A 57,671-nucleotide genomic window follows, 5' to 3' on the forward strand; every position below is an offset into this window, starting at 1 on the left:
ACAGCAGAAGCAACAGCAGAAGCAACAGCAGAAGCAACAGCAGAAGCAACAGCAGAAGCAACAGCAGAAGCAACAGCAGAAGCAACAGCAGAAGCGTGCTTCCTGTGGGATGGCGGGGTGGGTCCGGTGGCGGGGGACGCCGTAAACCCATCCGTGGGGGCTTGGCCGCGGCATCCATGCCGCGGACACCCCCGCAACCGGACCCACCCCGCCTTCGACAGATTTCCGCGATCTGTCGGAACGGCGTTCTGTGTTGCTGTTGGTGGGTGTCGACCTTGGTCGACACGGTAGATCCACGCCATGCGTGGATCCGGGGTTGCCGTGGGCATGAACGGAAATCGAGTCGTTCGCCCGGAAGTGCCATGAGACAATTGGAAGCAATCCGGCTCCTTCCAGCCGCCCGTGCGGCCCGTTTTCTTCCTGATGTCTACCTCTTCTCCCCGCCTCGCCACCACGTCCCCGCGCATCGCTCTGGGCGGCATCGGCCTGGCTGCGATCGGCGCCGTTGCCGCTTCGGGCAAGGCCATCATCGTCAAGCTGGGGCTGCGCCATGGCGTGGATGCCACCACGCTGCTGGCGCTGCGCATGCTGATGGCGCTGCCCCTGTTCGCGCTGATGGCGGTGTGGGCGTCGCGCCGTGCGGAGCGACTGTCCTGGGCTGACCGGGCACGCGTGCTGTGGCTCGGCTTCACCGGTTACTACCTGTCCAGCCTGCTGGATTTCCAGGGCCTGCAGTACATCAGCGTGACCCTGGAACGGTTGATCCTGTACTTGAACCCGACCCTGGTGCTGCTGATCAACGTGCTGCTGGCGCGGCAGCGGCCGGGTCGCTGGCAGATCGGTGCGCTGGTGCTCAGCTATCTCGGCGTGCTGATCGCGTTCGGCCATGACCTGCAGCGCGAAGGTGGGCAGATCATTCTCGGCAGCCTGCTGGTGCTGGGCAGCGCGCTCAGCTATGCGCTCTATCTGTTCGGCAGCGGCCAGGTGGTCGCCCGTATCGGCGCAGTTCGTCTGACCGCCTACGCCAGCTGCGTGGCCAGCGTGCTGGTGCTGCTGCATTTCACCATCACCCATCCACTGCCATTGCTGTGGCAGGCCCCCGCCGCCGTGCAGTGGCTGTCGCTGATCAATGCGACGGTCTGCACCGTGCTGCCGGTGCTGGCGATCATGCTGGCGGTGCAGCGCGTCGGCTCGTCGCTGGCCGCGCAGGTGGGTATGCTGGGCCCGGTTTCCACCATCGTGATGAGCCTATGGCTGCTCGACGAACCGATGGGGCCGGCGCAGATCGCCGGCACCGTGCTGGTCCTGCTCGGCGTACTGCTGGTGACGCGGCTGCGCCGCTGACACCGGAGCAGGCGCGTGCGCGCATCCTGGCGGTGATCCATGCGATTCCGCCGGGACAGGTGATGGGCTACGGCCAGGTCGCAATGCGCGCGGGCCTGCCCGGACGCGCCCGGCTGACCGCGCGCATCCTCGGCCAGAATGAGGATCCCACGCTGCCCTGGCACCGGGTGCTGCGCTCGGATGGGCGCATCGCCATGGCCGAAGGTTCGGCCGGCTGGCGCGAACAATCGCAGCGGCTGCGTGCGGAGGGTGTCGTCGTGGAAAACGGCCGGGTGCGGATGCCCGCAGTCGACCCGGCGGCGGCGCTGGATGCCGCCGTATGGGGACCGGGTTGATCGCTGCCTGCGACTGAACGGGCGACCGTCCGCTCGGGTCAAAAAGGGCCGGTGCTGCGGCTATGATGGAGGCCGTTCCATGCCGGTGTCCCCATGTTCCCGCGACTGCCAACCGTTACCAAGGCCCTGTTGATCGCCAACGCGATCCTGTTCCTGCTGCAGCAGCCGTTCCTGCTCGGCATGCAGACCTTCGAACCGTTCATGCTGCAGCCGCTGCAGCAGGGCTTCGATGCGTTCTCGCCGGGTGGCAACTTCCAGCCGTGGCAGCTGCTGACCTACGGCTTCCTGCATGGCAGCTTCGGGCATCTGTTCTTCAACATGCTGGCTGTCTTCATGTTCGGCGCGCCGCTGGAACAGACCTGGGGCGAGAAGCGCTTCCTGATCTACTACCTGGTGTGCGTTGTCGGCGCCGGCCTGTGCCAGTTGCTGGTCGGCACGATGCTGGAGAACCCGGCCACGGTGCTGGGTGCTTCCGGTGGTGTGTTCGGCCTGCTGCTGGCCTACGGCATGCTGTTCCCCAACCAGCGGGTGACGCTGCTGTTCCCGCCGATTCCGATGAAGGCGCGTACGTTCGTGATCCTGTTCGGCGTCGGCGAGCTGGTGCTGGGCATGACCGGCTGGCAGCCGGGCGTGGCCCACTTCGCGCACCTGGGCGGCATGCTGTTCGGCTGGCTGCTGATCCGCTACTGGCGTGGCCAACCGCCGTTCAACAAGCGTCGTCCCCCCGGCCCGCCGAAGCGCCCGAATCATCTGCGCAGCGTCAAATGAGCCGCAGGCTCATTTGACGCGGGTAGGTGCCAACCTTGGTTGGCAATCATCTCTGCCACGTTGTGCCAACCAAGGTTGGCGCCTACCAACAGCGGGTAATGCAGGCGGCGAGTTGTACCCACATCCACGCATGGCGTGGATCTACTGGTCCTGCAGCACCACCTGCGCCGCATTGTGCCCGGGCGCACCGGTCACCCCGCCGCCCGGATGCGTGCCCGCTCCGCACAGGTACAGGCCGGGCAGGGCGCCGCGATAGCCGGCCTGGCCGACCATCGGCCGTGCCGAGAACAGCTGGTTGGCGCTGAGCGCCCCGTGGAAGATGTCGCCGCCGATCAGCCCGAACGTCCGTTCCAGGTCCAACGGTGAAAGCGCCTGTCGACCGAGCACGCTGTCGGCGAAGCCGGGGGCGTAGTGATCGACGGTAGCGATCATCAGGTCGGCGACGGTATCCCGGTGGTCATCCCAGTGACGGCCATCGGGCAGCTCCGGCGCCACGTGCTGGCAGAACAGGCTGGCCACATGCTGGCCGGGTGGCGCCAGCGAGTCGTCCAGCGTGCTCGGAATCAGCATCTCCACGATCGGCTCGCGCGACCAGCCATCGCGGCGTGCATCCAGCCAGGCACGGTCCATGTAATCCAGGCTGGGCGCCATGATGATGCCGGCACTGAGGTGGTCGCCGGGGCCGGGCAGGGCGCGGAAATCCGGTAGCCGCGACAGCGCCACGTTCATCCGGAACGTGCCCGAGCCGCAGCGCCAGTTCGCCATGCGTTCGCGGGTGGTGGCGGGAACCTGCGCAGGCTGCAGCAGCTGTTCGTACAGCAGCTTCGGATTGACGTTGGCCACCACCGCACGTGCGCGCAGGCTCTCACCGCCGGACAACGCGACGCCGACCACGCGTCCGTCTTCAACCAGCAGGCGCTGCACGCCGGCATCGACACGCAGCTCAGCACCTGCCGCACGCGCGGATGCGGCGATGGCCTGGCTGATCGCACCCATGCCACCGATGGCGTGGCCCCAGGCACCCTTGACCCCGTTGCACTGGCCAAACACGTGATGCAGCAGCACGTAGGCGCTGCCTGGCGTGTAGGGGCTGGCGTAGTTGCCAACAATGCCATCGAAACCGAACAGCGCTTTGATCGGCTGGCTCTCGAACCAGCGGTCCAGGTATTCGGCGGCCGACAGCGTGAACAGATCCAGCAGTTCCTGCCGCAATGCAGGATCAAGTGCGGCCAGCTCGCGCCCCAGCCGGCCCATCTGCCACAGCGCGGGCAGCGCGCGCCAGCCAGCTGTCACCCCGAGGTCGGGCGGCGGACGCAGCGCCCAGTCGCGCAGCACGTCGGCAAATACTTCCAGGCGCGCTTCATAGGCGGGCAGCGCCTGCGCATCGCGCTCGGAAAATTTCGCCACTTCCGCCTGGGTGCGGCCCGGTGCAGACAGCAGGTAGCGACCATCAGGCAATGGCAGGAAGTTGTTGGCCGGCCGCGCGACGATGCGCAGCCCGTGCGCATGCAGCTGCAGTTCCTCGATCACCTTCGGCTGCAGCAGCGACACCGTGTACGAGGCCACCGAGTTGCGGAAGCCGGGATGGAACTCTTCGGTGACCGCCGCACCGCCGAGTACACCGCGGCGCTCCAGCACCAGCACTCGTTGCCCCGCGCGCGCGAGGTACGCCGCACACACCAGCCCGTTGTGGCCGCCGCCAACGATGATCGTGTCCCACGTCGTCATGCGTTGCGGATCGCCGCGTCGATGGTGGCGATGTCGATCTTCTTCATCGGCATCATCGCGTTGAAGGCGCGCTTGGCCAGGGCCTTGTCCTTGCTGGTCACCGCTTCGATCAGCATGCGTGGGCTGATCTGCCAGGAGATGCCCCAGCGGTCCTTGCACCAGCCGCATTGGCTCTCCTGGCCACCGTTGCCGACGATGGCATTCCACAGACGATCGGTCTCGGCCTGGTCCTCGGTGGAAATCTGGAACGAGAACGCTTCGCTGTGCTTGAAGGTCGGGCCGCCATTGAGGCCGACACAGGGGACACCGCAGACCGTGAATTCGACGGTGAGGACGTCGCCCTGCTTGCCATCGGGGAAGTCGCCTGGCGCGTGATGCACGGCGGTTACTTCACTGTCGGCAAAGGTCTTTGCGTAGAACGTGGCGGCCTCGAGCGCACCGTTGTCGTACCAGACGCAGATCGTGTTCTTGTGAGCCATGGTGGGGCTCCGCAGTGGACGAAGGCGCAGCGATAGCATGGGTCGTGTTAATGCCGGATCGTGCTGCACTGCGGTAGCTGACGGCATCGCGCTACCATGGGCAGACGACACGACAGGGACGATGCGTGAAGATCCTGATTCTGGGTGGATATGGGGTGTTCGGCGGGCGTCTGGTCCGCTTGCTGGCGGACCTGCCGATGCTGGAACTGCTGATCGGTGGCCGCAACCTGGCGGCGGCGCAGGCCTTCTGCACAGGCTATGTCGGGCAATCGAAGCTGCGCCCACTGCAGGTTGACCGGCAGCAGCTGGGTGCGGCTTTGCAGGCCGAGCGGCCGGACCTGGTGGTGGATGCCTCCGGTCCTTTCCAGGACTACGGCGAATATCGCTACGGCGCGATCGAAGCCTGTATTGCCGCCGGCATTGATTATCTGGACTTCGCCGACGCGGCGGACTTCGTGTTCGGCGTTCCGCAGTACGACGCACAGGCCAGGGCGGCTGGCATCTACGTGCTGTCGGGCGTCAGCAGCTTCCCGGTACTGACCGCCGCGGTGCTGCGCGAGATGGCCACGCAGATGGATATCGTCAGCGTGGAAGGTGGCATCGCGCCATCGCCGTATGCCGGCATTGGTCTGAATGTGATGCGTGCGGTCGTCGGCTATGCCGGTGCGCCGGTGAAGCTGCGCCGCAATGGTCGCGATGGGCACGGCATCGGCCTGGCCGAGAGTCGCCGTTTTACTGTCGCGGTGCCGGGGCGGCTGCCGCTGCGCAACCTGCATTTCTCGCTGGTGGATGTGCCCGATCTGCAGGTGCTGCCACCCGAGCATCCGACGATGACCGACATCTGGATGGGGGCTGGCCCGGTGCCGGAAATCCTGCATCGCGTGCTGAACCTGCTGGCCAAGGCGCGCCTGCACCTGAAATTACCGTCGCTGGAGCCTTGTTCGCGGTTGTTCTACACCGTATTGAACCTGATGAAGTTCGGCGAACATCGCGGCGGCATGATCGTACGTGCGGTCGGTACCCGCGATGGCGCGCGCGTCGAACAGAGCTGGCACCTGCTGGCCGAGGCCGATGACGGTCCGTACATTCCGTCGATGGCGATCGAGGCGGTGATCCGCAAGCAGCTGGTCGGTGATCGGCCGACGCCCGGAGCGCGCGCGGCCACGCATGCACTGGAGTTGAGCGACTACGACCGCCTGTTTGAAGGCCGCACCATCCACACCGGTTTCCGTCGGGACATGCCGGGTGCCAGCCTGTACCAGCGCGTGCTGGGCAGCGCATACGCGCAACTGCCGGCCAGCGTACAGGCGTTGCACGCACCGTCTGCAGCCAAGCGCTGGAGCGGCACGGCATCGGTCGAACGTGGTCGTGGACTGCTGTCGCGGTTGCTGGGGAAGGTGTTCGGCTTTCCCGCGGCGGGCGAGAGTCTGCCGGTCAGTGTGGAGTTTACCCCGGAGGCGGGCGGCGAGCGCTGGACGCGGACCTTTGCCGGCCGTCGTTTCTCTTCGTTGCAGACGCAGGGGCAGGGGCGCAACGAAGCGCTGCTGGTCGAGCGCTTCGGCGTGATCTCGGTAGCGTTGGCGCTGCTGGTCGACAACGGGCGGCTGCAACTGGTGCCACGACGCTGGTCGCTGTTGGGCATGCCGTTGCCGCAATGGCTGTTGCCGGGGGAAAACAGTTTCGAGAGTGATGAGGACGGATGCTTTGTCTTCGACGTGGAGATCGGCGCGCCAGTGGTGGGGCGGATCGTGCATTACCGGGGAACGTTGAGGGCGGAGTGATGGGTATCGGCGCAGCGCTGGATACACCATGAGTGTCGGAACCAGAACGCGGGGCTGTCGTATCGAACGCTTAACACAACGCATCGGCCGCGATCATGTGACGTATGTGACCTCTGTTGTCCTGCTGCGGATGCTGTCGCCACGGTGCCGCTGATTGGCTGAAATCCCCATGTTTTCAGGTGTCTGGCCCGATTCAAAGGCGTCGTCGACACCCGCTTGCTGACGCTTTTTCCCTGATTCATCGCGTGTTGCAGCACTGCCTCGCGAGGGACATGCGTGCCTATAACTCCCCGTCAGTTTCATCACGGGAGAGAGCTTCATGGCATTTGCATCCACGCATCGTGTGTTGAAGCGCAGCGCGCTTTCGGCGGTGTTGTTTTCCATCATTGGGGCCGTTGCTGCACAGAGCACGACCGGTACGTTGTACGGCACCGCCGCCGGTGGCGAAGGCGCTACCGTTGTCGCCCAGAGCGACAGCGGTCTGCGGCGGACGGCAGCCATCGATGCACAGGGCCGCTACAGCTTTGGCGCGTTGCCGGTGGGACGCTACAGCGTCAGCGTGCAGCGCGACGGCCGTGTCATCCAGCAGCAGGACAACGTCCAGCTGCGCGTGGGCAGTGGTACCGAAGTGAGCTTCGCCGCACATGGCCCGGCCACCACGCTGGACGCGGTCAACGTCACTGCAGCAAACCTGCCGAAGATCGATGTGACCCACACGGTCTCCAAGTCCGTCATCACGTCCGAGCAACTGGATGTGCTGCCGCTGGGCCGAAGTGCCGAGGCCATCGCTCTGTTGGCTCCGGGGGTGGTCGCCGGCAGCGGTGAATTCTCCAACGGTTCGCGATCCGTGCTGTCGTTCGGCGGCGCAAGCGTTACCGAGAACGCCTACTACCTCAACGGCTTCAATGTCACCAACCCGCTGAGCAACCTCGGCGGCATCAGCCTGCCCTATGGTTCCATCGATCAGCAGGAGACCTTCACCGGCGGGTACGGCGCCGGCTATGGCCGCTCCACCGGCGGTGTCATCAACCAGCTGGGAAAACGCGGCACCAACCGGTGGCGGTTCGGGGCCCAGGTGACGTGGACACCGGCGGAGCTTGCCGAGTCGCCGGCGTCGGTCAACTACCCCGACATGGCCCTGCCGGATGGATATGCCTACGAGAACGAGTCCAAGCCCGGCACGTTGTACCGTTACCGTCGCGGAGACAAGGCGACCACCACCAGCTACAGCGGCTATGTCAGCGGACCGTTGATCGAGGATCGCCTGTTCATCCATCTCGCGGCGGAGTCCGAACGGCGCGAAGGCATCTCCACAGCCAGCGAAGCCAGCGCGCAGCAGGCCCGCAACTACTACCGCGTGGATACACCGAAGTTCTACGGCAAGATCGACTGGAACATCAATGACAGCAACACGCTGGAATACACCCGCTTCCAGGACAATGATCGCTATGGCGGGTACTACACGGAGTTCGAATACCCGTCGTTGGCCGAAGGGGGGCGCACCGGCACCTTCCCCAACACCACCAAGGCTAGCACCGATGTCGACATCTTCAAGTACACCGGGTATCTCAACGACGACCTGACCTTGAGCGCAGTGTGGGGGCGCACGCGCGTCGGCAACCTGGAATTCAATCCATTGGATTCGGGCAACCCCTACATCAGTGGTGCCGGGAACCAGGATCCGTCCTTCATTGGTGGAACGCCGGTCCGCAACGACCAGGCCGACCTGTATACCAAGGCCCCCGATGCGGGCAGCAGGACACAGGGCCTACGCATGGATCTGCAGTACCGCATCGGTAACCACGAACTGACCGCCGGCATCGACAACATGGCCTACTGGGCGAACAACGAAGGCCAGTCCATGACCGGCCCAGGTCATGCCTGGATCTACTCCCGCGGCAATCCGGATGCGTCGCCCAACCCCGGCCTCGGCATCGCACCGCCGGGCGGCAATGGCTATTTCGTGCAGAAGTTCATCTTCTCCACGACCACCAGCATGTCGGTGAAGCAGAAGGCCTACTACCTGGAAGACCGCTGGCAGCTGACTCCCGAGTGGCTGCTGACACTGGGCCTGCGCAATGATCGTTTCACCAACTACAACAGCGATGGGCTTGCGTATGTGAAAAGTGGCGACCAGTGGGCGCCGCGCTTGGGCGCCAGTTGGGATGTGTTCGGTGACGCATCGCTGAAGGTCTTCGCCAACCTTGGCCGCTACTACCTGGCATTGCCCAACAGCGTGGCCATCCGTGGTGCGTCCGCGTCGACCTACACCCGTGAATACTTCACCTATACCGGCATTGACGCCGACGGCAATCCCACGGGCCTGACGCCTTTGGGCGACGGTCCGGTATCAACCAACAACGAGTACGGCCAAGCTCCGGATCCCCTTTCGGTGGCGCCCACGGACCTGCGTTCCCAGTACCAGGATGAGCTGATCCTGGGCTTCGAAAAAACCTTGGGCACTACCTGGAACAGTGGCGCAAAACTGACCTTCCGCCGGCTGCAGTCGGCCATCGACGATACCTGTGATTCCGGGCGCTTCGCTGACCGGCTCGCTGGCATGGGCCTGGATCCCGATACGTACGAGCTCCCCGGCTGCGTGATCTTCAACCCGGGGCAGACCAATACGTTCCAGGTGCGCCATCGCGATGGGTCCGGCTATACGCCGGTCAGCATGAGCGCGTCCGATTGGGGCTACGACGGCAAGAAGGCCAAGCGCGACTACGTCGCGGTTGATCTGTTCATCGAACACCCGATGTCCGAGCGCTGGTACGCGCGCCTTGACTACACCTGGTCGCGCAGCTTCGGCAACACCGAAGGGCAGGTGAGGTCCGATATCGGTCAGGATGATGTTTCCAAAACCCAGGATTGGGATGCGGTGTCGCTGATGGAGTATGCCGGTGGCTACCTCGCAAATGATCGCCGGCATCAGTTGAAGGCATTCGGTGCGTATCAGATCAATGACGAGTGGACCGCCTCGGCGACCGTGCGTGTGATGTCCGGCATGCCCAAGAACTGCCTGGGCTACTACGGAAGCGACCAGAGCGATCCGGCGCATGGCTATGGCTCGGCGTACCACTACTGCAACGGCGAACCGTCACGCCCCGGCGATGCCGGCCGGCAGCCGTGGACGGCGCAGCTGGACATGGGGGTGCTGTACCGGCCAGCGTTTGCGGACAACCGCCTTGGCCTGGGGTTGAACGTCTTCAACGTACTCAACCAGCGCCGTCAGCTGCAGTCGACGGCGACGTACCAGACAAGTCCGGATACGGTTTCCAATCTCTACGGTATGGGAACCCACTTCACGCCGCCGCGTACGGTTCGCCTGACCGCCTCGTACGATTTCTGACCTGCGCGCATAGCGGCTCACTCTCCGCATGGGTTGGCTTGGCCCTGATCCTTCAGGGCCTTTTTCCAATGCGCACTCAACAGAAAAGGGCGCCCGAAGGCGCCCTTTCCGTTACCGCTATCGCATCAACCTCAGCGCCAGACCTTGATCTGCTCGGCGTCGGTGCGCTGCATCGGCTGGCCCGGCTTGCAGCTGAAGCTGGCACCGAACGCCGGCAGGTTCGACAACGGGCCGTTGGTGCGCCAGCGGCCCGGTGCACGGATGTCGGCAGTCAGGCGGCGTGCGGCCTCGTTCGGCGACAACTGCTGCGGCCACAGCGCGGCCCAGGCGCGGAAGAAGCCCTGCTGCTGTGCCGGCTTGGCCTTCGGCTCCTGCGCGGTGTAGGCGGCCCAGGCCAGTTCCAGACCGGCGATGTCGGCCAGGTTCTCTTCCTGGGTCAGCGTGCCGTTGACCTTGGCCCCCTTCACGCCGGGGAACTCGTAGCCGCCGTACTGGGTGGCGACACGGCTGCCGAGCAGGGTCCAGGCGGTCTTGTCGGCCGGGCTCCACCAGCTGCGCAGTTCGCCCTTGGCATCGACCAGCGCACCCTTGGCGTCGATCGCGCGGGTCAGCTCGTGGCCGACCAGGCCGCCGAAGCTGCCGAACTTGTCGGCGGCATCGGCCTTGGCGTTGAACACCGGGCCCTGCAGGATCGCGGCGGTGACGATCAGCCGGTTCTGCGCCAGGTCATAGGCCAGCGACGGCTGCTGCGGCAGCACGTCCCAGCGGCGGTCGGCGTTGCCCTTGCCGATGCGCTTCATTTCCTCGCGGTGACGCCAGGTCGAAGCGATCAGCATGTTGCCGCCGAACGAACCACGGCCCATCGGCTGCACGCTGTAGTCCAGGTCACGCAGCGGGGTGCCGATTTCGATCTTCAACGCGGCCAGCTTGGCCTGCGCTTCGGTCTTGGCCTCGGCGCTCATCCAGCTGTTGTTCTTGACCGCCTCGATCTGCACTTCACGCACCTTGTCGACGATCCACGCCGCTTGGCGACGGTCTTCGGCGGACAGGTAACGTGCGGCGTATTCGCGGCCGACCATCGGGCCAGCGGCCACGTTGATTGCGTCCAGCACGCTTTCCCAGCGCTGCGGCGGCAGGGTCTCGCCACGCAGCACGCGGCCACGGAACTCGAACTCCGCATCGCGGTACGCCTTGGACAGGTACGGCGCCATCGAGTCGCCCACGCGCCAGCGTAAGTAGGCCTTCCACTGGTCCGGCTTGAGCTTGCTGACCATGCCGTCGAGCTGCTTGAACAGCGCCGGATCGGCCAGCGACACCAGGTCATCGTTGACGCCCTGTGCCTTCAGGAACGCATCCAGCTGCAGGTTGCGATAGCGGCTGTTGAGGTCCTTTGTGGAAATCGGCGCGTAGTTGTTGAACGGGTTGTTGATGCCCGCCAGCGACTGCGCGTTGCGGGCCAGTTCGGTTTCCAGCGCGATCACCGCCTGCGACTCGGCGTCCAGCTTGGCCGCCGGGGTGCCGGTCAGTGCCAGGATCTGCTTGACGTAGTTGCGGTAGCGGCCCATCAGCGCGACGGTGTCGGCGTCGGTGCGGGTATAGAAGGCCGGATCAGGCAGGCCCATGCCGCCCTGCATGAAGTAACCGATGTGGCGGTCCAGTGCCTTCAGGTCCACGTCCGGACCGAAGTTGAAGGCCACCGGGATGCCGACCTGGTGCAGTGCGGCGATCGAGGCGGGAATGTCCTTGGCCTTCTTGATCGCGTTGATGCGGGTCAGCAACGGCGCGATCGGGTTGGAACCATCGGCCTCCACTGCAGCTTCGTCCAGGCCGCTGGCCCAGAAGTCGCCCAGCAGCTTCTGCACGTTGCCCTGCGGCGCCTTCATCGAGGCGTCCAGCAGTTCACGCTGCTGCTGACGGCTGCGGTCGACCAGCTGGCCCAACGCGGTGGCGGCACCGATCTGCGGCACCGGGTTGGCCTTCAGCCAGCCCGCGTTGGTGGCGTCGTAGAAATCGCTGCACTGCGCACTGACGGCCGGGGCGCGTGCGGCCTTCTTCTTGGCGGCGAACGCATCGTGGGTCGGAACCAGGGTCGCCAGGCTGATGCCCAGGGCGATGGCTAGCGGACGGAAGTTGGGCATGTAGAACGAATCCGTGATGGATTGAGGGCGGGCGAACTATAGCAAGCTGGGCATGGGCGCGGCATGCACGCGTCACGGTGCATCCGCCGGGCATGTCCCGGCGCTACCGGGTGGGTGGCATGGGCGCGGGATGCACGCGTCACGGTGGTTCCTTCGCGCCATGCGCCGACCACGGTAGGCATCCATCAACGGCTTGGGCCAGCGCCGGCGGCAGTAGATCCACGCCACGCGTGGATGGTTGGCGCCGCAAAAAAACAAAGGCCCGGGAAATCCCGGGCCTCTGCAGGCAAACCGTGGCCTCAGCCGTGGCTTACCAGATCACCACCTGCGAGTCGCCGGTGCGCGACATCGGCGTACCCGGCTTGCACTGGAAGGCCGCGGTGAAGGTCGGCAGGTTCGACGGCGCACCGATGGCACGGAACTGCGCCGGCGCATGCGGGTCGGTCGCCAGGCGGACCTTGGCGTTTTCCGGGGTGTACTTGGTGCGCCACACGGTGGCCCAGTTGAAGAAGAAGCGCTGATCGCGGGTGAAGCCATCGATCTTCGCGTCTTCCTTGCCGGCCGATGCCTTCTGCAGTGCGTCGTAGGCGGTGGCCAGGCCACCCAGGTCGGCGATGTTCTCGCCCAGGGTCAGATGGCCGTTCACGGCTTGGCCGTCAACCTTGTACTGATCGAACTGCTTGACCAGCTTGCCGGTCAGGCCAGCGAAGTTCTTCGAATCGCCTTCGGTCCACCAGTTCTCGAAGTTGCCGGTCGGCCCGAAGCGGCTGCCCTGGTCGTCGTAACCGTGGGTCATTTCGTGGCCGATGACCGCACCGATGCCGCCGTAGTTCAGCGCGTCGTCGGCCTTGGCATCGAAGAACGGCGGCTGCAGGATGGCGGCCGGGAACACGATCTCGTTCTGCAGCGGGTTGTAGTAGGCATTGACCGTCTGCGGGGTCATGCCCCACTCGGTCTTGTCCACCGGCTTGCCGATCTTGGCCAGGTTGTACTGGTAGTTGAACGCGGTGGCCGCGCGCACGTTGCCCAGGTAGCTGTCGCGGTTGGTCTGCAGGCCCGACCAGTCACGCCACTTGTCCGGGTAACCGATCTTCGGAGTGAAGGTTTCCCACTTGGCGATGGCCTTGGCCTTGGTCTCTTCGCTCATCCAGGACAGGCCCTGGATGCGTTCCTTCAGCGAGGCGGCCAGGTTCTTCACCAGCTCTTCCATCTTCGCCTTGGCTTCCGGCGAGAAGGCGACCTTCACGTACAGCTGGCCAAAGGCTTCGCCGGCGTCGCTCTCGATGGTGCCCAGCACGCGCTTCCAGCGCGGCTTCTGTTCCTTCTGGCCATTGAGGGTCTTGCCGTAGAACTCGTAGCTTTCCTGCACGAAGGCATCAGCCAGGTACGGCGAGGCGCTGTCCACGGTGTGGAAGCGCAGGTAGGCGCGCCAGACCGACGGATCGGTATCGCCCAGCGCCTTGCTCACTTCCTGGTGGAAGGCCGGGATGGCCAGCGAGAACTTCTCCGGCGCGGCCACGTTCTGCGACTTGAAGAACTCGGTCCAGCTGAAGTTCGGGGTCAGCGCATCGGCCTCGGCCAGGCTGACCGGGTGGTAGTACAGCGAGACATCGCGCGACAGCTCGACGCTGGACTTGGATGCCTTGGCCAGGCGGGTCTCGAACTTGACGACTTCTTCAGCCTGCTTGGCAGCATCGGCAGCGGCGACGCCGGACAGCTCCAGCACCTTGGCCACGTGGGCCTGGTAGGCCTTCAGCTTGTCTGCCTTGGACGCGTCGGTATAGAAGGTCTTGTCCGGCAGGCCCAGGCCGCCCTGGCTGGCGTAAGCCATGTTCACGGCCGAGTTCTTGAAGTCGGCTTCGGCGCCGAAGCCGAACAGCACGTTCTCGCCCTTGGCGGCGCTGGTGCGCAGGTAGTTGGCGATGGCGGCCTTGTCCTGCAGGCCATCGATCGCAGCCAGGTCGGCCTTCAGCGGCTCGATGCCCTGGGCGTTGACCTTGGCTTCGTCCATGCCGGTGGCCCACAGGTCGCCGACGATCTTCTCGATGCCGGCCGGGTTCTTGACCTGCGCGACCTGCTCGGCCAACTGGTGCTGCACGGCCACCGAACGCTCGTCGAGGATGGTGAAGGCGCCCCAGCTGGTGCGGTCGCCCGGAATCTCGTTGGCGGCCAGCCACTTGCCGTTGACGTAGTCACCGAAGGCGTTGCAGGCGTCCAGGTTGCTGTCCAGGTCGCCGGCCTGGAAGGCGTTGTAGGCCGGCAGCTTGCTCTCGTCGAGCTTGTAGGTGGTGGCGGCGTCGGCCGCGGCCGGCGTGGAGGCGGTGGCATCCTTTGCCGGGGTTTCGTTCTTGCCGCAGCCGACCAGCGCGGCCGAAACGGCCAGGGTCAGCAGCACGATCTTGGGAGTACGGGTCACTTGAATGGCCTCCAGGCCGAGTGAGTCAGGGAAGGGCCGTGGTGACGGCCGTGGGCCGAACAATACGCCGCCGGCCCGCACTGCAAGGGTGTCGAAGGTCATGGCCGGGCGCAAGGGGGCCTCGCCGGCACCGGAAAAAGACAGACCCGGCAAAAGCCGGGTCTGTCGGGGTTCTACATCTGTTGCCGCATCAGAACTTGTAGGTAGCACCCATGTACATGTAGCGGCCGATGTTGTCGTACATCGCCGAACCGACGTCGGAGCCGAAGTAGTTCACCGGCGGATCCTTGTCGAAGGCGTTGTCCACGCCCAGGTAGACGTCGATCTTGTCGCCCGGGAAGCGGTAGCCGAACTGGAAGTTGTGGTAGACGTACGAGCCGTTGCGGATCGGGCTGCTCTGGCCCGGATTGGCCTGGTAGCTCTTCGGCTGCACGCGCAGGTTGCTGCTCACGTAGTTCAGGTCCCACGACGCACGCCACTGACCCAGCGAGTACTTGGTCTGCAGCGAACCGCGCCAGCGCGGATCGGTCACCCAGGTGACGTTCTCGTCGTACTCGGTCGGGAAGTCCTGGAAGGCCCACTCACGCGACTGCAGCAGGCGGGTACCGACCAGGCGGATTACCGTGTCGCCCTCGGCGAGCTTGAAGCGGTAGTCCATTTCCAGATCGACGCCGACGCGACGCGAACGTGCCAGGTTCTCATTCAGAGCAACCCAACGGCTGATCGAATGTTCCGGGAAGGTCCGGCCGCCCGCATCGGTCAGGCCACCGGCCGGCGCGCGCTCGATGAAGCCGCAGAAGCTGTTGTTGATGCCTCCCGGCGAGTCCACGCAACGCGTTGCGTTGGTCTGACCTGAAACGGCACCGATGGCGTCCTTCAGGCTGATCCACCAGTAGTCCACGGACATGCCGAAGCCCTGCAGGAAGTCCGGCTGCCAGACCAGGCCATAGGTGAAGCTGCGCGCGCGCTCCGGCTTCAGGTTCGGGTTGCCGCCGCTGACGCCGGGGCGGTTCGCGGAGTACGTGTCGACCCAGCCCACCGGCACGCCCAGCGCCGAGCAGTTGGCCTGGCGCAGGGCCGGGTCAGCTGCGGTATTCGGACGATTTGAATTGGTGGCCAGATAGTTGCAGGGATCGGCGATGGTGGCGAAGTTCTCGCTCTGCGGGTTGTACAGTTCGCCGATGCTCGGCGCACGCACCGCCTGCGACAGGGTGCCGCGGGCACGCAGGGACGGAATGATCGTCCAGTCCAGGCCGACTTTCCAGGTGGTGGTCTTGCCGATGCTGCTGTAATCGGACCAGCGGCCGGCAGCGTCCATGGTCAGGTTGTAGATGCCCGGGATGTCGGCCAGCAACGGCACGGTAGCTTCGACGAACGCTTCGCGCACGTCGTACTTGCCCATCCGGTTGGGGATCGCGTTGAGGAAGGTCAGGCCCTGCGCTGCCAGCGGATCGGTGATTTCACGGCTCTTCTCGCGGCGGTATTCCACGCCACCGGCCACGCCGACGTCGCCTGCCGGCAGGCTGAACAGCGAGGCGTTGGCCAGCGAGGCGCTGAACACCGACTGCTGCAGGCGCGAATAGTTGAACGACCTGACGTTCATCCAGTCACGTGCGGCCTGGGTCACTGCACCGTTGCCGAACACCGAGAACGGTACGCAGCCCTCGCGTGCGAACTGCGAGTACACGCGGTTGCCGTTGTTGGGGTTGGTCGCGTTCGGGTTCAGCGTGGTGCGGCAGACGATCTGGCCGGTGGACGGATCGACCACGGTGTCCAGGCCGGCCTGCCAGCGCTCATTGATGCGGTTGTTGAGGTTCCAGCGCTTGACTTCGCTCTGGCCCCAGTTGCCGTACACGTCGTAGGTCCAGTTCTCGGTCAGGTTGCCCTCGACGCCGAGCACGAAGCGCTGGGTGTTGCGCTCCACGTGCTCGCCACGCTGGCCGGCATCGACGTTGAAGCGGCTCAGGGTCAACTGGCTGGCACCGTTGGCGGCCATCAGCGCGCGCAGCTGCGGCGAAACGTAGGCATTGTCGCGCTGGATGCGCAGGGTCTGGTCGAACGACGGCTGGGCCAGGAAGTCCGACACGGTCTCGGTGTACTTGCCTTCGAAATACAGGCGATGGTTGTCGGTCAGATCGAAGTTGACGACCGTATTGACGCTCTTGCGGTCGAAGCCAGGCTGCAGATCGGCCACCGAATTGAGGTCGGCGAAGTCGCAGTTGACGCAGCTGGTGGTGCTCGGCATCACGCCGTCATAGCGCTGCGGGCGATAGGTGCCGTCCGGGTTGAACTGGTAACGGTTGCCCCAGGTCGCCTTGTTGGTGGGCGAGAACGCACCGAGGGTGAAGGTGCCGCCGAAGGAGATCGAGTGGTTGCCACCCGGGCCGCTGAGGACGGTCTGCGGATTGCTTTCGTTGGAGGGCTTGGTCGGGTCGTAGTTGGGGTTCGGCACCGACACCAGGAATTCATTGCCGATCGCGCGGTCGCTGCGGACAAAGCGGTCCTGCTTGCTGTATTCCAGGGCGATCGCCGCGCTGCCGCGGCCATTGGCGAAGTCGGTACCTGCCGAGGCGCTGATGAAGGAGCGGTTGAAGCCGCCCTCACTGGCCATGCCTGTCTGGGCGCGCACTTCGGCGCCGTCGAACGACTTCTTCATGATGAAGTTGACGACGCCGGCCACGGCATCGGCGCCGTACACGGCCGAGGCACCACCGGTGATGACTTCAACGCGTTCGATCCACTCCACCGGGATCGTGTTGACGTCCACCGCCGAGGAGCCCGAGGTCGCGCCGACATGGCGGCGACCATTGACCAGCACCAGCGTACGCGAGGTGCCCATGCCACGCAGGTCCATCAGGCCCACGCCGGCGGTGCCGATGAAGCGGGTGGAATTACCCAGCGTATAGGTCGGGCTCAGCGCCGGCAGGCGCGCCATCAGGTCGCCGATGTTGTTGGCGCCGGTGGCGCGGATTTCTTCAGCGGTGATGGCGGTGACCGGCGAGGGGGTCACGAAGCCGGTACGCGCGATGCGCGAGCCGGTCACGCTGACGCGGTCCAGGTCGATCGGGTTGCTGCCGGAGCTGGCCTCCTGGGCCAGAGCCGGGGCCGCGGCAGCCATCATCAGGCCGGCGAGCAGGGCGTTGGTCAGCGGGTGGCGACCGGGCGTGCGGTGGTGCGTCATCAGGTAAATCCCCCTAGTGGTAAGAGATCGACCACCTCCTTGTGATTGTTATATGGATGTTCATGTGTCGTCCTGACGTTCATCGAACCTAACATGGGCTTAACGGAAAAAGCATGGGTCCGTCACATTTCCTTGTGGAATAAGGGGTTTTTGACCATCAAATTGCAACAATTACAGTGTCTTAGTCTCAGTTGTGATGGATGAATTTTGTTTCCCCGGCTCTTGATGAATGGGGTGTTAAGCAATGCTTTGCGCAAATTGGCGGTTGAACGCGCAAGAGCGCATGTTTCAAGGACGAGACGCAGCAGGGGCGCCAGGCAGCTCCGTTGAGGCTGTTCTCCTTGCCTCCTGCTGCCATGCCAGGCAGCAGGAGGGCCTGTTATCACGACAAGAGAAGTGCACAGGCATGAAAAAGGAAAGGGCGGCTTGCGCCGCCCTTTCCGGGATGCTGCTGTTACTGCTGGATCAGAACTTGTACTTCAGACGCACGAACGGGGTGCGGCCATACAGGTCGTACTGGGTGGCGAATGCTGCGGTGTTGCCGTAGCGGTTGCCTGCGCCAGTGGAGATCAGTGCCGGCTTGGTGTTGAACACGTTGGAGATACCCACCAGCACTTCCCAGTCGGCCTGCTTGTAGCTCAAGGAAGCGGTGTGATAAACACGTGCGTCGGCCACCAGGTCACGGTACGAATCCGGACGGCCCTGATAGGTGAAGCGGGAATTGAGGGTGGTGTTCTCGGTCTTGCCGATGTATTGGGTCAACCAGTTGTACTCCCAGTCGCCACGGGTCAGGGTCAGGCCCAGGTTGGCCACCAGGTCCGGACGGCCGATCAGGCCGAGCTGATCCGATGAAGCCAAGCCGCTGGCCTCCGCGCTGTCAAACAGCTGTGCAACGTCTTCCACGGTGTAAGTAACCTGGGAATCCAGGGCGAACTTGCCGAAGCCGAACTCGTGCTCCCAGTTCAGGGTCATGTCCCAGCCGCGGGTACGCTGCTGGTTGATGTTCAGGTACTGGGCGTAGATGTTGCGGATCGAGTTGGCATCGGGACCGGTGGTCGGGTTGCGCTCCAGCAGGTCGCAGTAGCGGTTCGGATAGGTGCTGGAACCGTAGCAGCCAGTGGTGATGTCCAGCGCGTTCAGCGAGGTGATCTGGCCGCGGATATCGTAGTCAAAATAGTCGATCGCCACGCTCAGGTCAGCAAACGAGGGGGTGAACACGATACCGGCGCTCTTGGCGCGGGATGTTTCCGGAATCAGGTTCCCGGCGCCGCCGCTGGTGTACACGGTCGCACTGGAGCCTGCGCCCACGTAATCGCCCGGGATGCCGGCGGCGCCGCAGTTTGCGCGGATGTTGGTGTTGTCGCTCTCATCCCAGCGGATGCAGGGATCGATTGCGGTCTGGTTCTGGAAGCCGGTCTGGTTGCCCAGGTACAGCTCGTACAGACCGGGTGCGCGGTAGGACGTACCGACCGTGCCGCGGATGCGCAGCGACGGGATGATCTGCCAGTTCAACCCGGCCTTCCACACCTTGTCGCTGCCGCTGACAGAGTTGTACTTGAAGACACGCGCCGAGGCATTGGCGGTGAGCGATTCGATACCGGTCACGCCCTTGACCAGCGGGATGTCGAATTCGACAAAGGCTTCCTTCACCTTGTCATTGCCCTTGGTCACGTCAGCGGTCGACGCACCCCACAGGTCCTTGTAGTTCTCGTCCGGGGTATCTTCAATGGAGTAGTAGCGGTATTCCAGACCAAACGCAGCACCGATGGGGCCGGCCGGCAGGTCGAACAATTCGCCAGAGAAGACGGCGTTGATCGTAGCCGTGTCGTACGTGGTCTTACCGGTGGCAGTGATGCCCAGGATGTCCACCAGCTCATCGACCTTGGCGCCGCTGAGGTATCCCGGGTCGAAATAGTTCGCCGCCGGGGTTTCGCCAGCATTCGGATTGGTCAGATCGCCGGTGATCGAGTTGCGGATGCCCAGCGAGCTGTACTTGCCGCTGGAGCGGCTGGCGTTGGCATTGACTTCCCAGCCCCAGCTGCCAGTGAACAGGCCGTCGAACTTGTTGGCCAGGTAGTAGTAGTTCACCTCGGTTTCCGAGGAGGACTTGAACGGGAGCACCGGCTGCGCATAACCCGTGCTGGTGCCAGGCGCTTCCACGGTCGGGAAGAACTGGCGCCACTGGAAGTTATTGGTCTTGCGGTTGTTGTAGAGGAACTGGGTCTTCCAGTTGAACGACTCGAAGCCGAAGTCCGAAGCGAAGTACGCCGACTTGCGCTCCTGGCGGTTGATGATGTGGCTGCGGCCCCAGGCATCGAAGTTCAACGGTTCTTCGTAGTACGCCACCGGACTGCCGTTGGCGTAGGTGCGGTTGGCACGCGGGCGGTAACCGGGGAACGGGCCGACGGTGCTGCCGTCCGGCGATGGGACATAGCGGATCGGCGAGTCGTACTCGTCAATAACGTTGATCAGGAGGTTGTTGCAATTGGCCAGGTTGGTGCCGGCGGTGATCGAACGATCCTCCCGGTCGATACGATTACCGTTGGCGTCCTTGATCAGGTCGTTGCCGCATTTCAGGAAGTCGCGGTCAGCGCGGGTCAGTTCGTTGTGGCGATACCACTCGACGGCGGCGACGATGCTGCCCTTCTCGAAGTTCCAGCCATTGGCAAGCGAACCCTGGAAGACTTCACCGCCACCTTCGGTGGGGATGCGGCCGGTAACGGTCAGTTCGGGGCGCTCGAAATTCTTCTTGGTGATCAGATTGACCACGCCGGCTACGGCATCGGAACCGTAAATGGACGACGAACCATCCTTCACGATTTCAGCGCGCTGCAGGATGGCGGTGGGAATGACGTTCAGGTCGAAAGCACCGACCGCGCCGCGGGTACCGGCCGGGCCCGGACGCTGGCCGTCCAGCAGCACCAGGGTGCGGTTGGCGCCGAGTCCGCGCAACGAGAACGTCTGCACACCCGTGCCGCCGTCTACGACGAAACCGCCGAACTGGTGGGTGATCTGGGTCTCGGCCGCACCGATCGCGGACTTCTGCAGGAACTCTCCAACCGAGACCTGGCCCTGCGCTGCGTTGTGCTCGGTGTCGATGGTGAACACCGGGGACGAGGTATCGTAGTCCGCGCGGCGGATCAGTGAGCCGGTGACAGTGATCTTGTCAAGGTCAGTCGCGCGCTGGGTGCGGGTGGAAGTGCTTGACGCCGCGGCTTCCTGCTGGGTGTTCTCCTGGGCCAGGACCGGTGCGGCCTGCAGGCAGGCCAGCACAGCGAGAGTGAGCGGGACGCGGCTTGGCTTGATGTGGTGTTTGGCGTTGCGCATTTCGGTGTGATCCCCACTTGTTATGCTTCGGTTAATGGAGTGTATGGGTGGCGTAAAGTAAATGCAACATGAATGGCGCATGGGCGTAACTCATTGTTGCTAAGGGGAAATTCAGGAAATTGCGCATGAAAAAACCCCGTCGGTTAACCGACGGGGTTCGTGCGCGGTCCAGATTGCGGTGGGCTTACAGGCCGCCTGGTCCGCAGTCCTTGCCCAGGAAATCGGCCATCAACGGCAGGGTCGCGCGATAGTGGCTCGGGTACCACGGCATGCTGTGCGGCATGTCGGGAATCAGCTCGAAGCGGGCCGGCACCTTGTCCTTCACGCCGTTGTAGAAGTTCCTGGCGTGGGAGGCCGGGGTGCGCACGTCGCGATCACCAACGAAGGTCAGCAGCGGGATTGCGGCCTTGGAGGTGTTCTGCATCGGGTCCATGCCCTTCACGGTCTGACCCTGCAGGATGCGCTGCAGACGGTTCTCGCTCCAGGAAACGCCAAGGCGGGCCAGATCGGTCACAGGCGCGCCTGCAATGGCGCACTGATAGGGTGATGGACTGCGCACCACTGCGGCGGCGGAGGCGAAGCCACCGTAGGAGTAGCCGAAGATCGCGATGCGGTCCTTGGCAGCGATGCCCTGCTGAATCAGCCACGCCGCTGCATCATCGTTGTCGTCCTGCATCGTCAGCCCCCATTGCTTGTCGCCGGCGATCCAGTGCTCACGGCCGAACCCGGTCGAACCCCGGTACTGTGGGCGGATCACGGCGTAACCGCGCGAGGTGAAGAATGGCACCCAACCGGACGCATCCCAGCCGGTGTAGTCACGGGCCCAGGGGCCGCCATGGGGATGGACCAGCGCCGGCAGCGCGGCGTCACCGTTTTTCCAACCCGCGGGCAGGTCGACGATGGCGGGGATCTTGCGACCATCCCGGGCGGTATAGGTTATCCAGCGCTGTTCGCCGATCTGCTTGCCATCTACCCAGGGGCGTTCGCTGCCCAGCGTGGTGACCTGCTTGCGATCGATCAGGATCTGGTAGCTGGTGGGCGAGCTTGCGCTGTTGGTGGTGAACAGTACGCGCGAAAGGTCGTCGTTGTAACCGCTGATGGCGATGTACTTGCCCGGATAGGCCTGCTTGAGGCCGTCGTACAGGGCTTTCATCTGCGGATCGACGTAGACCGCTTCACGTCGAGGGCCGTCGACGTAGAAGCCCAGCACCTGGTTGAAGTTGCTCGGTTTGGTGCCCAGGATCAGGCCACCGATCGGATATTCCGGATGGGCCGCCAACGGTTCGTTGTCGAACGCTTTGGTCGCCGGGTCGTACAGGCGTGCCTGCACCTGGTCGGAGAACTTGTCGGTGAGGATGTAGAGCTTGCCGCTCTGGTCATCGATACCGACCACTTCCATGGTGTAGCGGTCGGACAGCCGGGTGGTGAGCGTTTCATGCTTCTCGAACTGACCGCTGGCTTTGCTCTTGACCAGGATCTGCTGCTCATAGTCGTTGGAGCCCGCAGGCTCGATCTGCGTACGGGTCAGCAGTTCGCCGTTGCGTGGATGGAAAAGTCCCGGCGTGGAGCGGGCGTCGCCACGGAACAGCAGCTCGGTCTGCCCGGTCCTGAGGTTGAACAGGTAGTAGCTGGCGGAGAAATTGGTCTGGTTGATCTGTGAAATGATTACCTTGTCCGGATCCAGCGGAAGCGAGTGCACCAGGGACGCGGTGCCGGCAAGCTCCAGGCAGCGTTGAGTCTGCTCGCTGATGCCCAGCTTTCGCGTGTTGTCGGCGAATGCTTCCTCGAACTTGGCTTGGCTGCTGTCGGTGAGAAAGGCCTTGGACAGGAAGGTTTTGGTCGAGCCGACTGAATTGCCTTCGCCGCAGCCGGACAGCTGTGCGGTCAGTTCCTGGCGACCAATGACGAAACTGCGGCCTGCCTTGAGTGCGCTGGCGGCAATGAACTTCATCCGGTCACCGGACGGGGTGATCGCCACGGGTGCCGAGCCGGGGGTGTCCAGGTTCCAGTTGGCCAGCGCGGTGTCACCATTGTTGCTGCCTGGTGCGGCGATGATGGCAACCAGCTGCTTGCCGTCCGGGCTCATGCTGACGGACTGGATTGACGGAATCTTGGCGAAATCCTCAACCGGCAGTGGCGTGGCGGAGGCATGGGTGATGTGCAGGCCCACCAGTAGTGCGATGGTGGTACCCAAGCGGGCAGGTGCGAAGCGGGATTCCATGGTCAGCAGTTCCTTGTGGCAGGGCACGTCAATATGACCTGAAGATGAACGAAGCTCCGGGTTCCGTCAACTCGGTGTGAACGGGGCCGTTCCGCGCTGCCGCCCGCAAACAAGGAGACCCCGCCGAAGCGGGGCCCTTGGGGTGCTGCGGGAGCGGCGCTTACTTCTTGCCGAACTCGTACTTGGCCTGCACGTAGACCGCACGGCCGTAGGGGTTGTAGATGCTGCTGTTGTACGGCGCGTCGATGTTGCCGGCGTAGCTGTGGGCCTGGCCGTCGGGCATCTTGTTGAACACGTTGTTGACCATCATCGACAGGGTCAGGTTGTCCATCGCCTGGTAGTTCACGCTGAGGTTGTAGGTGGTGTACGAGCCCCACTTACCGGCTTCGTAACCAGACGGATGCACGTAGTCATAGCCCTTGCCCAGGTATGCCATGCGGTTGGGCGTCTTGCCGATGTAGTTGAAGTACAGCGTGGTGGTCCACTTGTCCTTCGCCCAGCCCACCGCACCATCTGCACGCACCTTGGCGTACTGGTCGTAGTTCCACATCGCGTACGGGTCGCGCAGCAGGTCCAGGTAGTCGTCGCCCGGCTGCGGCTGCAGTTCGCGCTTGATCATGTTGGTGTAGTTGCTGGAGAACTGCAGCGCACCGAAGCGGCCGATGTCCTGCACGTACTTGAAGCTGGCCGTCACCGCCTGCAGGTTCTGGCTGGCGATGTTCATCTTCGGCGTGTAGATCTTCTCCAGCTTGCCGGTGCCGTCACGGGTGATCCAGTCGCTCACGTTCTGGCAGCTGGCCGAGGTGTTGTTGGTCTGGCCGTTGCGGCAGTAGTACTCGGCCAGCAGCAGCTGATCGGAGCTGAGGGTGTTGACCTCGTTCTTGATCTTCCAGTTGTAGTAGTCCACCGACACCGACAGGTTGTTGATGGGGGCCCACACGATGCCCGCGTTCCAGACGTCGGCGGTGATCGCTTCCAGCTCGGCATTGCCGGACTGTTCGCCGAACACCGATTCGTTGGCATACGCACAGCCCACCGTGTCGCTCGGGTTGAAGCCGAGCTGTCCACAGCGGTAGTAGTCGACCGAGTCGTTGGCGTAGTAACCGCTGCGGCCCTGGAAGGCATCGGACAGGCTGGGCGCGCGGAAGGCGGTGCCGTACTTGCCGCGGAACAGCAGGCTTTCGATCGGGCGGAATTCCACGCCGATGCTGTAGGTCGATTTGTCGACGGTCTTGTCGGCGATCTTGAACGCGTCGTAGCGGCCGGAGGCGGTCACGGTCAGCGACTCCAGCAGCGGCATGCGCAGCTCGCTGGTCAGCGCGTAGTTGCTGCGATGGCCGGCGCCGGCCACCGAGGTGGTGCCCCACACGCTGCCATCGAGCAGGCGCTGGTCGGGTGTATACGACCAGCCTTCGCTGCCGGCTTCGGCCACCACGGCCAGGCCAGCATCGCCACCGGGCAGCTTGAACAGCGAACCATTGGTGATCTGCGCGCGGCCCAGGTTCTGCCAGGTGCGGCTCTTGTTGTAGGTGAAGCCGGTGAAGGTCTGGAAATCACCCGCCGGCAGCGGCGAGTAGAACGCGCCCCAGTTCGGGTTGTAGATGTTGTAGCCGTCGTCGCTGACGCCCAGTACCGGACCCAGCACACGATCTTCGAAATAGCTGTCGATCTCGTTGGCCCAGCGCGCGAAACTGCGCTCGGTCAGCTTGTACTCGCCGCGGCTGAAGCTGGCGCTGTAGTCCCAGTTGCCGACGTTGCCACGACCGCCCAGAGTGACCTGGTAGGCCTTGTTGCGATCGGTGCTCATGATGTCGCGGTAGCCGGCGGCGCTGATGTCCTCAGGCGCGAACGCGCGCTGCAGGTTCATGTACTCGCCGCTGGCCTGGTCGACGAAGGCACCGAAGCCGACGTTGCTGCCCCAGAAGGCGTAGCCCGAACCAGCGGTGTACTGCACTTCTTCCAGGCTGTACAGCGCATCTGCGAACAGCTGGAAGTTGTCGTTGACGTCGAAGGACATCGACGAATAGATCTGGCTGCTTTCCTTGCCGTTCTTCAGGGTCTTGTAGCCGGCACTGAAGGGCGAGCCACAGGATTCGCCGGTAGCGCGCGTGCCCAGTACGGTGGTGCCGCCGAACTGGCCGGCCACGTTGGCGCAGCGGGTCGGGTCCATCATCACGTAAGCGTTCTGCTGGTCCGGCAGGTAGACCAGGAAGTCGTTGGTCGGTACCTGCGGCGTATAGCCCCTGGTGTTGTTCTGCTTGGTCAGGTCGCGCTGGTAACCCCAGATCGGACTGCTCTTCTCGTACTGCACGTTGACCAGCGCGTGGAAGCGGTCATCGAAGGCGTTGAAGCCATGCGCGCCACTGACGCGGAAATCATTGCCGCCGCCCTCGGTGTAACCGCCGCCGCGCACGTTCAGAACGCCGCCGTCCATGCGGTCCTTGAGGATGATGTTGACCACACCGGCGATCGCGTCCGAGCCATACAGCGACGACTGGCCACCGGGCAGGATCTCGATGCGCTCGACAATGTCGATCGGGATGCCGCTGAGGTTGTTGAAGGTGTCGCTGCCGTTGTACAGGGCAGGGTAGGACAGCATCGGCCGTCCGTTGATCAGGTACTTGGTGTAGCTGGGGCTGAGGCCGAACATGCCCGAAGCTTCAGCGCCCTGGGTGAACGAAGCGGAGGTCTGGCCGCCCTGCAGGCCGCCGGTGGTCAGCGAGTTCTGCTGCAGCACCTCGGCCACGCTGGTGAAGCCGCGCGTCTGGATGTCCTCGGCGGTGACGGTCAGGACCGGCGTGTGGTTCTCGATCTGCGTCTGCGGGATCAGTGATCCGGTAACGGTCACGCGTCCGAGATCGGTAGGAGTGTTCTCCTGGGCGAGCGCGATCGCGCTGCTGCTGGCCAGGATCAGGCCGCTGAGGACGGCGCGGGTGAGCGGGTGACGCGGGAAGCCATTGCGAGACATGCGGTACTCCGAGTGTTCGTGAGAGACGCGTTTCCCTTTCCTGGGAACTCATGGATTGTTCAGCAGCCTGCAGACACGGAAAGGCGGCGTTTTTCGAACGTAACACACGCTTAACTTGGTTTTCGCGGACTTGTCGCGCTCTCGCAATCGCTCGCTGCGAGTTAATAAAAATATATTTAAAAACAATATGTTGCGATATCGGTGCGAATTTGCCGAGTTTGGCGTAATGAATATCTATTAAATGTCGGGGTATTTAACAATCGAGATATTCATGCGCTGATCGATGCACATGCGTTGGCAAAAAAAAAGGCCCCGCCGAAGCGGGGCCTGGTCCGGAATCAAACCCGGAAAACGACGGGATTACTTGCCGAAGTCGTACTTGGCCTGCACGTACACGGTGCGGCCGTAGACGTTGTACAGGTAGTTGTTGAACGGCGTGCCGGAGGTGCCCTGGTAGCTGTGGGCCTGCTGCTCGGGCATCTTGTTGAACACGTTGTTGACCATCAGCGACAGGGTCAGGTCATCCTGCACGCGGTAGTTCACGCTCAGGTTGTAGGTGGTGTACGAAGCCCACTTGCCTGCCTTGTAGCCCGACGCGGTGTGGGTGTACTCGTAGCCGTTCAGGCCTGCCAGGTAGTTCGGGGTGTGGCCGATGTAGTTGGCGTACAGCGTGGTGGTCCACTTGTCCAGCGACCAGGCCACCGACGCGTCGGAACGGACCTTGGCGAAGCTGTCGTAGTTCCACATCGACTTCGGGTTGCCCAGCAGGTCCTGGAAGTCCTCGCCCGGCTGCGCCTGCACTTCACGCTTGAGCATGTTGGTGTAGTTGCCCGAGAACTGCAGCGAACCGAAGCGGCCGATGTCCTGCAGGTACTTGAAGCCGACGGTCACGGCCTGCAGGTTCTGGCGGGCCACGTTCATCTTCGGGGTGTACAGCGAGCTCAGGTTGCCGGCCGAATCACGGGTGACCCAGTCAGCCACGTTCTGGCAGGTAGCCGAGGAGCCGTTCGGCAGGCCGTTGCGGCAGTAGTACTCGGCCAGCAGCAGCTGGTCGGTGCTGGCCGTATCGACTTCGTTCTCGATCTTCCAGTTGTAGTAGTCGGCCGAGATCGACAGGTTCGCCATCGGCGCCCAGACGATGCCCGCATTCCAGACGTCGGCGGTGATCGGCTCCAGGTCCGGGTTGCCGGCACGCTCGGAGTACACCGAGACGCTGTCCGCGTAGCGGCAGGCGTCGGTGTTGCCCGGCACGTAGCCCAGCTCACCGCAACGGTAGTAGTCGGTCGAGTTGGCGGCGTAGTAGCCGCTGCGGCCCTGGAACGCGTCGGGCAGGGTCGGCGCGCGGAAGGCGGTGCCGTACTTGCCGCGGAACAGCAGGCTTTCGATCGGACGGAACTCGACACCCACGCTGTAGGTGGCCTTGTCGACGGTGTTGTCGCCGATCTTGAAGGCGTCATAACGACCGGAAGCGGTCACCGTCAGCGACTCCAGCAGCGGCATGCGCAGCTCGCTGGTCACCGCATAGTTGCTGCGATGGCCGTTGCCGGCAACAGCCGACGAGCCCCACACATCGCCGTCCAGCAGGCGCTGGTCCGGGCTGTAGTCCCAACCTTCGCTGCCGCCTTCGACGACCACGGCCAGGCCGGCGTCACCGCCCGGAAGCGAGAACAGCGAGCCATTGGTGACCTGCGCACGAGCCAGGTTCTGCCAGGTGCGGGCATGGTTGGTGGTGTAGCCGGTGAAGCCGGCGAAATCTTCCGGCGCGATCGGCGAGTAGAACGCGCCCCAGTTGGTGTTGTAGATGCCGAAGCCATCCTTGGTGCCCAGCTGCGGGCCCAGCACCTTGTCGGCGAAGTAGCTGTTGATGGCATTGCCGAAGCGCTGGAACTTGCTTTCATCCAGGCGGTATTCGCCACGGGTGAAGCTCAGGCTGTAGTCCCAGTTGCCGACCGCGCCCTTGCCGCCCAGGGTGACCTGGTAGGCACGGCTCTTGTCGTTGTTCAGGATGCCCTTGTAGCCTTCGCCGCCGATGTCTTCCGGAGCGAACGCGCGCTGCAGGTTGACCAGCTTGCCCGACGCCTGGTCGTAGAAGCCGCCCATGCCGCTCTTGGTGCCCCACCACAGGTAGTTCGAGCCGGAGGTGTATTCGGTCTTTTCCTTGCTGTACAGCACGTCGGCGAACAGCTGGAAGTTGTCGTTGACGTCGAAGGTCATCGACGAGTAGAACTGGCCGCTGTCCTTGCCGTTCTTCAGGGTCTTGTAGCCGGCGCCGAACACCGAACCGCAGGACTGGCCGGTCGGGCGGTTCGCCAGCACGGTGGTGCCATCGAACTGGCCGGCGACGTTGGCGCAGTTGCTCGGGTCCATCATGTACAGCGCATTGGTCTTGGCGTCGATGACGGCAAAGTCGTTCGACGGCAGCTGTGCGGTGTAGCCGTGGGTGTTGTTCTGCTTGGTCAGGTCACGCTGGTAGCCCCAGATCGGATTGCTGCTTTCGATCTGCACGTTGACCAGTGCATTGAAGCGGTTGTCCAGCGCCGAGAAGCCATGTGCGCCGCTGATGCGGAAGCTGCTGCCGCCGCCTTCAGTGGTGGTGCCGCCACGCACGGACAGGCTGCCGCCTTCCATGTGGTCCTTCAGGATGATGTTGACCACGCCGGCGATCGCATCCGAACCGTACAGGGAGGACTGGCCACCCGGCAGGACTTCGATGCGCTCGACGATGTCGATCGGAATGCCGCTGATGTTGTTGAACGCGTCGCCGCCGTTGTACAGCGCCGGGTAGGACATCATCGGGCGGCCATTGATCAGGTACTTGGTGTAACCCGGATTCAGGCCGAACATGCCAGCGGCTTCAGCGCCCTGGGTGAACGAAGCGGAGGTCTGGCCGCCCTGGATGCCGCCGGTGGTCAGCGAGGACTGCTGCAGCACTTCGGCGACGCTGTTGAAGCCGCGCGACTGGATGGCTTCAGCGCTGATGGTCATGACCGGGGTCTGGGTCTCGACCTGGGTCTGCGGGATCAGCGAGCCGGTGACGGTGATCTTGTCCAGGTTGGTGGCCTTGTCCTGGGCCATTGCCGGCGAGGCGGCAACCAGGGCGGAGATCAAGGCGACAGCGAGGGTGTTGCGACGTGCGGAATTGCGAAGGTCTTTCATGTAGTTCCGTTCAGAGAGCAAATACGAGTACGGCACTGCGCATGCGCCATCGTGCGTGCTGTAGAACCAGCGACGCAGCCCAAAACCAGTGCTTAGCGAACGTAACATGAACTTAACAATCTGTGCACGAATCTGTAGCAATCCTGAATTTCAGTCAGCGTACGTCCAGCTTGTATGATGTTGGGTTCTTCTTATCGATTCACCCCGGAGTCCGCAGTGAACAGTTCTTCCCGTCGTCCGCATGCCAGCCAGGTGCAGAAAGGACTGGCGCCGCATGCGCGCATCCGCAACGTGATCGCGGTGGGCTCGGGAAAGGGTGGGGTGGGCAAGTCGACCACGGCAGTCAATCTCGCCGTCGCCCTGCAGCAGCTGGGCGCGCGCGTCGGCGTGCTTGATGCGGACATCTACGGCCCCAGCGTGCCGGCGATGCTGGGGTTGTCCGGTCGCCCGGAAAGCCCGGACAACAAGAGCATCGAGCCGATGCGTGCCTTCGGCGTGGACACCATGTCGATCGGCTATCTGGTCGAGGACGAGACACCGCTGATCATGCGCGCACCGCGCGCGACGGCGGCGCTGACCCAGCTGTTCGAAGACACGCTGTGGGATGACCTGGACTATCTGCTGATCGACCTGCCGCCGGGCACTGGCGACATCCAGCTGACGCTGGTGCAGAAGATCCCGCTCGCCGGTGCGGTGATCGTCACCACGCCGCAGGACATCGCCACGCTGGATGCGAAGAAGGCGCTGAAGATGTTCGAGAAGGTCGAGGTGCCGGTGCTGGGCGTGGTCGAGAACATGGCCGTGCACACCTGCAGCAACTGCGGGCACGTGGAGCACCTGTTCGGCGAGGGTGGTGGCGAGCGCATGGCGGCGCAGTACGGCGTACCGCTGCTGGGGTCGTTGCCGCTGCAGATCGGCATCCGCGAGCAGGGCGATGCCGGCACCCCGATCACCGCCGCGCAGCCGGATTCGGCGGCGGCCCAGGCCTACCATCGCGCTGCCCAGCGTCTGGTCGAGGAGGTGGGCAAGCGCCCGCGCGCCTCGATCCCGATCCTGTCCTCGCTGCTGTAAGGGCCCGCTGGCGGGGCTGCGGCGGCGACGCCCGGCCCCCTGTTAGAATCCTCGCGCCCCCTTGCACCCAGGACAGAGCATGAGCATCAAGAGTGACCGTTGGATCCGCCAGATGTCCGAACAGCACGGCATGATCGAGCCGTACGAGGCCGGGCAGGTCAAGCAGGTCAACGGCGAGCGCATCGTCAGCTACGGCACTTCCAGCTACGGCTACGACGTGCGCTGCTCGCGCGAGTTCAAGGTGTTCACCAACATCAACTCGACGATCGTGGACCCCAAGCATTTCGACCCGGGCAGCTTCGTCGATATCGTTGGCGATGAGTGCATCATTCCGCCGAACAGCTTCGCGCTGGCGCGCACGGTCGAATATTTCCGCATTCCGCGCGACACCCTGGTGGTTTGCCTGGGCAAGAGCACCTATGCGCGCTGCGGCATCATCGTCAACGTGACCCCGCTGGAGCCGGAGTGGGAAGGCCACGTGACCCTGGAATTCAGCAATACCACGCCGCTGCCGGCGCGTATCTACGCCAACGAAGGCGTGGCGCAGATGCTGTTCTTCCAGTCCGATGAAGTGTGCGAGACCTCGTACAAGGACCGCGGCGGCAAGTACCAGGGCCAGACCGGCGTGACCCTGCCGCGCACCTGAAGGAGGCGCCGGGCGATGCCCGGCGTTCTGCGTGATCGCGAAGGCGGCGCATGCGCCGCCTTTGCTTATTTGCCGCGACCGAACAGGATCGCGATGCCTACGGCCACCAGGCCGAGCGGCCACCAGGTCAACAGCAGGCGCGACAGGTTCAGGTTGGTCCAGCCCAGGTTGCTGGCCAGCATGAACAGGCCGATCAGGATCAGCAGGATGGCGGCGACGATATTGAATCGCATCGGGTCGGCACTGGCTCAGGAATGGGCCGGATATCCTAGCCGTTCCTTCCAGTAGGCGACATGCTGGTCCAGCGCGGCCGCCTCATAGCGGTGCGCCGGGCCGCTGCCCCAGACCGGTCCCGGCCACGCCGGATCGCCGTCGTGGCGGCCGATCACGTGGAAATGCAGCTGGCGCACGATGTTGCCCAGCGCGCCGATGTTGATCTTCTCCACCCCGTCGGAACCGTGCAGCGCCTTGCAGGCGCGGTTGAGCTCGGTGCGCAGCTTGTCCTGCTGATCGCCATCCAGCTCGATCCACTCGGTCACCCCGGCCAGGCGCGGCACCAGGACCAGCCAGGGGAATCGTTCGTCGTTCATCAGTCGCACTTGCGACAACGGGCCTTCGGCCACCAGCACGCTATCAGTGGCCAGGCGTGAATCGAGTTCGAAATCGCTCATCCAAGATGCTCCGAGAAGAAGTCCAGGGTGCGTTGCAGCGCCAGGGCGGCGCTGTCTGGATCATACGCATGTCCGACCTCGCGGTTGAAGGCATGGTCGGCCGGATAGACGTAGGTCGCCATCTGCGGCAGCTTCTCGCGGTGGGCCTGGATCGCCTCCGGCGGGATGCTCTTGTCCTGCGCGCCGAAGTGGAACATCACCGGGGCCTTCGGCGTTTCATCCAGGAACTGCACGTTGCGTGCGCCGTAGTAGCTCACCGAGGGCAGGCCCAGGCGCAGCGCCGTCAGCAGCGCGACGCTGCCGCCCCAGCAGTAGCCGACCGTGCCCACCTTGCCGTGCGGGGCCAGCCGGGTGGCTGCGGCGCGGACCACTTCCAGTGCCTTCTCCATGCCCAGGGTGGTGACCCGTTCCAGGCCATCCTTCACGCCTTCGGGGCTGTAGGGCAGGGCGTCCGGATCGGCGTCGGGGCCGTCCACCAGGTCGAAGAACGACGGCGCCAGCACCGCGTAGCCCTCGGCCGCGAAGCGCTCCGCCACGCTGCGGATGTGCGGGTTGGCGCCGAAGATTTCCTGCACCACCACCAGTGCGCCGCGGGGTTTGCCCTCGGGCAGTGCCTGCCAGGCGCGGACCGGGCCATGATGCGTATCCAGGGTGATCCATTCGGACATCGGGGGTACCTCGTTGCAGGGGACAGGCCCGCATTGTCGGTGCTGGGCGGGTTAGCGCGATGTCAGCGGCTGTGCGGGATCGGGCGGCTCACGCGATTCAGAGGCCGCCCCCCAACCCCGGTATACTGGCGCCCTTTCAGGCCCCGGCCCCCAGGTCCCCCTGCCATGCCGGCAGGGGCCCAGGCCCCCAGAGTCCCGCGATTCCATGTCCCAGCTGAACCCCAAAGTCGGCTTCGTCAGCCTTGGCTGCCCGAAGGCCCTCGTCGATTCCGAGCGCATCCTTACCCAGCTGCGGTCGGAAGGCTACGACATCGTCCCGTCCTACGATTCGGCCGACGTGGTGGTGGTCAACACCTGCGGCTTCATCGATTCGGCGGTGACCGAATCGTTGGATGCGATCGGCGAGGCGATGAACCAGAACGGCAAGGTCATCGTCACCGGCTGCCTGGGCAAGCGCCCGGAGCAGATCCGTGAGGCATACCCGAACGTGCTGGCGGTGTCCGGGCCGCAGGACTACCAGAGCGTGATGGAAGCCGTGCATGCAGCGCTGCCGCCCAAGCACGACCCGTTCGTGGATCTGGTGCCGGACTACGGCATCAAGCTGACCCCGCGCCACTACGCCTACCTGAAGATTTCCGAGGGCTGCAACCACCATTGCAGCTTCTGCATCATTCCGTCGATGCGCGGCAAGCTGGTCTCGCGCCCAGTCGATGACGTGCTGCGCGAAGCCGAGCGCCTGGTGCGTGGCGGCGTGCGCGAGCTGCTGGTGGTTTCGCAGGACACCTCTGCCTACGGCGTGGATGTGAAATACGCCGAGAAGATGTGGCGCGACAAGGCCTACCAGACCCGCCTGAAGGCACTGTGCGAAGGCTTGTCCGAGCTGGATGCGTGGGTGCGCATGCACTACGTCTATCCGTATCCGCACGTCGATGACGTGGTGCCGCTGATGGCCGAGAACCGTATCCTGCCGTACCTGGACATCCCGTTCCAGCACGCCAGCCCGCGCATCCTGCGCCTGATGAAGCGCCCCGGCGCGGTGGAGAAGACCCTGGAGCGCGTGCAGAACTGGCGCCGCATCGCGCCGGACATCACCGTGCGTTCGACCTTCATCGTCGGTTTCCCGGGCGAGACCGAGGCCGAGTTCGAAGAGCTGCTGTCCTTCCTGGACGAAGCGCAGCTGGACCGCGTGGGTGCGTTCGCCTACTCGCCCGTCGAGGGCGCCACGGCCAACAATCTGCCGGACCCTGTGCCGGAAGAAGTGAAGCAGGAACGACTGGCACACTTCATGGAAAAGCAGGCGCAGATTTCGGCCTCGCGTCTGGAAGCCAAGATCGGCACGGTGCAGCAATGCCTGGTCGATGCCATCGAAGGCGATATCGCCGTGGCCCGTTCCAAGGCCGATGCGCCGGAGATCGACGGCCTGGTGCACATCCAGAACGCCGACCAGGTGCCGCTGCGCGTGGGTGAGTTCGTCGACGTGGAAATCACCGAGAGCGACGAGCACGACCTCTACGGCGACGCACTGCCGCCGACCACGCGCCCGGCCTTCGACCTCAAGGTGCTGTGACCGGGGCGGAGGCTGCTGATGGCGGCCCCCGCCGCTTCGTGGCACCGCTGCGCGCGGCGGTGGATCGGTCTGCGTTCGATCATCCGGTGTTTGCCGGTATCGCCGAATTCGCTGATCTGCTGACCACAGCGGACTGGCCGCGCGTGTCCGACCTGGACGCGCGCCTGGCGCTGCCGGGCAAGCGCGTTGTTGAACAGGATGCGGCGCTGCTGGCCGACGGCCTGCACTATGAAACGCGCATCGCCGCAGGCCGCATCGCAACACGTGCCGAAAACTGGCACGACCTGTTCAATGCCCTGGTCTGGGCACGCTACCCGTCGATCAAGCGCGCACTCAACACGCAGCAATGCCGGCACATCGACAGCATGGCCACAGGACAGCGCAACCGCGCGCAGGCCGCGCTGACCCAGTTCGATGAAACCGGTGTGGTGATGCGGGTGCGCGACCCGGGATTGCTGGCAGTCTGGGATGCTCACGATTGGCGCGCGTTGTTCGAACCGAGCCATTGGCAGTCAGGGCGGATCGCCATTGTCGCTGTATTTGGTCATGCCTTGATGGAACAGGCGTTGCTGCCGGGCCGGCTGCTGGTGGGTAAATGCATCGTGCTGCAGGGCGATGATGATGCCGGCTGCATCGGCGCGGTCGCGCAGGCCATCGACGAGGGCAGGGCGCTGCTCGACCCTCTGGAGCTGCGCCCGCTGCCATTGGCGGGAATTCCGGGCTGGCACACCGATCAGACACCAGCCTTCTACGCGAACGACGATTATTTCCGCCCGCTGCGCGAAGGCCGTCGTTACCCGCCGCCGCTGCTGTAGAGCCGAGCTCATGCCCGGCTGAGCGCCGCTGCCCGCCAGAGGCTCAGCTCTTGGCCGCAGTCTCGTACTCGACATCGATCACCGCAAAGGTGTGATGACCACTGGGCAGTTCCACCGAAAACTCATCATCCAGGCGCTTCTTCAACAAGGCCCGCGCCAAGGGCGAATCGATGCTGATCCAGCCCAGCCCTGCATCGGTCTCGTCCGGCCCTACGATGCGGTAGCGGCTGGTCTGCCCGCTGTCCACGTTCTCCAGTTCCACCCAGGCACCGAAGAACACGGCTTGTGGATCGGTCGGCGTGGTGTCGACCACGCGCAGTGATTCCAGGCGCTTGGTCAGGTAGCGCACACGACGATCGATCTCGCCCAGCTGCTTCTTGCGGTAGGTGTATTCGGCATTCTCCGAGCGATCGCCTTCGGCTGCAGCCGCGGCCAGTGCCTTGACCACCTCGGGTCGACGCACCCGCCACAGCTCATCCAGCTCGGCCTTCAAGCGTGCATGGCCGGCGGCGGTGATCAACGCGGTGCTCTTTTCTGCAGGGGGACGCCAACGGGACATGCGGTAAGACTTCTTTTCAGGGGAACGATGGGGTCGGAGCCCTTCCTGCGGAAGGGATCCGACCCCGGGTCATGCAGTGGGGTCAGATTCCTTCCGCAGGAAGGACTCTGACCCGAGTGACGGAGCTCTCAACGCTTGCCGCCGAAGATGCCGCCGAGGATGCCGCGCACGATCTGGTTGCCCAGCTTGGTGCCGACCGTACGCGTGGTCTGCTTGGCCATCGTCTCGATCATGCCCTGGCGGCGCTTGGTGCCGAAAATCGCGTCCTTGATCGACTGCCCGAAGCCGCCTTCCTGCGCCTCGTCCTGCTCACGGCTGCGCGCGGCCGGCGCATCGGTCTTCTCGACGGCCTTCTGCGCGCGCTGGGCCAGCAGTTCGGCGGCCGATTCGCGGTTGATGGCAGTGTCGTAGCGCGTGCCGACCGGGCTGCCGGCACGCACCTGCGTACGTTCGGTCTCGGTGACCGGTCCCATGCGGCAGCGCGGCGGGGCGATCATCGTCTGCTGTACCGGCATCGGTACGCCCTTGTCCTGCAGCGTGGACACCAGCGCCTCGCCGGTACCGAGCTGGCTGAGCACCTTCACCACATCCAGCTTCGGGTTCGGCACGAAGGTCTCGGCGGCGGTCTTCACCGCCTTCTGGTCGCGCGGGGTGAATGCGCGCAACGCGTGCTGTACGCGGTTGCCGAGCTGGCCGAGGATGTTGGCCGGCACGTCGTCCGGGAACTGCGAGCAGAAGTACACGCCCACGCCCTTGGAGCGGATCAGCCGCACCACTTGTTCGATGCGCTGTACCAGTGCGGGCGGCGCATCGTCGAACAGCAGGTGCGCTTCGTCGAAAATGAAGACCAGCTTCGGCTTGTCGAGGTCGCCCACTTCCGGCAGCTGCTCGAACAGTTCCGACAGCAGCCACAGCAGGAAGGTGGAGTACAGCTTGGGCTTGAGCACCAGCTGGTCGGCGGCAAGGATGCCGATGACGCCGCGGCCATCATGGTTGACCCGCATGATGTCGGCCAGTTCCAGCGCCGGTTCGCCGAAGAAGTGCTCGCCGCCGTCCTGCGCCAGGCGCAGCAGGGCGCGCTGGATGGCCGCCACCGACTGCGCGCTGACCAGGCCGTATTCGGTGGAGATGTCCTTGCGCTCCTCGGCCACCAGGCCGAGCAGGGCGCGCAGGTCGTCCATGTCCAGCAGCAGCAGGCCGCGGTCATCGGCCAGCTTGAACACGATGTCGAGCACGCCGGCCTGGGTGTCGTTCAATTCCAGGATGCGTGCCAACAGGGTCGGGCCCATCTCGCTCACGGTGGTGCGCACCGGGTGGCCGAGCTTGCCGTACAGGTCCCAGAACACGGTGGGGCTGGCCGCCGGGGCGTAGTCGCCCACGCCGATCTCGGCCGCGCGCTTGAGCAGGTTCTCAGCGCCGGTACCCGGCACCGCCAGACCAGACACATCGCCCTTCACATCGGCCAGGAACACCGGTACCCCGATCCGCGAAAAGCCCTCGGCCAGGGTCATCAGGGTCACGGTCTTGCCGGTGCCGGTAGCGCCGGCCACCAGCCCATGGCGGTTGCCGAGTTTCGGCAGCAGGGTGACAGCCACATCGTCGGTGATGCCTTTGCCGAGCAGAATCGGATCCATGGTCCAGCCCTTGTGATGAATGTGCCAATGTTAACCGCCGACGGTGACGGGCCGAAGGTCGGCTTGCCCCGACCTTGGCCGCGCCGCTACTCTGCCTGCCTGTTTCATACACAGTGCCACCAATGCCCGTTCCTGTCCTGATTTCCCGCACCTGGCCGCTGCTGGCCCTGGCTGGCCTGGTTTCCCTGGCGCCGGAGGCCCACGCACAGCGGGTTTCGGCCCGGGACAAGGTGAAGGTGGATGCACTGCAGCTGCGCATGACGGCTGCCGAGAAGCGCTACAGCGATGCCGTGCTGCTGGTGGCCAACGCCGATCCGAAGGGGCGCAACGAGGCCGATGCCGCGCTGGAGGACATGGAAGACGTCATCAGCGAGTGCGTGAAGCAGAAGGGCTGCGAGATGAGCAACATGCTGGCCACCTACAAGCGGCTGCTCAAGCATGACGCCGATGCCGCCGCCGATGATGACGTGGCCGATGAAGCCGGCGACCGCCTGGAAGCCGACCCGGACCATGTCGGCCCGCTGGCTGCCGACGTGCCCGAGGCGGCCCGCGCGGCGGCGCTGCTCAACGACAAGCGCCATGCCTTCGACAACATGGTCGAATACAACCCCGCCGTGCAGGCCGGCATCCGCCGCTGGCTGACCGACATGCGCCCGGCGCTGATGACCACCTACGAGAACTACCAGAACCTGCGCGCGGTGATGTGGCCGGAATGGGAGAAGCGCGGCCTGCCCGAGGCGCTGCTGTTCGGCATCATGGCCAAGGAGTCCAATGGCCGCGTGCATGCGTCCTCACGTGCCGGCGCCGCAGGCCTGATGCAGTTCATGCCGGCCACCGGCCGCCGCTTCGGCCTGGGCCCGGACGGTACCGGTTTCGATACCCGCTTCGATGCGCGCAGCGCCGCCGAAGCCAGCGCGACGTACCTCAACGAGCGCATGCGCGAGCTCAACAACAACGTCGAACTGTCGTTGGCCGGCTACAACGGCGGCGAGGGCCGCGCGGCGCGCGTCTACAAGCAGTACCCGGGGCAGAGCTTCTGGGTGGACAGCGTCTACAACCAGTTCCCGGGCGAAACCAAGGACTACGTGCCGATGGTGATCGCCGCGTCCTGGATCTTCCTGCACCCGCAGCAGTACGGCGTGGAGTTCCCGAAGATCAACGCACAGCCGGCCACCATCCGCCTGGCCCGCTCGACCACGATCTACGAGCTGACCATCTGTCTGGGCAGCCATGGCACCCGCGATGGCTACATGCGCGCATTGCGCAACCTCAACCCGCGCTATGAAGCCGATGGCTGGATCCCGGCCGGCACCCTCATCAACGCCACCAACCGCATTGCCGGCCTGTACGCGCGCAACTGCGTCAGCGGCCCGCGTGCGGATCTGGCGCGCACCTTGATCACCGCCGACCTCAATGCGGCGATCGTGCGCCCGAGCGCCGCCAGCTACACCGGCAGCGTGGCCGTGGGCGGGGTGGTGCCGGTGGTCGATCCCAATGCCGCCAGCAGCGTGCCGACCACGCCCGCAGCGCCCGTGGCTGCGCCGCGCCCGGCGCTGGCACCGCGTGCCAAGCCGGCCCGCAGCTACAAGGTCGGCAAGGGTGAGACCCTGGGCCGGATCGCCGCGAAGTTCCAGTGCGATGTGCCGGTGCTGGCCCGCGCCAATGGCCTCAAGGCCCCCGGCTACAGCCTGCGCCACGGCCAGGTGCTGAAGCTGCAGGGCTGCGACAAATAATCTTTCTGCAATCTGGATATCGCATGGACATCGAAGACACCCGCAACCTGTTCACCAACCTCCGCGAGAACACCGACTGGGACCTGGATGCCCCGCTGCTGTGGGGGTACTTCTTCGTGCACTCCACTGCCGAGCCGCTGCAGGCACTGGGCACCCACCTGCAGGCGCAGGGCTATGTGCTGGTGGAACTGTTCGAGCAGGAGCCGGAAGACGGTGACGCTGCATTCCACGTGCTGCACGTGGAGCGCGTGGAAGTCCACGACGAAACCTCGCTGGACAAGCGCAACCAGGAACTGAGCGCGCTGGCCACGCAGATGGGCGTGGAAGACTACGACGGCATGGACGTCGGCCCGGCGCCGACCCTGCAGTAACGCCGCATCCGGTAGTGCCGGCCGCTGGCCGGCATTCCGTTGAAGCCATCCACGCATGGCGTGGATCTACTGGCCAAGCGTGAGCCCAGCACGGCTCGACTCTACATGAACCTCAGCGCAGCTTCGCCAGTGCCTGGCCCAGCTGCACCGGATGCTCGGCATCCAGATGCGGGGCGAATTCGGCCACCCCCGGCGGCAGCAGCACGATCACGGTCGAGCCGTAATTGAAGCGCGCCATCTCTTCGAAGCGCTGCAGGGTGATGCCGCGGCCACGATAGTCCTTGCGGGTAATGCGGTCGCCGTAATGCGGAATTTCTTCGCCGCTCCACACCGTTTCCACGCCCGACACCAGCAGCGCACCGACCATCACGCTGACCATCGAGCCGAAACTGGTGTCGAAGTGGCAGACCAGGCGTTCGTTGCGTGCGAACAGGCCGGGCACGTTGTTCACCGCGGCCGGGCCGACGCTGAACAGGCGGCCGGGTACGTGCACGGTTTCGCGCAGGGTGCCGGTCCACGGCATGTGCACGCGGTGGTAGTCGCGCGGCGACAAGTACACCGTGGCATACAGGCCCTCGTTGAACGGCTTGGCGTCCTCGGCGCTGCCCAGCAGCTCGGCGGCGGTGAAGGACTGGCCCTTGGCCTGGAAGATGCGGCCGGCGTCGATCTTTCCGAGCTGACTGATGCGGCCGTCGGCCGGCATCACCAGGCTGCGCGGATCGGCATCGGCCACGCGCGCGCCGGGTTTCAGTGCGCGGGTGAAGAACTGGTTGAAGGTCGGGTAGCTGCGCGGGTCCGGGTTGGCCGCTTCATCCAGGTTGACGTTGAACTTGCGGGTGACCGTGTCGATCAGCCAGCGCGATACGCGCGGGTTGTCCGAGTACGCCAGCGAACGCGCCATCGAGGACAGCAGGCGGTGGGGCAGGACGTACGTCAGGGCGGTGGTCAGACTCATGGGGCGGATTTCTCGGTCAGCTTCTGCAGGTCGCGGGCGATCGCCGGCGCGTTGAACGGGGGCCGCACCAGGCCGGCAAGCCGGCCCTGCGGGTCGAGCACGGCCAGGCTGGCGGAGTGCTCGAGGGTGTAATCCTCGGGATTCTCGTCGAAGTGCTTGCCCGGCACCTTCTGGAACACGAAGCCCAGCGAGGTGGCAAAGCGCTCCAGCGAGGGGATGTCGGCGGTCGCCGCCAGGGTGTCCTTGTGGAAGCCATGGGCGTATTCGCCCAGGCGGGTCGCGGTGTCGCGCTCCGGGTCGACCGAGACGAACAGCACGCGCGGGCGCAGGCCATCGGGCAGGGCTTCCCACTGGTTCTGCGCGCCGGCCAGCTCGGCCAGGGTGGTCGGGCACACGTCCGGGCAGAAGGTGAAGCCGAGGAACACCAGGGTCCAGTGGCCCTTCAGTTCGCCGGGAATCAGGCGCGTGCCGTCGGACTGGGCCAGGTTGTAGTCGGGCAGGGCGCGCGGCTGCGGGTACAGGGTGATCGCTTCGGTGGCCGGCTGCCCGGCCGGCGGCTTCGGCGCGAACACCTGCTGGGCGGCGAGCAGGCCAAGGCCCGCTGCCAGAGCGATCAGCAGGATGATGCCGACGTTGCGATTGAACATGGGATTCCGCCGCAGGAAGTGGCCACCATCATACCGGCTGCGACTGGATCGTTTCTGCCGCAACGGATGCCGGCGCAGGCGGCAACCCCTATAATCGGGGGCCACTTTGCCCGCAGTACCGCCATGACCGCTGAAACGGCCGCCGAACTCCATACGATCATCGATCTGATCCGCTACGGCACCAGCCGTTTCAACGCTGCGGGCCTGACCTTCGGGCACAGCTACGACAATGCCCTGGACGAGGCCACTCAGCTGGTGCTGCACGGCCTGCACCTGCCGCACGACCTCGGCCCGGCCTACGGCCAGGCACGCCTGCTGCGGGAAGAGAAGCTGGCGGTGCTGGAGCTGTTCCAGCGCCGCATCGACGAGCGCATCCCGGCCGCCTACCTGACCGGAGAAGCCTGGTTCGCCGGCCTCAGCTTCAAGAGCGACACGCGCGCCCTGGTGCCGCGTTCGCCGATCGCGGAACTGATCGAGTGCGGCTTCGAGCCGTGGCTGGCTGGCCGCGACGTCAGCCGCGCGCTGGACCTGTGCACCGGTTCGGGCTGCATCGCCATCGCCATGGGCCACTACTACCCGAACTGGGAAGTGGACGGCGTGGACCTCAGCGATGACGCGCTGTCGCTGGCTGAAGAGAACAAGGAACGCCTGCAGGCGCACAACGTGACCCTGTTGAAGTCGGACCTGTTCAACGGCCTGACCGGCCGCCACTACGACCTGATCGTCACCAACCCGCCGTACGTCACCAACGACGAGACCGATGCCCTGCCGCAGGAATACTCCTACGAGCCGGACATGGGCCTGCGTGCCGGTGACGACGGCCTGGACCTGGTGCTGAAGATCCTGCGCGACGCGCCGCTGCACCTGAGCGAGGACGGCCTGCTGATCTGTGAAGTGGGCGAATCCGAACAGCACCTGATCAAGCTGCTGCCGGAAGTCGATTTCGCCTGGGTCGAGTTCAAGGTCGGCCAGATGGGCATCTTCGCGGTCGAGTGCCGCGAGCTGATCGCCCACAGCGCACGCATCACCGAACTGGCGGCACAGCGCCCGTGAGCTCCAATTCGTTCGGCAAGCTGTTCACCGTCACCACGTTCGGCGAATCGCACGGGCCGGCCATCGGCTGCGTGATCGATGGCTGCCCGCCGGGGCTGGCGCTGGACGCGGCCGAATTCAGCCATGACCTGCAGCGTCGCGCCACCGGCAAGAGCCGGCATACCTCGGCGCGGCGCGAGGCCGACGAAATCGAGATCCTGTCCGGGGTGTACGAGGGCCTGACCACCGGCACCCCGATCGCGCTGCTGATCCGCAACACCGACCAGCGCAGCAAGGACTACAGCAACATCGGCCAGCAGTTCCGTCCGGGGCATGCCGACTACAGCTACTGGCACAAGTACGGCATCCGCGACCCGCGTGGCGGCGGCCGTTCCTCGGCGCGCGAGACCACCATGCGCGTAGCCGCTGGCGTGATTGCCAAGAAATGGCTGGCCGAACGCTTCGGCATCACCGTGCGCGGCTACCTGTCGCAGCTGGGCGAGATCACCCCGGCCGGTTTCGACTGGTCGGTGGTCGAAGACAACCCGTTCTTCTGGCCGCATGCCGCACAGGTGCCCGAGCTGGAGGCGTACATGGATGCGCTGCGCAAGTCCGGTGATTCGGTCGGCGCCTGTGTGGACGTGGTCGCCGACAACGTGCCGCCGGGCTGGGGCGAGCCGATCTACGGCAAGCTTGATGGCGAGCTCGCTGCCGCACTGATGAGCATCAACGCGGTGAAGGGCGTGGAGATCGGCGACGGTTTCGCCAGCGCCATGCAGAAGGGCACCGAGCACCGTGACCTGCTGACTCCTCAGGGTTTTGCCAGCAACCATGCCGGCGGCATTCTTGGTGGCATCTCCACCGGCCAGCCGGTGGTCGCCTCGATGGTGCTGAAGCCGACCTCCAGCCTGCGCCTGCCGGGTGAGTCGCTGGACACGGCCGGCAACGTGGTGGAGGTGGTCACCACCGGCCGCCATGATCCCTGCGTCGGCATCCGCGCCACCCCCATCGCCGAGGCGATGATGGCACTGGTGCTGATGGACCAGGCGCTGCGCCACCGCGCACAGTGCGGCGACGTCGGCACCATCACCCCGCGCATTCCCGGCCAGCTTGATGGCTGATGCGCGGCCGACGGTGTGGGTGAGCCAGCCGCTGATCGACGCGGCCATCGCGCCGCTGCGTGATCGCGTGCAGCTGCGCACCACCGATGCCGTCACCGCCTGGTCGCCGCAGCAGATCGCCGCGCAGCTGGCTGACGTTGACGGCGCGATCATCACCCTCAACGAGCGCATCGGCGCGGCCCAGGTTGCCGACACCGTGCAGCTGCAGGTGATCGCGAATGTCGGGGTCGGCTACAACAATCTGGATGTCGACGCGCTCAGCGCCGCCGGCATCCTCGCCAGCAACACCCCGGACGTCCTCACCGAGACCACCGCCGATCTCGGCTTCGCCCTGCTGATGGCCACCGCGCGCCGGATCACCGAATCCGAGCGCTGGCTGCGCGAGGGGCAATGGGGGCAATGGTCGTTCCAGACCATGCTCGGTGCCGACATCCATGGCAGCACGCTGGGTATCCTCGGCATGGGCCGCATCGGCCAGGGCATCGCCCGTCGCGGTGCGCACGGCTTCGGCATGAAGGTGCTGTACCACAACCGTTCGCGGCTGCCGGCCGAGGCCGAAGTCGCGCTCGGTGCGACCTACGTGGATCTGGACACGCTGCTGGCGCAGTCCGACCATCTGCTGACCGTACTGCCGTACTCCCCGTCGTCGCACCACATCATCGACGCCGCTGCGCTGGCGAAGATGAAGCCGTCCGCCACGCTGGTGAACATCGCCCGCGGCGGCATCGTCGACGAACTTGCGCTGGCCGATGCACTGGCCAACGGTCGCCTGGCGGCCGCGGGCCTGGATGTCTACGAAGGCGAGCCGAACGTGCGGCCGGAACTGCTGGCCCTGCGCAACATCGTACTGACCCCGCACATCGGCAGTGCCTCGCTGGCCACGCGTAAGGCCATGGTGCAGATGGCCGTGGACAATCTGCTGGCCGGGCTTGGCCTGGACGGCAGCCCGGCGCGCATGCCGAGCGCGATCAACGCCGACGCGGCCCTTGCCGCGCGCGCCTCCTCGGATAAAAAAAGCGGGAAACGATAGGGAACCTCCGCGCATCCATCCGAGGAGGCTCCCCGAACCCAGCTGTCGTGCGTGAGTTTTCCCCCTTCCCGTTTTCGTGAGAGTTCCCCCATGAGCAATGCACAACGCAGCTTCCACGTCGCCATCGTCGGCGCCACCGGTGCGGTCGGCGAGACCATGCTGGCCATCCTGGCCGAGCGCGATTTCCCGGTCGCCACCCTGAGCCTGCTCGCTTCCGAGCGCTCGGCCGGCGGCGAAGTCGAGTTCAACGGCAGCAAGGTCAAGATCCAGGACCTGGCCACCTTCGACCCGAGTGGCGTGGACATCGCCCTGTTCTCGGCCGGTGGCAGCGTGTCCAAGGAATACGCCCCGAAGTTCGCCGCCGCTGGCGCGGTGGTGATCGACAACTCCTCGGCCTTCCGTTACGACGATGACGTGCCGCTGGTGGTGTCGGAGGTCAACCCGGACCAGGTCGGCAACCGTCCGCGCGGCATCATCGCCAACCCGAACTGCTCGACCATGCAGATGCTGGTCGCGTTGGCGCCGCTGCATCGCAAGTACGGCATCGAACGCATCAACGTGTCCACCTACCAGTCGGTGTCCGGCGGTGGCCGTTCGGCGCTGGAAGAACTGGGCAAGCAGACCGGCCAGCTGTTGAGCTTCCAGGAAATCGATCCGCAGCGTTTCCCGGTGCAGATCGCCTTCAACCTGATCCCGCACATCGACGACTTCCTGGACAACGGCTTCACCAAGGAAGAGATGAAGCTGGTCTGGGAGACCCGCAAGATCCTGGGCGACGACAGCATCCTGGTGAACCCGACCGCGGTGCGTGTGCCGGTGTTCTACGGCCACTCCGAATCGGTGGCGATCGAGACCCGTGACAAGGTGACCGTGGCCGAAGCGCGCGCGTTGCTGGAACAGTCGCCGGGCATCGAGGTGGTGGATCGTCATGAAGCCGGTGGCTACCCGACGCCGGTTACCCATGCCTCGGGCACGGACGCGGTGTACGTCGGCCGCATCCGCGAGGACCTGTCGCATCCGCGCGGCCTGAACCTGTGGATCGTGTCGGACAACGTGCGCAAGGGGGCTGCCCTCAACGCGGTGCAGCTGGCCGAGCTGGTCGCCGCCGAGACGCGCTGATGGAGAGGCCGGGCAACGCCCGGCCTTTTCTGTAGAGCCGAGCCCATGCTCGGCTCTCCCCAAGCAGCCGAGCATGGGCTCGGCTCTACATGGGTGCGGACCTTGGTCCGCACGCTTTATAGTGTCGCCCATGAATAAACGAGCCAAGGGCGCACGGCGTCCGCTCACCTGTCTCTCCGCCGCGCTGCTGGCCCTGGTCAGCAGTTCGGCCATGGCCCTGGGTCTGGGCGACATCCGGGTCCTGTCCAAGCCGGGACAGCCGTTGCTGGCCGAGATCCCGGTGATCTCGGCCGATCCGTCCGAACTCGAGAACCTGCGCGTCGCGCTCGCCTCGCCGGTCACCTTCGAGCGCGTTGGCCTGCAGCGTCCGGCTGGCCTGGTCAGCGAACTGCAGTTCGAGTTGACCCGCAACGCACAGGGCAGGGCGGTGGTGCGGGTGACCTCGCAGACGCCTGTGGAAACACCATCGCTGAGCTTCCTGGTCGAGGCCGACTGGGGCCAGGGTCGGCTGGTGCGTGAGTACTCGGCGCTGGTCGATGCACCGGCCAGTGCACTGGCCGTGGCCGAACCGGAGATCGTCGCGCCGGCCGGCGTGCTGTCGGACACCATCGTCCGCGATGCGCCTGCAGCCGCTGCAACCGCAACCGAGCCGGTACCTGCCACGCCGGCAGCCGCACCTGCTGCACCGCGTCCGCGCGCTGCGGCATCTGCGCCAGCACCAGCAGCGCCAGCACTGGCCGCAGATGGCAGCGTGACCGTGCAGCGCGGGCAGACCCTTTCGCAGATTGCCGGTTCACTGGCCCGTGGCAATCAGATCAGTCGCGACCGGGCGATGATCGCGTTGTTGCGTGCCAACCCCGAAGCCTTCATCCGAGGCAACGTCAACCTGCTCAAGCAGGGCGCGGTGCTGCGCATGCCGGGCGATAGCGCACTGGCCGCGGTGGATGCGGCCGAGGCCGCCGCGCTGGTTCGCGAACATGCCGCGCAGTGGCGGCAGGCACGTACCGTGCCGCAGCCGGCTGGCGCGCCGATGCCGGTGGCCAAGGCCGATGGCAGCGTTTCTTCCCCGGCTGCGGCCACAGGGGCACGACTTGAAATCGCTCCGGCGCTGGCATCCGACGCCGCGCACGCGGGCACAACCACCGGCACCAGTGCCGGCAGCGAGGGTGACATGCTGGGCAACGAACAACTGCGCCAGGCCAAGGAGGACATCGCCACCCGCGATGCCGAAATCGGCGATCTGAAGCAGCGCGTGGCGGAGCTGGAGAAGCTCAAGGAGCAGCAGCAGTCACTGATCGCGATGAAGGACAATGACCTGGCCGCCGCGCAGCAGCGCTTGGCACAGGCGCCGGGTGCGCCGGGCGCCGGCACGCCGTGGTACTGGCTGGGCCTGCCGCTGCTGGTGCTGGTTGCCCTGGGCGCCTGGTTGCTGCGTCGTCGCAAGCCCTCGCCGCTGCCGCCGCTGCGCGAGGAACACGATGCCGCCGGCCTGGCCGCAGCGCTGCCGGCAGGTGCCGCGCTCGATACCCTGGCCGAGCAGGACGCCGGGGTGGGTTTCGCGGCCGAAGGCGGACGTCAGGAACCGGCGATGCCGGCCTGGGCCAGCACTGCCGACCATGATGCGCCGGATGCGGAAATCCGTGAGGATGCCTCGCCGGCCGAGTGGCGGGCGGGTGAGCTTGATGAGGACGCGCTGGCTGAACTGCCTGCTGCGGTGAACGATCTGCCGCGCTGGGACGATGCCGCTGCTGCAGCCCCGGTCACGCCGACCGAGGCCGCCGAGGTGGCCGTACCCGACTACGCGCTGCAGGCCGAACAGGAGCCGCAGTTCCGCGGTGTGTTCGATCTGCCGGCCGAACCGCATGAGCACGGGACGGCTGCACCGGTCGACCTGCACGACGACCATGCTGCCACCGAGGACGCTGCCGTGCCTCCGGCAGACAGTGGTCATGACTGGACCCCGCGTGTCGGCCAGGAACGGCTGGAACTGGCCATCGCCTATCTGGACCTGGGCGACGCGCAGACTGCGCGCACCCTGCTGCACGAGGTGGCCGAAGGTGGCGATCTGCATTGCCAGGCGCAGGCCCGCGAACTTTTGGCTCGTCTGCCATGACCCGCGAACGCCGTATCGACTACGTTGAATTCGCCTCGAGCGACCCGGCTGCGAGCCGCACCTTCTTCGAGGACGTGTTCGGCTGGTCGTTCGTCGATTACGGCAGCGACTACACCGCTTTCGATGACGGCCGCCTGCAGGGAGGCTTCTTCCGCGGCCAGCCACTGCGTGCCAGCGAAGGCGCGCCACTGCTGGTGCTGTATGCCGACCAGCTGGCGCCGATGGAAGCGGCCGTGCGCGCGGCCGGCGGGCAGATCGTGCGAACCGTGTTTTCTTTCCCCGGCGGCAGCCGTTTCCAGTTTGTCGAGCCTGGTGGCAACGAACTGGCGGTCTGGTCCGAGCGCGACCCGGCCTGAGCGTCGCCCCACCCGCAACATCGAGGTAGCACATGCGTTACGCGCTCGGCGTCGAGTACGACGGCAGCGATTTCAGGGGATGGCAGAACCTGGGCGAGGGCGGACCCAGCGTCCAGGCCAGCCTGGAACAGGCCCTGTCATCGGTGGCCGATACCCCCTTGCAGGTGGTCTGCGCCGGCCGCACCGATGCCGGCGTGCATGGCCAGTGCCAGGTCGTGCACTTCGAGACCGACGTGGTGCGTGATCCGCGCGCCTGGATGCTCGGTACCACCACCCGCTTGCCGCGCTCCATCGCGGTGCGCTGGTGCGTGCCGGTGGCCGATGACTTCCATGCCCGTTTCTCCGCGCGGGCACGACGTTATCGCTACCGCCTGCTCAACCGCGAAGTGCGTCCGGCGCTGGGCCGGCAGACCCTCAGCTGGGAGCGCCGCCCGCTCGATGCCGAGCGCATGCACCTGGCCGGGCAGGCCCTGCTGGGCGAGAACGACTTCAGCGCCTTCCGCTCCGTCCAGTGCCAGGCCCTGCATGCGCGGCGTGAGCTGCAGTCACTGCAGGTCAGCCGCCACGACGACGTCATCGAGGTGGCGGTGCGCGGCAATGCATTCCTTCATCACATGGTCCGCAATATTGTCGGCTCGTTGATTCTGGTTGGCAGTGGGGAGAAGCCGGTGGAGTGGATCGCCGAACTGCTGGCCGGGCGCGACCGAACCGTAGCCGGTCCCACCGCTCCTCCGCAGGGACTGGTGTTCCTGGGGCCGCTGTACCCCGACAACTGGCATCTGCCCGCCGAGGTAACGCTATGAGCCGCTCCTACTACCGTACCCGCATCAAGTTCTGTGGCATGACCCGCGCCGGCGACGTGCGCCTGGCCGGCGAGCTGGGCGTGGACGCGGTGGGCTTCATCTTCGCCCGCGAGAGCAGCCGCCGGGTCGCACCGGCCGAAGCGCGCGCGATGCGCCAGGCGATCGCACCGATGGTCGACGTGGTGGCGCTGTTCCGCAACAACAGCAAGGAAGAAGTGCGCGAGGTCCTGCGCACCGTGCGGCCGACCCTGCTGCAGTTCCATGGCGAGGAAGACGAGAGCTTCTGCCGCAGCTTCAACATGCCGTACCTGAAGGCGATCGCCATGGGCGGGCGTGAGGAGATCAATGCGCGCACCCTGCAGCTGCGTTACCCCAGCGCCGCAGGCTTCCTGTTCGACAGCCATGCCCCGGGCGGCGGCGGCGGTACCGGCGTGGCCTTCGACTGGTCGCGCGTGCCGACCGGGCTGCATCGTCCGTTCCTGCTGGCCGGTGGCCTGACCCCCGAAAACGTGTACGACGCCGTGCTGGCGACCCTGCCATGGGGCGTGGATGTCTCCAGTGGCATCGAACTGGAGCCGGGCATCAAGGACGGCTACAAGATGCGTACGTTCGTGGAAGAAGTCCGACGCTCCGATTGCGCTGCACTGGATTGAATCGCGACCGCTTTTGACGTGTTCGGCCTTCACATTTGAGCCTGCACACCTTCTTCACATAGGATGATCCCAAGCGTGCTGGCCATGAGGGCCGGCACGAGGATCGACGGAGCCGCTGTTGGCGTGCTCCGAACGGGCGCTTGGCGCCCCCGCCCAGGAAGGCAAACGATGCAGGAATTTCTAACCGTCGTGCTCGGTTATCCGACCCTCCCGTACAGCGTAGCGCTGGCGGTGGCGGTTCTGTATTGGGGAATTGCCGCCTTCGGCCTGGTCGATGACGGTTTCGGAGAGGCCGGTGCCGACGGCGCCCTCGAAGGCGACGCCCATCTCAGCGGTCTATCAGCGCTGCTGGCGCGCTGGGGGCTGGGCGGTGTGCCGCTCATGGTGGTGGTGACGCTGCTGAGCCTGTTCGCCTGGACCCTCACCTACTTCATCCATCTGTACCTGCTGCTGCCATTGCCCGACCTGCTGCGCTGGTCATTGGGCACCGTGGTGGCGGTGCTCGCACCACTGCCGGCCGTGCCGGTCACCGCGTTGCTGCTCCGCCCCATCCGCCGCTTCCTGCTCCGCCTGCGCCCGGTGCCGCAGGCCTCGCTGCTGGGCCGGGTCGGCGTGGTCGCCTCGCCGAAGGTCGACGCACGCAGTGGCCATGCCACCGTCGATGACGGCGGTGCCGGCCTGGTCCTGCAGATCCGCAGCGACATCGAACTGCAGCGCGGCGAGCGCATCGTGCTGGTCGAGCACGTGGCTGCACAACACCATTACCGGGTGGTCCGCGCCGACGCGGTCGCCCTCGACTTCCAGGACAACCTGCTTCCGGGCAACAAGGAGAATCATCAATGACGTTGGAATCCGCACTACCCTTCCTGGCCATCGTGGGCACCATCGTGGCCCTCCTGCTCGGCGTGGCCGGGCTGTTCAAGGCGTTCTACCGCAAGGTCGACCAGGGCGTGGCGTTGATCGTCAACGACATGAGCGCCACCCCGAAGGTGCATTTCACCGGCGCGTTGATCATTCCCGTGCTGTACCGCGCCGAGCTGATGCGGATCAGCCTGATCACCCTGCAGATCGACCGCCGCGGCAAGGAAGGCCTGATCTGCCGTGACAACATGCGCGCCGACATCGCCGTGGCGTTCTACCTGCGCGTCAACGAGACCCAGGCCGACGTGCTGCGCGTGGCCAAGGCCATCGGCGCTGATCGCGCCTCGGATAAACACGCGGTCGATGAGCTGTTCAACGCCAAGTTCTCCGAAGCACTGAAGACGGTCGGCAAGAAATTCGACTTCACCGAGCTGTTCGAGAAGCGCCAGGAATTCCGCGACGAGATCATCGCGGTGATCGGCAACGACCTCAATGGGTATGTGCTGGAAGACGTGGCCATCGACTACCTGGAGCAGACCCCGAAGTCGCTGCTGGACCAGTTCAACATCCTCGACGCGCAGGGCATCCGCAAGATCACCGAGCTGACCGCTGCGCAGAACGTGGTGACCAACGAGCTGGAGCAGAACGAGAAGCTGGCCATCACCAAGAAGAACGTCGAAGCGCGCGAAGCGTTGCTGGCGCTTGAACGCCAGCAGGCCGAGGCCGAGGCACGGCAGAAGCGCGAGATCGAGACCATCCGTGCGCGCGAGGAAGCCGAGACCGCCAAGGTGCAGGAAGAGCAGCGCCAGCTGTCCGAGAACGCCCGCATCGAAGCGCAGCAGGTGATCGACATCCGCGAGCAGAACCGCATGCGCGAAGTCGAAGTAGCCGAGCAGAACCGCCAGCGCGCCGTGGCCATCGAAGCCGAGCGCGTCGAACGTGCACGCCAGCTGGAGCAGGTCACCACTGACCGCGAAGTGCAGCTGCAGGGCGTGGAGCGCGACAAGGTGGTCGAGCAGGGCAAGATGGACGTGGCCAACATCACCCGCGAACGCATCTCCATCGACAAGACGGTGGCGCAGGAAGAAGAGCGCATCAAGGAAGTGCGCGAAGTTTCCGAGGCCGACCGCCAGAAGCAGGTGCTGATCCTGGAAGCTGAAGCGAAGGCGCAGGAATCGCTGGTGCGCGAAGTGAAGGAAGCGCAGGCCCGCGAGACCGCCTCCAAGCATCGCGCAGTGGAGCTGACCACGCTGGCGCAGGCCGAGCACGAAGCGGCCGGCAAGCAGGCCGAAGCCAAGCGTCTGCTGGCCGATGCGTTCCGCGCCGAACAGGCTGCACCCGGCCTGGCCGAAGCGCAGGTGCGCGAAGCTTCAGCGCTGGCCATCGAGAAGGTCGGCATCGCCGAAGCGCGCGTGATCGAAGCCAAGGCCGAAGCGAACCTGAAGCAGGGCAGCAACGAGGCGCGCGTGCTGGCCGAGACGCTGCAGGCACAGGCACAGGGCGAGGAGAAGATGGGCCTGGCCCGCGCCACGGCTACCGAATCGCTGGGCAATGCCGAAGCCGGCGTGGTGCAGAAGAAGCTGCTGGCCGAAGCCGAAGGCCTGGTCCGCAAGTTCGAGGCCATCGCCTCGCTGAGCGACCAGGCACGTGGCCACGAAGAGTTCCGCATGATGCTCGACAACAGCCTCAAGCAGGCCCTGGCTTCGATCGAAGCCGGCAAGGAAGTCTCGCGCGAGAACGCGGGCGTCATCGCCAGCGCCCTGCGCAATGCCGACATCGATCTGATCGGTGGCGACGGCGGCATGTTCGAGAACCTGATCAAGGCGGTTTCGCTGGGCAAGTCGATCGAAGGCTTCGCCGGCAAGAGCCCGATCGTGCAGGACCTGATGCAGCGCTACCTGGGCGTCAACGTGGCCGACAGCGCGCCGCGGCAGATCGCCGAGGACGTGGAAACCGTGCCCGTCGCGTCGACCGCTGTGGTCGACAGCGCGCGCTGATCCACCCGGCGATGGCCACCGCCATCGCCCACCCGTGCCGGCCGCATCGACGGCCGGCCGTTCGTGAGCCGGAAACCTGCTGATGTCCGAAACCAAACCGTCCACCGAGTCCGTCGTGCCAGAGGCTGCCGGCGATACCGTCGACCAGGCCGTTGCCCAGGGCGGCGCCTATGAAGTCCTGCGACGCCGTCTTGGCGAGCAGGGCCAGCGCCTGCAGGCCGTTGCCGAGCAGCTGAACCGCCAGCGCCTGGCCGAGTTCGGCGACAGCCGCCTGGAGGTGGTCGGCCGCTTCCGCATCCGCAGCGAGAACAACTGCGTCGGCCGCGACATCGTCCAGGTCGGCCCGGACCGCCTGCTGTTCGGCTACAACGTGTTCATCGGGCTGAAGACCCAGACCCGCATCGAAGATGTGTTCGGCCTGTACCGGCTGGTACAGGGCACTGAGGGCTACGACGTCGCCGCGCTCGAGTTGAAGGGCAGTTTCCTCGACCAGCCCGGCTTCGTGCATGACTTCAACGAGCTGTACGCCTACTACAAGCATGCGCGCCTGCTGCAGCTGATCGTGGTGGGCGACAAGCTGCTGGCCTCGTTCCAGATCGGTGAGCGCAGCAGCGACGTGCGCGTGTTCCGCTGGGCATTGTCACGCGAAGGTGAACTGACCTATCTCGATGCACGCGGCGAGCGCGACATAGCGCTGCCACCGCCGTTCGATTTCGAATGGACCCGCGCCACCCGCGACCTCGCCGTCAACGGCCGCCATTCGCATCTGAACATCCTCGACACCCTGTTCGTGGAGACCACCGGTGGTGATCTGACCATCAAGGTGGAGAACAACACCGAAACCGGGCAGGGCATCTACAGCGAACCGGTGGAAGACAGCACGCAGTCGCTGGACGACGCGCAGTTCGAGTTCGCCCGTGTCGGCTCGCTGGTGCTGCTGAAAGTGCTGCCCTACCGCGAAACCGAATGGCGCGGACTGATCTACAACACGCTCACCGGCGACATCGTGCGCAACGATGCCATCGTCCAGGCCTGTGTGCAGCTGCCCGAAGACCACGGCATCATCTTCCCAGGTGGTTACTACCTGCAGGGGGGCGAGCACAAGGCGTTCGACGCCTCGATGGATGGCATGCAGTTCAAGCGCAGCATCCGTTCGCCCAACGGCGAGGACGTGCTGTACATCTTCTACGAGCGCGAAGGCGGGCGCTCGGCGCTGTTCGTCTACAACACCATCCAGCGCGTGCTGCAGAACCCGGTGTTCGGCCACGGCTATGCCTTCATGCAGGATGGGCGCATGGTGCTGTTCCATGCCGAAGGCACCGAGCCGACCCGCATCCATCCGATGCAGGTCTGGCAGACGCCTTTCAGCAGCGATGAGTTCGCCGCCAGCCGTCCGCCCGGCAATACCTTCATGGGCCGCATCGGCAACGCCGAGCTGGTGCGTGGCATCTCCAACCTGTTCAACCTGGCGCGCGGGATCGATGGCCAGGATGTATCGGTGCAGCGCTACCAGCGTCTGGTGGCCGACACCCGGCGGCTTTTCGATGCGCATCATTGGCTGGGCGACGAGGCGTGTGATGGTGCCGAAGCGTTGCTGCGGCAGATCAGCGCCACCGGCGAATCGGTGCTGGACGAATACGAGAAAGTGCAGTCGATCCGCCAGCAGTCGGCGCAGGCGATGGCCGAGGCCGAGAGCACGCACAAGGCGCTGCTGGGCCGGCTGCAACCGGAAAACTGGAACGAGGTGCAGGCCTTCGTTGAAGCGCTCAACGCGATCACTGCGCTGCGCGGCCGCCTGCTGACGATCCGCGAACTGCGCTACATCGATACCGCGCGCATCGAGGCGATGGCCGCCGAGCTGGTGCAGGCACACGACCGTGTCGGCGCCGCCACCGGTGCCTTCCTCGCCGGCGATGCGGCACTGGCCCCCCTGACCGTTCGCATGCAGGCGCTGGACGAGGCCGCACAGCAGGCCGCCAGTGCACGCCAGCTGGATGAGCAATTGGACGGCCTGCGCGGCATGGCCGGTGATCTGGACATGCTGTCCGAGCTGATGGCCGGGCTGAAGGTCGACGATGCGACCGCGCGTACCCGCGTGGTCGAATCGATCTCGCTGCTGTACGGGCGCCTGAACCAGGCGCGCGCACGCGCCGAACAGCGCCGCAGGTCGCTGGGCTCGGCCGAAGCCGTGGCCCAGTTCGCCGCCCAGTTCGCCCTGTTCTCGCAATCGATCACCAGCGCGCTGGCGATGGCCAGCGACCCTGAGCGTGCCGACGAACAGCTGTCGCGCCTGCTGGTACAGCTGGAGGAACTGGAGAGCCAGTTCGGCGAGCATGAGCAGTTCCTCGGCGACATCCTGAGCAAACGCGAAGAGCTGGTCGAGGCCTTCGACACCCACAAGCAGGCCCTGCTGGATGATCGCCAGCGCAAGGCGCGCTCGGTGCTTGATGCTGCCAACCGCATCCTCGACGGCCTGGGCAAGCGTACCGAGCGGTTCGGCACGGCCGACGAACTCAACGCGTTCTTCGCCGGCGATCCGCTGATCCTCAAGCTGCGTGAACTGGCTGAGCGCCTGCGTGCGCTGCGCGACAACGTCAAGGCCGACGATGTCGAGGCGCGCCTGAAGGGCGTGCGCGACCAGGCCGTACGCCAGCTGCGTGACCGCAGCGACCTGTACGAGGCGGGAGGCAACGTCGTCCGCCTTGGCCCACGCCATCGTTTCAGCGTAAACACCCAGGCGCTGGACCTGACCCTGCTGCCGCGTGGCGAAACCCTTGCCATCCATCTTACCGGCACCGACTTCCTGGAGACCCTGCACGATCCCGAGCTGGATGCGCTGAAGCCGTTCTGGCAGGTCACCCTGGATTCGGAATCGGCAGCGATCTACCGCGGCGAATACCTGGCCGGGTGCCTGTTGCTGGCTGCGGAGGAGGGCCGGGATGGCCTGGACCTGGCCCAGTTGCAGCATGATGCGGCCGAACCCGAAGCGCTGGACCAGCGGGTCCGTGCGTTTGCCGCGCCCCGTTACCGCGAAGGTTACGAGCGCGGTATCCATGACCACGACGCTGCCCTGATCCTGCGTGCGCTGTTGCCGTTGCAGCAGGCCGCCGGCCCGCTGCGGCATTCGCCCCACGTGCGTGCGTTGGCGCTGCTGTTCTGGGCCGCGCGGCAACGCGATGAAGCCGTGGCGCAGTGGCCCGGCCGGCAGGCCGGCGCGGAGGCCATCGCGCGCCTGTTCGGTTCCGATGAGGGACGTCAGGCGCTGCGCGCGGAAATGGCGAAGGCGCTGCATGACTACGCACAGACCCATGCACTGCCGTTTGACGGCGCCGCCGCCGATGCTGCCGCGGCGTATCTGGGCGAAGAACTGGTCGCCGGCGAACCGGTGTTCAGCAGTAGCCGCCACGCGCAGGCACTGCTGGACGCGCTGTCGCAGCAGCTGGAGCAGGCCGGCCAACGGGATGCGCTTGAGCGTGCGCTGCAGCGCTCGCAGGATCCGCTGGCCACGCGCTGGGCGTTGGCCGGGCAATGGCTGCGGGCGCTCGCCGGGCTGCCGGCACAGTCGGCACATGCCGGCTATGTCGAAGAAGCGGCGGCACTGCTGCTGGTGCAGCGACAGCTGCGCACCCGTGCCAGCGATGCACCGCTGCAGGCGGAGGTCAGTGGCCTGCTGGGCGAGCATGCCCGCATCCACAACGGCAGCCTGACCGTGTCGCTGGATGATTTCCTGGCACGCCTGCAGCACCACCTGCAGTCCTTCGTGCCGGCATTCCACGCCTATCAGGCGGTGCGCCAGGGCATCATCGGCCGCGAACGCGAAACCCTGCGGTTGTCGGAGTTCAAGGCGCGGCCGTTGTCGTCCTTCGTGCGCAACAAGCTGATCAATGACGTGTATCTCGGCGTGATCGGCGACAACCTGGCCAAACAGATGGGCACCGTTGGCGAGAACAAGCGCAGCGACCTGATGGGCCTGCTGATGATGATCTCGCCGCCCGGCTACGGCAAAACCACGTTGATGGAGTACGTGGCGCATCGCCTCGGCCTGGTCTTCATGAAGATCAACGGACCGGCGCTGGGCCACGAAGTGCGGTCGCTGGATCCGCAGCAGGCGCCGGACGCGACCTCGCGGCAGGAACTGGAGAAGCTCAACCTGGCGCTGGAGATGGGCAACAACACCATGCTGTATGTCGATGACATCCAGCACACCCACCCGGAGTTCCTGCAGAAGTTCATTTCGTTGTGCGATGGCACGCGTCGCATCGAAGGCGTATGGCGCGGCCGCACCCGCACCTACGACATGCGTGGCAAGAAGTTCTGCGTGGTCATGGCCGGCAACCCGTACACCGAGTCCGGCGAAGTGTTCAAGATCCCGGACATGCTGGCCAACCGTGCCGACATCTACAACCTGGGCGACGTGCTCGGCGGCATGGAAGCAGCCTTCACCCTCAGCTACATCGAGAACAGCCTGACCTCCAACCCGGTATTGGCACCGCTGGCCACGCGTGAGATGGCCGACCTGTACCTGCTGGTCGACCGCGCGATGGGCAAGGATGTCTCCAGCAACGGCCTGAGCCATGCCTACAGTGGCGCCGAGGTCAACGAAATCACCGCCACCCTGCAGCGCATGCTGCGCGTGCGCGACGTGGTCTACCGGGTCAACCAGCAGTACATCGCCAGCGCCGCGCAGGACGACCGCTACCGCACCGAGCCGCCGTTCCGCCTGCAGGGCAGCTACCGCAACATGAACAAACTGGCGGAGAAGATTTCGCCGGTGATGAATGACGACGAGCTGCAGCAGTTGATCTCCGATCACTACCTGGGCGAAGCGCAGCTGCTGACCACCGGTGCCGAGGAGAATCTGCTGAAGCTGGCCGAGCTGCGTGGCGTGCTCGATGACGAGCGCTCGCAGCGCTGGGCGCAGATCAAGCGCGATTTCCTGCGCAACAAGGCGATGGGCGCCGGTGACAGTGATGTTGGCGGCCGCGTGGTCGCGCAGCTGGCCGATATCGCCAGTGCGTTGCAGCTGCCGCCAGCGCAGGCGGAGGTGGCCGCCGCACCCGAGCCTGCGCCATGGCCGGCCCTGCTGGCGGCCCTCCAGCGCCTGGCGGACGCGCGTCCGGCGAGTGCGCCCACGGCCGCCGCACCACAGCCGGCAGCTACGCCATTGGCTGAAGACCTGCAGGCCGGGCTGGCACCGCTGCTGCAGGTGCTGGTCGCTTCGCAAGAGCAGCAGGTGCAGCTGTCGCAGACGTTGGCGGCCTTCGCCGGGTGGGCACGGCAGCAGGTGACTGCCGATGTGGCCACGGCCGACACGCGTCGTCGTCCGCGCGTGCGTCGTGCAGCGACACCGGAAGAACGTGCGCTCGACGAAGCGCTGATGCGCCACTTCTACGGCGAATCATTGCCGCCGGAAACGGTGGCTGATGACGGCCCACGACCGCCGCCACTGCCGTGACCTGCGTGCGCTCCCTGCCCGAACCCATGCTTCCTGCGCGTGTCGATGTGGCCGCGCTGGCCGTGTACGGCAGCCCCTTGCTGCAGGTATTGGCCGAGCCGGCACCGTTGCAGGCCGGCACGGGGGGCGAAGGACTGATGGCTGCACTGGCGCGGATCGCCTTGGCCCTGCAGGCCAGCGATCCTGCGCGCCTGCGGCGGCAGGAGAGCTGGTGGGGCCGCCTGCTCGGCCGCGACGTAGCGCGCCAAGCGCAGGCGCAGGGGTTGCAGGCGCAGCTGGGCGTGCTGGTGCTGCAGGCGCGCGAGCAGGCACAGGGTCTCGCCCAGCGTGTGCAGCAGCGTGCCCAGACCATCATCGACAACGACGCGGCTGCCGCCGCGTTGCAGGCCTGGGCCACGTTCGGCGCCGCGCAGTTGGCGAGCCTGGAAGGCGCTGCGCAGGTCGTGCTGGCCCCGCGTGTGGACCACCTGCAGCGGCTGGCCACGCTGCGGCGCATCGAAAGCGGGCAATGGCAGCTGCTGCAGGCGCAGGACGAAGCCCTGCTGCAGCGCTTCGTCCGCATCCATGATGTCCTGCTGCCCGCCTGGCGCCAGGCGGCGCTGG

General features: G+C 65.4%; 40 protein-coding genes (1 of these 40 only partly in view). 23 read left to right on the forward strand and 17 right to left on the reverse strand.

All coding sequences use genetic code 11. The features are described from left to right. The first annotated feature begins 423 nt into the window (after positions 1-423). The 3 genes from QOL57_RS12825 (at position 424) to QOL57_RS12835 (ending at position 2,447) form a co-directional block, all read left to right on the forward strand. Complete coding sequence (locus QOL57_RS12825; protein ID WP_089238033.1) at positions 424-1,344, forward strand: DMT family transporter; 921 nt, start codon at positions 424-426, stop codon at positions 1,342-1,344. Continuing rightward, positions 1,251-1,679 carry an MGMT family protein gene (locus tag QOL57_RS12830; protein WP_244900647.1) on the forward strand — a complete coding sequence of 143 codons (429 nt, stop codon included), beginning with the start codon at positions 1,251-1,253 and terminating at the stop codon, positions 1,677-1,679. The genes QOL57_RS12825 and QOL57_RS12830 overlap by 94 nt, the downstream gene beginning before the upstream one ends. Before the next feature lie 93 nt (positions 1,680-1,772). Beyond that, complete coding sequence (locus QOL57_RS12835) at positions 1,773-2,447, forward strand: rhomboid family intramembrane serine protease (RefSeq protein ID WP_089236348.1); 675 nt, start codon at positions 1,773-1,775, stop codon at positions 2,445-2,447. Between the two features lie 141 nt (positions 2,448-2,588). On the opposite strand, the gene QOL57_RS12840 is transcribed toward QOL57_RS12835, so the two are convergent. Both QOL57_RS12840 and QOL57_RS12845 read right to left on the reverse strand, forming a co-directional pair. Next, positions 2,589-4,175, reverse strand: coding sequence for an NAD(P)/FAD-dependent oxidoreductase (locus QOL57_RS12840; protein ID WP_089236347.1), 1,587 nt, complete (start codon positions 4,173-4,175; stop codon positions 2,589-2,591). After that, positions 4,172-4,654, reverse strand: coding sequence for a VOC family protein (locus tag QOL57_RS12845; RefSeq protein ID WP_089236346.1), 483 nt, complete (start codon positions 4,652-4,654; stop codon positions 4,172-4,174). Before QOL57_RS12845 ends, QOL57_RS12840 begins: the two co-directional genes overlap by 4 nt. A gap of 125 nt (positions 4,655-4,779) precedes the next feature. Here QOL57_RS12845 and QOL57_RS12850 point away from each other — a divergent pair, with 125 nt between their 5' ends. Continuing rightward, on the forward strand, positions 4,780-6,435 hold the full coding sequence (locus tag QOL57_RS12850) for an SDR family oxidoreductase (RefSeq protein WP_089236345.1): 1,656 nt from the start codon (positions 4,780-4,782) through the stop codon (positions 6,433-6,435). Between the two features lie 93 nt (positions 6,436-6,528). Here QOL57_RS12850 and QOL57_RS12855 read toward each other — a convergent pair whose 3' ends face one another. Continuing rightward, positions 6,529-6,756: a hypothetical protein gene (locus QOL57_RS12855; protein ID WP_141134213.1), complete on the reverse strand. Its 228-nt coding sequence runs from the start codon at positions 6,754-6,756 to the stop codon at positions 6,529-6,531. Between QOL57_RS12855 and QOL57_RS12860 the strand changes: the two genes are divergently transcribed. Further along, positions 6,755-9,784: a TonB-dependent receptor gene (locus tag QOL57_RS12860; RefSeq protein WP_089236344.1), complete on the forward strand. Its 3,030-nt coding sequence runs from the start codon at positions 6,755-6,757 to the stop codon at positions 9,782-9,784. The genes QOL57_RS12855 and QOL57_RS12860 overlap by 2 nt on opposite strands. Before the next feature lie 131 nt (positions 9,785-9,915). Here the strand turns inward: QOL57_RS12860 and QOL57_RS12865 are convergent, their stop codons facing one another. The 7 genes from QOL57_RS12865 to QOL57_RS12895 all read right to left on the reverse strand — a co-directional run bounded on the left by QOL57_RS12865 (position 9,916) and on the right by QOL57_RS12895 (position 29,191). Then, positions 9,916-11,922 (reverse strand): M13 family metallopeptidase, encoded by a 2,007-nt coding sequence (locus tag QOL57_RS12865; RefSeq protein WP_089236343.1) that lies wholly within the window; start codon positions 11,920-11,922, stop codon positions 9,916-9,918. 310 nt (positions 11,923-12,232) lie between these two features. Beyond that, positions 12,233-14,338 (reverse strand): M13-type metalloendopeptidase, encoded by a 2,106-nt coding sequence (locus QOL57_RS12870; protein ID WP_089236342.1) that lies wholly within the window; start codon positions 14,336-14,338, stop codon positions 12,233-12,235. 190 nt (positions 14,339-14,528) lie between these two features. Then, complete coding sequence (locus QOL57_RS12875) at positions 14,529-17,519, reverse strand: TonB-dependent receptor (protein ID WP_089236341.1); 2,991 nt, start codon at positions 17,517-17,519, stop codon at positions 14,529-14,531. A 465-nt stretch (positions 17,520-17,984) separates the two neighbouring features. After that, positions 17,985-20,846 carry a TonB-dependent receptor gene (locus QOL57_RS12880; RefSeq protein ID WP_089236340.1) on the reverse strand — a complete coding sequence of 954 codons (2,862 nt, stop codon included), beginning with the start codon at positions 20,844-20,846 and terminating at the stop codon, positions 17,985-17,987. A gap of 184 nt (positions 20,847-21,030) precedes the next feature. Beyond that, positions 21,031-23,067, reverse strand: coding sequence for a prolyl oligopeptidase family serine peptidase (locus QOL57_RS12885; RefSeq protein WP_089236339.1), 2,037 nt, complete (start codon positions 23,065-23,067; stop codon positions 21,031-21,033). 160 nt (positions 23,068-23,227) lie between these two features. Next, positions 23,228-26,035, reverse strand: coding sequence for a TonB-dependent receptor (locus QOL57_RS12890; RefSeq protein WP_089236338.1), 2,808 nt, complete (start codon positions 26,033-26,035; stop codon positions 23,228-23,230). Positions 26,036-26,395: 360 nt separating this feature from the next. Beyond that, positions 26,396-29,191: a TonB-dependent receptor gene (locus tag QOL57_RS12895; RefSeq protein ID WP_089236337.1), complete on the reverse strand. Its 2,796-nt coding sequence runs from the start codon at positions 29,189-29,191 to the stop codon at positions 26,396-26,398. Positions 29,192-29,407: 216 nt separating this feature from the next. Between QOL57_RS12895 and apbC the strand changes: the two genes are divergently transcribed. Both apbC and dcd read left to right on the forward strand, forming a co-directional pair. Further along, positions 29,408-30,262 carry an iron-sulfur cluster carrier protein ApbC gene (gene apbC, locus QOL57_RS12900; RefSeq protein ID WP_089236336.1) on the forward strand — a complete coding sequence of 285 codons (855 nt, stop codon included), beginning with the start codon at positions 29,408-29,410 and terminating at the stop codon, positions 30,260-30,262. 79 nt (positions 30,263-30,341) lie between these two features. Further along, entirely contained in the window at positions 30,342-30,908 is a 567-nt protein-coding gene (gene dcd, locus QOL57_RS12905) for a dCTP deaminase (protein WP_089236335.1), read from the forward strand. 65 nt (positions 30,909-30,973) lie between these two features. Here dcd and QOL57_RS12910 read toward each other — a convergent pair whose 3' ends face one another. From QOL57_RS12910 to QOL57_RS12920, 3 genes are read right to left on the reverse strand one after another with little or no spacing between them, the layout of a single operon-like run. Further along, positions 30,974-31,141 (reverse strand): DUF5668 domain-containing protein, encoded by a 168-nt coding sequence (locus QOL57_RS12910; protein WP_025876120.1) that lies wholly within the window; start codon positions 31,139-31,141, stop codon positions 30,974-30,976. Positions 31,142-31,156: 15 nt separating this feature from the next. Then, positions 31,157-31,579: an HIT family protein gene (locus QOL57_RS12915; RefSeq protein WP_089236334.1), complete on the reverse strand. Its 423-nt coding sequence runs from the start codon at positions 31,577-31,579 to the stop codon at positions 31,157-31,159. Next, complete coding sequence (locus tag QOL57_RS12920; RefSeq protein ID WP_089236333.1) at positions 31,576-32,247, reverse strand: dienelactone hydrolase family protein; 672 nt, start codon at positions 32,245-32,247, stop codon at positions 31,576-31,578. The genes QOL57_RS12915 and QOL57_RS12920 overlap by 4 nt, the downstream gene beginning before the upstream one ends. Before the next feature lie 205 nt (positions 32,248-32,452). Here QOL57_RS12920 and rimO point away from each other — a divergent pair, with 205 nt between their 5' ends. Together rimO and QOL57_RS12930 are read left to right on the forward strand one after the other, a co-directional pair. Continuing rightward, on the forward strand, positions 32,453-33,814 hold the full coding sequence (gene rimO / locus QOL57_RS12925) for a 30S ribosomal protein S12 methylthiotransferase RimO (RefSeq protein ID WP_089236332.1): 1,362 nt from the start codon (positions 32,453-32,455) through the stop codon (positions 33,812-33,814). Continuing rightward, positions 33,811-34,629, forward strand: coding sequence for a DUF3025 domain-containing protein (locus QOL57_RS12930; RefSeq protein WP_089236331.1), 819 nt, complete (start codon positions 33,811-33,813; stop codon positions 34,627-34,629). Before rimO ends, QOL57_RS12930 begins: the two co-directional genes overlap by 4 nt. 43 nt (positions 34,630-34,672) lie before the next feature. On the opposite strand, the gene greB is transcribed toward QOL57_RS12930, so the two are convergent. Both greB and QOL57_RS12940 read right to left on the reverse strand, forming a co-directional pair. Further along, positions 34,673-35,188, reverse strand: coding sequence for a transcription elongation factor GreB (greB, locus tag QOL57_RS12935; protein ID WP_089236330.1), 516 nt, complete (start codon positions 35,186-35,188; stop codon positions 34,673-34,675). A gap of 128 nt (positions 35,189-35,316) precedes the next feature. Continuing rightward, entirely contained in the window at positions 35,317-36,822 is a 1,506-nt protein-coding gene (locus QOL57_RS12940; RefSeq protein WP_089236329.1) for a helicase HerA-like domain-containing protein, read from the reverse strand. 122 nt (positions 36,823-36,944) lie between these two features. Between QOL57_RS12940 and QOL57_RS12945 the strand changes: the two genes are divergently transcribed. Continuing rightward, positions 36,945-38,555: a transglycosylase SLT domain-containing protein gene (locus QOL57_RS12945; RefSeq protein ID WP_089236328.1), complete on the forward strand. Its 1,611-nt coding sequence runs from the start codon at positions 36,945-36,947 to the stop codon at positions 38,553-38,555. Positions 38,556-38,578: 23 nt separating this feature from the next. Continuing rightward, positions 38,579-38,926 (forward strand): ribonuclease E inhibitor RraB, encoded by a 348-nt coding sequence (locus tag QOL57_RS12950; protein WP_089236327.1) that lies wholly within the window; start codon positions 38,579-38,581, stop codon positions 38,924-38,926. 112 nt (positions 38,927-39,038) lie between these two features. On the opposite strand, the gene asd is transcribed toward QOL57_RS12950, so the two are convergent. After that, a complete protein-coding gene (asd, locus tag QOL57_RS12955) occupies positions 39,039-39,881 on the reverse strand; it encodes an archaetidylserine decarboxylase (protein ID WP_089236326.1) in 843 nt (280 codons plus the stop codon). After that, positions 39,878-40,528 carry an SCO family protein gene (locus QOL57_RS12960; protein ID WP_025876141.1) on the reverse strand — a complete coding sequence of 217 codons (651 nt, stop codon included), beginning with the start codon at positions 40,526-40,528 and terminating at the stop codon, positions 39,878-39,880. Before QOL57_RS12960 ends, asd begins: the two co-directional genes overlap by 4 nt. A 123-nt stretch (positions 40,529-40,651) precedes the next feature. Between QOL57_RS12960 and prmB the strand changes: the two genes are divergently transcribed. From prmB to QOL57_RS13020, 12 genes are all read left to right on the forward strand, one after another. Beyond that, entirely contained in the window at positions 40,652-41,581 is a 930-nt protein-coding gene (gene prmB / locus QOL57_RS12965; protein ID WP_089236325.1) for a 50S ribosomal protein L3 N(5)-glutamine methyltransferase, read from the forward strand. Next, positions 41,578-42,681 carry a chorismate synthase gene (aroC, locus tag QOL57_RS12970; protein ID WP_089236324.1) on the forward strand — a complete coding sequence of 368 codons (1,104 nt, stop codon included), beginning with the start codon at positions 41,578-41,580 and terminating at the stop codon, positions 42,679-42,681. Before prmB ends, aroC begins: the two co-directional genes overlap by 4 nt. Next, the gene (locus QOL57_RS12975) at positions 42,674-43,711 is read left to right on the forward strand and encodes a D-glycerate dehydrogenase (RefSeq protein WP_089236323.1); all 1,038 of its coding nucleotides are present in this window, start codon (positions 42,674-42,676) and stop codon (positions 43,709-43,711) included. Before aroC ends, QOL57_RS12975 begins: the two co-directional genes overlap by 8 nt. A 90-nt stretch (positions 43,712-43,801) precedes the next feature. Beyond that, on the forward strand, positions 43,802-44,830 hold the full coding sequence (locus QOL57_RS12980; RefSeq protein ID WP_089236322.1) for an aspartate-semialdehyde dehydrogenase: 1,029 nt from the start codon (positions 43,802-43,804) through the stop codon (positions 44,828-44,830). 130 nt (positions 44,831-44,960) lie between these two features. Beyond that, positions 44,961-46,943 carry a FimV/HubP family polar landmark protein gene (locus QOL57_RS12985; RefSeq protein WP_089236321.1) on the forward strand — a complete coding sequence of 661 codons (1,983 nt, stop codon included), beginning with the start codon at positions 44,961-44,963 and terminating at the stop codon, positions 46,941-46,943. After that, on the forward strand, positions 46,940-47,299 hold the full coding sequence (locus tag QOL57_RS12990) for a VOC family protein (protein WP_089236320.1): 360 nt from the start codon (positions 46,940-46,942) through the stop codon (positions 47,297-47,299). Before QOL57_RS12985 ends, QOL57_RS12990 begins: the two co-directional genes overlap by 4 nt. 32 nt (positions 47,300-47,331) lie before the next feature. Then, positions 47,332-48,102, forward strand: a complete 771-nt coding sequence (truA, locus tag QOL57_RS12995; protein ID WP_089236319.1) for a tRNA pseudouridine(38-40) synthase TruA — start codon at positions 47,332-47,334, stop codon at positions 48,100-48,102. Next, a complete protein-coding gene (locus tag QOL57_RS13000) occupies positions 48,099-48,755 on the forward strand; it encodes a phosphoribosylanthranilate isomerase (protein ID WP_089236318.1) in 657 nt (218 codons plus the stop codon). Before truA ends, QOL57_RS13000 begins: the two co-directional genes overlap by 4 nt. Before the next feature lie 168 nt (positions 48,756-48,923). Then, the gene (locus QOL57_RS13005) at positions 48,924-49,598 is read left to right on the forward strand and encodes a DUF1449 family protein (RefSeq protein ID WP_089236317.1); all 675 of its coding nucleotides are present in this window, start codon (positions 48,924-48,926) and stop codon (positions 49,596-49,598) included. Next, on the forward strand, positions 49,595-51,613 hold the full coding sequence (locus QOL57_RS13010; protein ID WP_089236316.1) for a hypothetical protein: 2,019 nt from the start codon (positions 49,595-49,597) through the stop codon (positions 51,611-51,613). Before QOL57_RS13005 ends, QOL57_RS13010 begins: the two co-directional genes overlap by 4 nt. Before the next feature lie 82 nt (positions 51,614-51,695). Further along, positions 51,696-57,068, forward strand: a complete 5,373-nt coding sequence (locus QOL57_RS13015; protein WP_089236315.1) for a DNA repair ATPase — start codon at positions 51,696-51,698, stop codon at positions 57,066-57,068. Between the two features lie 26 nt (positions 57,069-57,094). Next, positions 57,095-57,671, forward strand: the 5' portion of a protein-coding gene (locus QOL57_RS13020; protein ID WP_089238031.1) for a cell division protein FtsY. The gene runs 101 nt beyond the window's last position; the window shows 577 of its 678 coding nt (coding positions 1-577); its start codon is at positions 57,095-57,097; the stop codon falls past the right edge of the window.

Source organism: Stenotrophomonas sp. yr243 (genome assembly GCF_900184195.1).
Lineage (GTDB): Bacteria > Pseudomonadota > Gammaproteobacteria > Xanthomonadales > Xanthomonadaceae > Stenotrophomonas > Stenotrophomonas lactitubi.

Coding starts and splice junctions, on each gene's coding strand:
- QOL57_RS12990 (WP_089236320.1), top strand. CDS start 46,940: ATGACCCGCGAACGCCGTATCGACTACGTTGAATTCGCCTCGAGCGAC.
- QOL57_RS12830 (WP_244900647.1), top strand. CDS start 1,251: ATGGCTGCTCGACGAACCGATGGGGCCGGCGCAGATCGCCGGCACCGT.
- QOL57_RS12980 (WP_089236322.1), top strand. CDS start 43,802: ATGAGCAATGCACAACGCAGCTTCCACGTCGCCATCGTCGGCGCCACC.
- truA (WP_089236319.1), top strand. CDS start 47,332: ATGCGTTACGCGCTCGGCGTCGAGTACGACGGCAGCGATTTCAGGGGA.
- QOL57_RS12890 (WP_089236338.1), bottom strand. CDS start 26,035: ATGTCTCGCAATGGCTTCCCGCGTCACCCGCTCACCCGCGCCGTCCTC.
- QOL57_RS12835 (WP_089236348.1), top strand. CDS start 1,773: ATGTTCCCGCGACTGCCAACCGTTACCAAGGCCCTGTTGATCGCCAAC.
- QOL57_RS13015 (WP_089236315.1), top strand. CDS start 51,696: ATGTCCGAAACCAAACCGTCCACCGAGTCCGTCGTGCCAGAGGCTGCC.
- dcd (WP_089236335.1), top strand. CDS start 30,342: ATGAGCATCAAGAGTGACCGTTGGATCCGCCAGATGTCCGAACAGCAC.
- QOL57_RS12960 (WP_025876141.1), bottom strand. CDS start 40,528: ATGTTCAATCGCAACGTCGGCATCATCCTGCTGATCGCTCTGGCAGCG.
- greB (WP_089236330.1), bottom strand. CDS start 35,188: ATGTCCCGTTGGCGTCCCCCTGCAGAAAAGAGCACCGCGTTGATCACC.
- QOL57_RS12825 (WP_089238033.1), top strand. CDS start 424: ATGTCTACCTCTTCTCCCCGCCTCGCCACCACGTCCCCGCGCATCGCT.
- QOL57_RS12945 (WP_089236328.1), top strand. CDS start 36,945: ATGCCCGTTCCTGTCCTGATTTCCCGCACCTGGCCGCTGCTGGCCCTG.
- asd (WP_089236326.1), bottom strand. CDS start 39,881: ATGAGTCTGACCACCGCCCTGACGTACGTCCTGCCCCACCGCCTGCTG.
- QOL57_RS12860 (WP_089236344.1), top strand. CDS start 6,755: ATGGCATTTGCATCCACGCATCGTGTGTTGAAGCGCAGCGCGCTTTCG.
- QOL57_RS12895 (WP_089236337.1), bottom strand. CDS start 29,191: ATGAAAGACCTTCGCAATTCCGCACGTCGCAACACCCTCGCTGTCGCC.
- QOL57_RS12920 (WP_089236333.1), bottom strand. CDS start 32,247: ATGTCCGAATGGATCACCCTGGATACGCATCATGGCCCGGTCCGCGCC.
- QOL57_RS13000 (WP_089236318.1), top strand. CDS start 48,099: ATGAGCCGCTCCTACTACCGTACCCGCATCAAGTTCTGTGGCATGACC.
- QOL57_RS12910 (WP_025876120.1), bottom strand. CDS start 31,141: ATGCGATTCAATATCGTCGCCGCCATCCTGCTGATCCTGATCGGCCTG.
- QOL57_RS12950 (WP_089236327.1), top strand. CDS start 38,579: ATGGACATCGAAGACACCCGCAACCTGTTCACCAACCTCCGCGAGAAC.
- QOL57_RS12875 (WP_089236341.1), bottom strand. CDS start 17,519: ATGACGCACCACCGCACGCCCGGTCGCCACCCGCTGACCAACGCCCTG.
- QOL57_RS12940 (WP_089236329.1), bottom strand. CDS start 36,822: ATGGATCCGATTCTGCTCGGCAAAGGCATCACCGACGATGTGGCTGTC.
- QOL57_RS12915 (WP_089236334.1), bottom strand. CDS start 31,579: ATGAGCGATTTCGAACTCGATTCACGCCTGGCCACTGATAGCGTGCTG.
- QOL57_RS12975 (WP_089236323.1), top strand. CDS start 42,674: ATGGCTGATGCGCGGCCGACGGTGTGGGTGAGCCAGCCGCTGATCGAC.
- QOL57_RS12855 (WP_141134213.1), bottom strand. CDS start 6,756: ATGAAGCTCTCTCCCGTGATGAAACTGACGGGGAGTTATAGGCACGCA.
- QOL57_RS12880 (WP_089236340.1), bottom strand. CDS start 20,846: ATGCGCAACGCCAAACACCACATCAAGCCAAGCCGCGTCCCGCTCACT.
- rimO (WP_089236332.1), top strand. CDS start 32,453: ATGTCCCAGCTGAACCCCAAAGTCGGCTTCGTCAGCCTTGGCTGCCCG.
- QOL57_RS12845 (WP_089236346.1), bottom strand. CDS start 4,654: ATGGCTCACAAGAACACGATCTGCGTCTGGTACGACAACGGTGCGCTC.
- QOL57_RS12865 (WP_089236343.1), bottom strand. CDS start 11,922: ATGCCCAACTTCCGTCCGCTAGCCATCGCCCTGGGCATCAGCCTGGCG.
- prmB (WP_089236325.1), top strand. CDS start 40,652: ATGACCGCTGAAACGGCCGCCGAACTCCATACGATCATCGATCTGATC.
- QOL57_RS13005 (WP_089236317.1), top strand. CDS start 48,924: ATGCAGGAATTTCTAACCGTCGTGCTCGGTTATCCGACCCTCCCGTAC.
- QOL57_RS12885 (WP_089236339.1), bottom strand. CDS start 23,067: ATGGAATCCCGCTTCGCACCTGCCCGCTTGGGTACCACCATCGCACTA.
- QOL57_RS12840 (WP_089236347.1), bottom strand. CDS start 4,175: ATGACGACGTGGGACACGATCATCGTTGGCGGCGGCCACAACGGGCTG.
- QOL57_RS13010 (WP_089236316.1), top strand. CDS start 49,595: ATGACGTTGGAATCCGCACTACCCTTCCTGGCCATCGTGGGCACCATC.
- QOL57_RS12985 (WP_089236321.1), top strand. CDS start 44,961: ATGAATAAACGAGCCAAGGGCGCACGGCGTCCGCTCACCTGTCTCTCC.